General features: G+C 72.6%; 55 protein-coding genes (2 of these 55 only partly in view). 21 read left to right on the forward strand and 34 right to left on the reverse strand.

Annotated features, from left to right (window positions below; genetic code table 11):
- The 3 genes from VLK66_RS07140 to VLK66_RS07150 form a co-directional block, all read right to left on the reverse strand.
- Positions 1-705 carry the 5' portion of a hypothetical protein gene (locus tag VLK66_RS07140; RefSeq protein ID WP_325308694.1) on the reverse strand. The gene continues 285 nt to the left of window position 1, outside the view, so only the first 705 of its 990 coding nucleotides appear in the window; it begins with the start codon at positions 703-705; its stop codon lies off the left edge, out of view.
- A 281-nt stretch (positions 706-986) separates the two neighbouring features.
- Positions 987-1,592, reverse strand: coding sequence for a pyridoxamine 5'-phosphate oxidase (pdxH, locus tag VLK66_RS07145; protein ID WP_325308695.1), 606 nt, complete (start codon positions 1,590-1,592; stop codon positions 987-989).
- Positions 1,589-2,182, reverse strand: coding sequence for a DUF2911 domain-containing protein (locus VLK66_RS07150; protein ID WP_325308696.1), 594 nt, complete (start codon positions 2,180-2,182; stop codon positions 1,589-1,591). The genes pdxH and VLK66_RS07150 overlap by 4 nt, the downstream gene beginning before the upstream one ends.
- 157 nt (positions 2,183-2,339) lie before the next feature.
- Between VLK66_RS07150 and VLK66_RS07155 the strand changes: the two genes are divergently transcribed.
- Together VLK66_RS07155 and VLK66_RS07160 are read left to right on the forward strand one after the other, a co-directional pair.
- Positions 2,340-3,170 carry a hypothetical protein gene (locus VLK66_RS07155; protein WP_325308697.1) on the forward strand — a complete coding sequence of 277 codons (831 nt, stop codon included), beginning with the start codon at positions 2,340-2,342 and terminating at the stop codon, positions 3,168-3,170.
- Positions 3,171-3,210: 40 nt separating this feature from the next.
- Positions 3,211-3,687 (forward strand): hypothetical protein, encoded by a 477-nt coding sequence (locus VLK66_RS07160; RefSeq protein ID WP_325308698.1) that lies wholly within the window; start codon positions 3,211-3,213, stop codon positions 3,685-3,687.
- A gap of 472 nt (positions 3,688-4,159) precedes the next feature.
- Here VLK66_RS07160 and VLK66_RS07165 read toward each other — a convergent pair whose 3' ends face one another.
- From VLK66_RS07165 to VLK66_RS07210, 10 genes are all read right to left on the reverse strand, one after another.
- Positions 4,160-4,681: a hypothetical protein gene (locus VLK66_RS07165; protein WP_325308699.1), complete on the reverse strand. Its 522-nt coding sequence runs from the start codon at positions 4,679-4,681 to the stop codon at positions 4,160-4,162.
- Between the two features lie 113 nt (positions 4,682-4,794).
- Entirely contained in the window at positions 4,795-5,781 is a 987-nt protein-coding gene (locus VLK66_RS07170) for a threo-3-hydroxy-L-aspartate ammonia-lyase (protein ID WP_325308700.1), read from the reverse strand.
- Entirely contained in the window at positions 5,768-8,230 is a 2,463-nt protein-coding gene (locus tag VLK66_RS07175) for a cation:proton antiporter (RefSeq protein ID WP_325308701.1), read from the reverse strand. Before VLK66_RS07175 ends, VLK66_RS07170 begins: the two co-directional genes overlap by 14 nt.
- 97 nt (positions 8,231-8,327) lie before the next feature.
- On the reverse strand, positions 8,328-8,573 hold the full coding sequence (locus tag VLK66_RS07180) for a hypothetical protein (RefSeq protein ID WP_325308702.1): 246 nt from the start codon (positions 8,571-8,573) through the stop codon (positions 8,328-8,330).
- A gap of 168 nt (positions 8,574-8,741) precedes the next feature.
- Positions 8,742-9,146: a hypothetical protein gene (locus VLK66_RS07185; protein ID WP_325308703.1), complete on the reverse strand. Its 405-nt coding sequence runs from the start codon at positions 9,144-9,146 to the stop codon at positions 8,742-8,744.
- The gene (locus VLK66_RS07190; RefSeq protein ID WP_325308704.1) at positions 9,143-9,559 is read right to left on the reverse strand and encodes a hypothetical protein; all 417 of its coding nucleotides are present in this window, start codon (positions 9,557-9,559) and stop codon (positions 9,143-9,145) included. The genes VLK66_RS07185 and VLK66_RS07190 overlap by 4 nt, the downstream gene beginning before the upstream one ends.
- A 16-nt stretch (positions 9,560-9,575) precedes the next feature.
- Positions 9,576-9,992 (reverse strand): hypothetical protein, encoded by a 417-nt coding sequence (locus VLK66_RS07195; RefSeq protein WP_325308705.1) that lies wholly within the window; start codon positions 9,990-9,992, stop codon positions 9,576-9,578.
- 7 nt (positions 9,993-9,999) lie between these two features.
- Entirely contained in the window at positions 10,000-10,398 is a 399-nt protein-coding gene (locus tag VLK66_RS07200; RefSeq protein ID WP_325308706.1) for a hypothetical protein, read from the reverse strand.
- 31 nt (positions 10,399-10,429) lie between these two features.
- Complete coding sequence (locus tag VLK66_RS07205) at positions 10,430-10,762, reverse strand: rhodanese-like domain-containing protein (RefSeq protein ID WP_325308707.1); 333 nt, start codon at positions 10,760-10,762, stop codon at positions 10,430-10,432.
- A 149-nt stretch (positions 10,763-10,911) separates the two neighbouring features.
- Positions 10,912-11,730, reverse strand: coding sequence for a class I SAM-dependent methyltransferase (locus VLK66_RS07210; RefSeq protein ID WP_325308708.1), 819 nt, complete (start codon positions 11,728-11,730; stop codon positions 10,912-10,914).
- A 370-nt stretch (positions 11,731-12,100) separates the two neighbouring features.
- Between VLK66_RS07210 and VLK66_RS07215 the strand changes: the two genes are divergently transcribed.
- The 3 genes from VLK66_RS07215 to VLK66_RS07225 all read left to right on the forward strand — a co-directional run bounded on the left by VLK66_RS07215 (position 12,101) and on the right by VLK66_RS07225 (position 14,975).
- On the forward strand, positions 12,101-12,739 hold the full coding sequence (locus tag VLK66_RS07215) for a DedA family protein (protein ID WP_325308709.1): 639 nt from the start codon (positions 12,101-12,103) through the stop codon (positions 12,737-12,739).
- Between the two features lie 5 nt (positions 12,740-12,744).
- A complete protein-coding gene (locus tag VLK66_RS07220) occupies positions 12,745-13,833 on the forward strand; it encodes a LysM peptidoglycan-binding domain-containing protein (protein WP_325308710.1) in 1,089 nt (362 codons plus the stop codon).
- A 122-nt stretch (positions 13,834-13,955) separates the two neighbouring features.
- Positions 13,956-14,975, forward strand: coding sequence for a PRC-barrel domain-containing protein (locus VLK66_RS07225; RefSeq protein WP_325308711.1), 1,020 nt, complete (start codon positions 13,956-13,958; stop codon positions 14,973-14,975).
- Positions 14,976-15,797: 822 nt separating this feature from the next.
- Here the strand turns inward: VLK66_RS07225 and VLK66_RS07230 are convergent.
- The 7 genes from VLK66_RS07230 to VLK66_RS07260 form a co-directional block, all read right to left on the reverse strand.
- Positions 15,798-16,565: an SDR family oxidoreductase gene (locus VLK66_RS07230; RefSeq protein ID WP_325308712.1), complete on the reverse strand. Its 768-nt coding sequence runs from the start codon at positions 16,563-16,565 to the stop codon at positions 15,798-15,800.
- A gap of 101 nt (positions 16,566-16,666) precedes the next feature.
- Entirely contained in the window at positions 16,667-17,554 is an 888-nt protein-coding gene (locus VLK66_RS07235; RefSeq protein ID WP_325308713.1) for a zinc ribbon domain-containing protein, read from the reverse strand.
- Complete coding sequence (locus tag VLK66_RS07240; protein WP_325308714.1) at positions 17,551-18,969, reverse strand: nucleotidyl transferase AbiEii/AbiGii toxin family protein; 1,419 nt, start codon at positions 18,967-18,969, stop codon at positions 17,551-17,553. Before VLK66_RS07240 ends, VLK66_RS07235 begins: the two co-directional genes overlap by 4 nt.
- A gap of 3 nt (positions 18,970-18,972) precedes the next feature.
- Positions 18,973-19,527 carry a type IV toxin-antitoxin system AbiEi family antitoxin domain-containing protein gene (locus tag VLK66_RS07245; RefSeq protein WP_325308715.1) on the reverse strand — a complete coding sequence of 185 codons (555 nt, stop codon included), beginning with the start codon at positions 19,525-19,527 and terminating at the stop codon, positions 18,973-18,975.
- A gap of 79 nt (positions 19,528-19,606) precedes the next feature.
- Complete coding sequence (locus VLK66_RS07250) at positions 19,607-19,897, reverse strand: response regulator transcription factor (RefSeq protein WP_325308716.1); 291 nt, start codon at positions 19,895-19,897, stop codon at positions 19,607-19,609.
- A complete protein-coding gene (locus tag VLK66_RS07255) occupies positions 19,898-20,275 on the reverse strand; it encodes a response regulator transcription factor (RefSeq protein WP_325308717.1) in 378 nt (125 codons plus the stop codon).
- The gene (locus VLK66_RS07260; RefSeq protein WP_325308718.1) at positions 20,272-20,979 is read right to left on the reverse strand and encodes a sensor histidine kinase; all 708 of its coding nucleotides are present in this window, start codon (positions 20,977-20,979) and stop codon (positions 20,272-20,274) included. The genes VLK66_RS07255 and VLK66_RS07260 overlap by 4 nt, the downstream gene beginning before the upstream one ends.
- Positions 20,980-21,247: 268 nt before the next feature.
- On the opposite strand from VLK66_RS07260, the gene VLK66_RS07265 reads away from it, so the two are divergent.
- Positions 21,248-21,892, forward strand: coding sequence for a GntR family transcriptional regulator (locus VLK66_RS07265; protein WP_325308719.1), 645 nt, complete (start codon positions 21,248-21,250; stop codon positions 21,890-21,892).
- Positions 21,893-22,333: 441 nt separating this feature from the next.
- Here the strand turns inward: VLK66_RS07265 and VLK66_RS07270 are convergent, their stop codons facing one another.
- Positions 22,334-22,867, reverse strand: a complete 534-nt coding sequence (locus VLK66_RS07270; RefSeq protein ID WP_325308720.1) for a GAF domain-containing protein — start codon at positions 22,865-22,867, stop codon at positions 22,334-22,336.
- Positions 22,864-23,103: a hypothetical protein gene (locus VLK66_RS07275; RefSeq protein WP_325308721.1), complete on the reverse strand. Its 240-nt coding sequence runs from the start codon at positions 23,101-23,103 to the stop codon at positions 22,864-22,866. The genes VLK66_RS07270 and VLK66_RS07275 overlap by 4 nt, the downstream gene beginning before the upstream one ends.
- A gap of 220 nt (positions 23,104-23,323) precedes the next feature.
- On the opposite strand from VLK66_RS07275, the gene VLK66_RS07280 reads away from it, so the two are divergent.
- The 11 genes from VLK66_RS07280 (at position 23,324) to VLK66_RS07330 (ending at position 34,548) form a co-directional block, all read left to right on the forward strand.
- Entirely contained in the window at positions 23,324-24,727 is a 1,404-nt protein-coding gene (locus VLK66_RS07280; protein ID WP_414676458.1) for an NAD(P)/FAD-dependent oxidoreductase, read from the forward strand.
- Positions 24,727-25,617, forward strand: coding sequence for an alpha/beta fold hydrolase (locus VLK66_RS07285; protein ID WP_325308723.1), 891 nt, complete (start codon positions 24,727-24,729; stop codon positions 25,615-25,617). Before VLK66_RS07280 ends, VLK66_RS07285 begins: the two co-directional genes overlap by 1 nt.
- Positions 25,618-26,078: 461 nt before the next feature.
- The gene (locus VLK66_RS07290; RefSeq protein ID WP_325308724.1) at positions 26,079-27,101 is read left to right on the forward strand and encodes an amidohydrolase family protein; all 1,023 of its coding nucleotides are present in this window, start codon (positions 26,079-26,081) and stop codon (positions 27,099-27,101) included.
- Positions 27,102-27,222: 121 nt separating this feature from the next.
- Complete coding sequence (locus VLK66_RS07295; protein ID WP_325308725.1) at positions 27,223-28,050, forward strand: hypothetical protein; 828 nt, start codon at positions 27,223-27,225, stop codon at positions 28,048-28,050.
- A 408-nt stretch (positions 28,051-28,458) separates the two neighbouring features.
- A complete protein-coding gene (locus tag VLK66_RS07300; protein ID WP_325308726.1) occupies positions 28,459-29,076 on the forward strand; it encodes a hypothetical protein in 618 nt (205 codons plus the stop codon).
- Between the two features lie 37 nt (positions 29,077-29,113).
- The gene (locus tag VLK66_RS07305) at positions 29,114-29,431 is read left to right on the forward strand and encodes a transcriptional regulator (protein WP_349260493.1); all 318 of its coding nucleotides are present in this window, start codon (positions 29,114-29,116) and stop codon (positions 29,429-29,431) included.
- Positions 29,432-29,470: 39 nt separating this feature from the next.
- The gene (locus VLK66_RS07310; protein ID WP_325308728.1) at positions 29,471-30,193 is read left to right on the forward strand and encodes a di-trans,poly-cis-decaprenylcistransferase; all 723 of its coding nucleotides are present in this window, start codon (positions 29,471-29,473) and stop codon (positions 30,191-30,193) included.
- A gap of 245 nt (positions 30,194-30,438) precedes the next feature.
- Positions 30,439-31,155, forward strand: a complete 717-nt coding sequence (locus VLK66_RS07315) for a hypothetical protein (RefSeq protein ID WP_325308729.1) — start codon at positions 30,439-30,441, stop codon at positions 31,153-31,155.
- Positions 31,152-32,339 carry an NAD(P)/FAD-dependent oxidoreductase gene (locus tag VLK66_RS07320; RefSeq protein WP_325308730.1) on the forward strand — a complete coding sequence of 396 codons (1,188 nt, stop codon included), beginning with the start codon at positions 31,152-31,154 and terminating at the stop codon, positions 32,337-32,339. Before VLK66_RS07315 ends, VLK66_RS07320 begins: the two co-directional genes overlap by 4 nt.
- A complete protein-coding gene (locus VLK66_RS07325) occupies positions 32,336-33,874 on the forward strand; it encodes a DUF4173 domain-containing protein (protein WP_325308731.1) in 1,539 nt (512 codons plus the stop codon). Before VLK66_RS07320 ends, VLK66_RS07325 begins: the two co-directional genes overlap by 4 nt.
- Entirely contained in the window at positions 33,871-34,548 is a 678-nt protein-coding gene (locus tag VLK66_RS07330; protein WP_325308732.1) for a hypothetical protein, read from the forward strand. The genes VLK66_RS07325 and VLK66_RS07330 overlap by 4 nt, the downstream gene beginning before the upstream one ends.
- 383 nt (positions 34,549-34,931) lie before the next feature.
- On the opposite strand, the gene VLK66_RS07335 is transcribed toward VLK66_RS07330, so the two are convergent.
- On the reverse strand, positions 34,932-36,476 hold the full coding sequence (locus tag VLK66_RS07335) for an aminoacyl--tRNA ligase-related protein (RefSeq protein ID WP_325308733.1): 1,545 nt from the start codon (positions 36,474-36,476) through the stop codon (positions 34,932-34,934).
- Between the two features lie 314 nt (positions 36,477-36,790).
- Here VLK66_RS07335 and VLK66_RS07340 point away from each other — a divergent pair, with 314 nt between their 5' ends.
- Together VLK66_RS07340 and VLK66_RS07345 are read left to right on the forward strand one after the other, a co-directional pair.
- Positions 36,791-38,584, forward strand: a complete 1,794-nt coding sequence (locus VLK66_RS07340) for a PDZ domain-containing protein (RefSeq protein WP_325308734.1) — start codon at positions 36,791-36,793, stop codon at positions 38,582-38,584.
- A 22-nt stretch (positions 38,585-38,606) separates the two neighbouring features.
- Positions 38,607-39,101 (forward strand): hypothetical protein, encoded by a 495-nt coding sequence (locus VLK66_RS07345; protein WP_325308735.1) that lies wholly within the window; start codon positions 38,607-38,609, stop codon positions 39,099-39,101.
- 81 nt (positions 39,102-39,182) lie between these two features.
- Here the strand turns inward: VLK66_RS07345 and VLK66_RS07350 are convergent, their stop codons facing one another.
- Positions 39,183-40,079 carry a diacylglycerol kinase family protein gene (locus tag VLK66_RS07350; RefSeq protein WP_325308736.1) on the reverse strand — a complete coding sequence of 299 codons (897 nt, stop codon included), beginning with the start codon at positions 40,077-40,079 and terminating at the stop codon, positions 39,183-39,185.
- A gap of 745 nt (positions 40,080-40,824) precedes the next feature.
- Here VLK66_RS07350 and VLK66_RS07355 point away from each other — a divergent pair.
- Positions 40,825-41,220: a hypothetical protein gene (locus VLK66_RS07355; RefSeq protein WP_325308737.1), complete on the forward strand. Its 396-nt coding sequence runs from the start codon at positions 40,825-40,827 to the stop codon at positions 41,218-41,220.
- 116 nt (positions 41,221-41,336) lie between these two features.
- Here VLK66_RS07355 and pdeM read toward each other — a convergent pair whose 3' ends face one another.
- From pdeM to VLK66_RS07395, 8 genes are all read right to left on the reverse strand, one after another.
- Complete coding sequence (gene pdeM, locus VLK66_RS07360) at positions 41,337-41,993, reverse strand: ligase-associated DNA damage response endonuclease PdeM (protein ID WP_325308738.1); 657 nt, start codon at positions 41,991-41,993, stop codon at positions 41,337-41,339.
- 11 nt (positions 41,994-42,004) lie between these two features.
- Complete coding sequence (locus VLK66_RS07365; RefSeq protein ID WP_325308739.1) at positions 42,005-43,996, reverse strand: hypothetical protein; 1,992 nt, start codon at positions 43,994-43,996, stop codon at positions 42,005-42,007.
- On the reverse strand, positions 43,993-45,885 hold the full coding sequence (locus VLK66_RS07370) for an energy transducer TonB (protein WP_325308740.1): 1,893 nt from the start codon (positions 45,883-45,885) through the stop codon (positions 43,993-43,995). The genes VLK66_RS07365 and VLK66_RS07370 overlap by 4 nt, the downstream gene beginning before the upstream one ends.
- Positions 45,878-46,651: a PP2C family serine/threonine-protein phosphatase gene (locus VLK66_RS07375; protein ID WP_325308741.1), complete on the reverse strand. Its 774-nt coding sequence runs from the start codon at positions 46,649-46,651 to the stop codon at positions 45,878-45,880. Before VLK66_RS07375 ends, VLK66_RS07370 begins: the two co-directional genes overlap by 8 nt.
- Positions 46,648-47,322, reverse strand: coding sequence for a vWA domain-containing protein (locus VLK66_RS07380; RefSeq protein ID WP_325308742.1), 675 nt, complete (start codon positions 47,320-47,322; stop codon positions 46,648-46,650). The genes VLK66_RS07375 and VLK66_RS07380 overlap by 4 nt, the downstream gene beginning before the upstream one ends.
- 581 nt (positions 47,323-47,903) lie before the next feature.
- Entirely contained in the window at positions 47,904-50,510 is a 2,607-nt protein-coding gene (locus tag VLK66_RS07385; protein ID WP_325308743.1) for a ligase-associated DNA damage response DEXH box helicase, read from the reverse strand.
- Between the two features lie 583 nt (positions 50,511-51,093).
- A complete protein-coding gene (locus VLK66_RS07390) occupies positions 51,094-51,843 on the reverse strand; it encodes a PP2C family serine/threonine-protein phosphatase (RefSeq protein ID WP_325308744.1) in 750 nt (249 codons plus the stop codon).
- On the reverse strand, positions 51,840-52,394 hold the full coding sequence (locus tag VLK66_RS07395) for an FHA domain-containing protein (protein WP_325308745.1): 555 nt from the start codon (positions 52,392-52,394) through the stop codon (positions 51,840-51,842). The genes VLK66_RS07390 and VLK66_RS07395 overlap by 4 nt, the downstream gene beginning before the upstream one ends.
- Positions 52,395-53,047: 653 nt before the next feature.
- On the opposite strand from VLK66_RS07395, the gene VLK66_RS07400 reads away from it, so the two are divergent.
- Positions 53,048-54,757: a diguanylate cyclase gene (locus tag VLK66_RS07400; protein ID WP_325308746.1), complete on the forward strand. Its 1,710-nt coding sequence runs from the start codon at positions 53,048-53,050 to the stop codon at positions 54,755-54,757.
- A gap of 79 nt (positions 54,758-54,836) precedes the next feature.
- Here VLK66_RS07400 and VLK66_RS07405 read toward each other — a convergent pair whose 3' ends face one another.
- Both VLK66_RS07405 and VLK66_RS07410 read right to left on the reverse strand, forming a co-directional pair.
- Complete coding sequence (locus VLK66_RS07405) at positions 54,837-55,049, reverse strand: hypothetical protein (RefSeq protein ID WP_325308747.1); 213 nt, start codon at positions 55,047-55,049, stop codon at positions 54,837-54,839.
- On the reverse strand, positions 55,050-55,339 hold the 3' portion of the coding sequence (locus tag VLK66_RS07410) for a type II toxin-antitoxin system PemK/MazF family toxin (RefSeq protein WP_325308748.1). The gene runs 46 nt beyond the window's last position; only the last 290 of its 336 coding nucleotides appear in the window; its start codon lies beyond the right edge, outside the window — the gene reads right to left on this strand; its stop codon occupies positions 55,050-55,052.

The raw sequence follows: 55,339 nt of genomic DNA on the forward strand, positions 1-55,339 counted from the left end.
CTTCGCCATGGCGATCACCCCATGCACGACCACGCCGGCGAGCACCGCCATCCACCCGATCTCCAGGTCCGCCAGCGGGCGCGCATCGAGCGGGGGAAGCTGCTGCAGCCCCCACACGACCGCCACGCCCAGGGCGATCATGCCGAGGACGTACACCAGAGAAAAGCCCTGCCGCAGGCCGCTCTTCCGGCTGTCGTAGCGGTAGACCAGCCCGCTGACGGGGTCCACGATCCCGCCCGCCGCCTTCAGGAACGACGGGCTCCAGGCCAGCTGGTCCAGGATCTTCTGCCGGTCGTCGGCGTCGGGGACCTCGTCCTCGAACACCGCGTGGAAGGGGATCGCGTACCCCGGCTCGCTGAGCTCCAGCCAGTCCTTCAGCCGCTCGGGCACGGTCCGCAGGCCCGTCCAGTAGACGATCTGCCGGCACTGCGCGTCCAGCAGCCCCAGCAGCTGCAGCTGCTCCTGCGCGTCGTACTCGGCGTGCGGGTCGCGCAGCAGGCGGTTGGCCTGCATCTGCTCCCACGTGTTCTGGATGTGCCGGATCGCGTCGTCGCCCACCAGCGGCGCGATCAGGTCCTCCATCTGCCCGCGCGTGCGGTCGATGTAGTCGGCGTAGGCGGACATGGGCGCGTCGCCGGACCGGATGGCCCGGAGCACCGAGCGCAGGTCGCACGCCTCCGCGCTCACCAGGCGCAGGTGGTCCACCTCGCCGGGCGTCCCGGGCGGGGTGGGCGCCGCGCGCCTGGGCGCGGGAGTCCGGGGCGGCGCGTTCCAAGTCACACGCGGCGATGGTTCCGGATCGGGTGTGGCCAGGAATGCTTCGACCCTGGGGGGAGGTGCGGCCATTCCGTGGAATCGGGGATGGGGGAGGAGGGGCGGCGGACGGGGATGCCGCCTGCACGCTAGGGCCGCTCCGCGGGATCAGCAAGGTGATCGTTCGCGGGCGGCCGCGGCGGTTCGTTCGGGAGATGCGGAGCGCGGACGGGCTAAGGGTACAGCAGCTCTTTCGTCCATCCCCCGTCGCGCAGCGTGTACAGCTCGCGCTCGTGGAGGCGGCTGGGGCGGCCGAACCAGAACTCGATGCGGTCGGGGACCACGCGGAAGCCGGACCAGAAGGGCGGGCGGGGGATCTCGCGCCCCTCGTACCGGGCCTCGGCCTCCTTCACCCGCTCCACCAGCGTGTCGTACGAGTCCAGCCGCGTGCTCTGGCGCGACGCCCACGCGCCGATGCGCGAGCCGCGCGCACGGCTGGCGTAGTACGCGTCCGCCTCCTCCGGCGTGACGGGCTCCACGCGGCCCTCGATGCGCACCTGCACCTCCATGGGCTGCCAGTGGAAGCAGAGCGCGGCGAACGGGTTGGCCGCCATCTCGCCCGCCTTGCGGCTCCCCAGGTTGGTGTAGAACACGAACCCGGCCTCGTCGAAGTCCTTCAGCAGCACCATCCGCACGGAGGGCCGCCCGTCGGCGTCGGCGGTGGCCAGCGCCATGGCGGTGGGCTCGTGCAGATCCGTCTGCCGCGCGCGCTCGAACAGCTCGCCGAAGCGGCGGAAGGGCTCGCCGAACTCCGCCGCCGTGACGCCCGCTTCCGTCACTGCCGCCCTCCGGTGCGCGCGGCCGGCGCCACCGTGCGGAAGGGCACCGTCGCCCGCGTGCGCTCCCACTGCAGCGCCAAGGTGTGGGCGCCGCCCCGCCCGCGCTCCAGCGCGATGGTGAACTGCTCCACCGGCTCGCGCAGCGTGGTGACCTGCATGGGGATGCGGACCAGGTCGCGCGCCGGCTCGTACTGCGTGCCCCACTGCCCGGTCTGGCGGTTGACGATCAGCGTCCACCCGCCGGGCGAGGGGATGGTGTACAGCGTGTACGTCCCCCGCGGCACGGTGGCGTTGCCGATGCGCAGGTCCACGTCGGTGACCAGCGTGGTGGCGGCGTTGGCCCCGGTGCGCCAGACGCGGCCGAACGGCACCAGCCCGCCCATGATGCGGCGGCCGCGGGCCGACGGGCGGCCGTAGTCCACGTACACGCGCTGGTTGGGCGCCAGCTCGAAGCGCGCGGTGTCGCGCGGGCTCAGGATGCGGCCGGGCTGCGCGGGCGCGTCGTGGCGCACCTGCGCGGCGGCGGGGGCGGCGGCCGCGAGCGCGGCGGCCAGCGGCAGGGCAAAGCGGATGGAGATGGAAAGTCGCACGAGAAGTCTCCCTGGGTGGTTCGGGTTCAGCCCGGATGTTACCGGAGATGCGGAATCGGGGCAACCGCCGGGCGCGCCGCTTGCCGGATCGGCGGATGGATCGCTTCTTGGAGGAGATCTCTTCATCCCGTGACCGGAATCCCCATTCCTCCGAACGATGCGCGTCCGCACGCTTCCGATCCTCATCCCCACCCTCGCCGTTCTGGCGGTCCGGCCGGCCTCCGCCGCGGCGCAGGAGGACAGCGCCTTCTCCGGGTCGCGGCCGGGGTGGAGCCTGGAGCGGACGATGCGCGAGTTCGCGCGCGCGCTGGGCGGTGATGCGCCGGGATTCTTTCCCGCGCGCGGCGACTGGACGTGGGTCGTCACGCGGCGGTATCCGGAGGGGCGCGACCGCCCCACCGTCTGGCGCTTTCCCGCCGCGCAGACGGACTCGGCCATGGCGCCCGGCGGCCCCGTCTGCGACTCGTTCCACTCCGGCGACAGCGTGATGCTGGGGACGCTCGCCGACGCCGGCGACGGTCCGTGGCGGCGGGTGCGCGGAACGCGGTTCGTGGCGCCGGGCCGGGCGGCGGGCTCGCCCGTGTGGGTGGAGTGGCGGCGCGAGGACGGCCGCTGGGTCGTCTCCGCATACGGCGAGGAGGCCGGCTTCGTTCCGCGCCTGCCGGGGCGCGACGCGGCCGAGGTGGCGTCCACGCGTGGCGACGCGCCGCTGCGGCTGCCGCTCCCCGCGGACGCCCCGGTCGCGGCGGGCGCCGCGTGGTACGAGAGCAACGCGCCGATCCGGGTGGCGGGGCAGCGGATGACGCGGTGGGGGCTCCCGCGGCCGCTGCGGGACGGCGAGGTAGTACGCTACTCGAAGTACGAGGGCGTCGCGCTGTACGTGGAGCCGGAGGTGCGGGGGATTCCGCGGACGGTCTGGGTCCCGGTCGATCGCGCGGGGATCTTCCAGCAGTACGTGAACCAGATCGGCAACGGCTGCGAGACCTGAGGTCCCGCCCGTCTTCATCATCTTCCGAAACTCGTCTTCCATGCGCCTCTCCACCGCTTCCGCCGCGATCCTCGCCTGCCTGCTCGCGCTCGCCGCGCCGTCGGCCGCGCAGACCGCCCGGCCCGCCGGCGCGGAGGGCGAGCACCTGCTGCGGTACGACGGGGTGTACCAGAGCGGGCATTCCGAGCCGCGGGTGCCGGGGACGGAGTTCGGTCCCTGGAGCTACCTGCGCTTCTATCCCAACGGCACGGTGGTGACCGTGGCCACGAGCGGGCGTCCGGAGGACCTCGGCTGGCTCAAGATCACCGACGAATCGTACTTCAGCGGCAGGTGGGCGCTGCAGGGGAACGTGCTGTCGTTCTCCGTCCGCGGGGGGAACGATCCCGCCATCGACTACGTCGGAACCGTCGTGGGGGACCGGCTCTACCTCCACGTCCGCTCCCACATCAACGGGTACCAGGGCGACGAGGTATACCTCTTCTTTCCCACCGCCTGGGCCGCACCCGCGCCGGAGTGACGCCGGATCGGAGCCGGCCGGATCCGGCAGGCCGCTTACGCGGAGTGAAAAGGTCCTGGCGCAGCCCGAGCACCGGCGACTGAAGTCGCAGCAACAACTACGGGAAGCCTCGCAAACTGCGCGAGGCTGATCCGCTCACTCCGCGGCATCGGCGCTCACCGACATATCGCAAACTGCGTCATCGGAAGATGGTGGGGCGCGGACGGGCGCTGGCGTCCGCCCGCCGATTTCTCGTCGCGGCGGCGTGGTGGACCCTCTCATTTGGCCCCGTCGATATGTCGGAGATTTCCGACATATCGATCTGGCGCGAGATGGAGGCCCGTCTCTCCGCGATCTGATCAGCGGCTTCGAATCAGGCGCGGGTACGTGCTGGCGGCTCGTCGTTCACCAGATCCACCCGATGACGCAGTTGAGAGCGTGTCCGCGTGCGCTGGAGTCGCGGGGATGCACGTGACGGTTTCGACCGTCGAGCTCAGGGGTACCTGGATTTCCGGAAGAGGTAGAGGTAAAGCAGCCATGGGCACAGCGAGAACCCCATCACCGCCAGCAGGAAGGCCCCGACGCCGGGGCGCAGTCCCTCTCCCGCGTGGCGCGCCAGCAGGTCCTGCCGGATCACCAGGAAGAGGATGACGAGCAGCGGGATCGTGATCCAGCAGGCGGCGCGGGCGATGCGGTTTCCCCAGCGGTGCCCGCCCAGGCTCATGAGCGCGCCGATCATCAGCAGCACGTAGCCGAACGAATAGACGGCGTTCGACATCTGCCGCGTGTCCTCGTTCGCCGGGTTTTCCGCGTGCCCGTGCGCCCAGACGAGCGTCAGCACGCCCAGCACGCACGCGATCACGATCCCCGCGATCGGCTTCGGCTGCGCGGCCGGGCCGACCGGCGCGGATGGCGGCGTTGCGGTGAGCGCGTGGATGGGGCGGCCGCAGTGCGGGCAGGCCGGCGCGGCGCTAGACACCTCGCGGCCGCAGTCGGGGCAGGCGATCAGGGGCATCTCGGTAGGGAAAAAGGATTCGGGAAGAGCGGAAGAGCTTGCGAGCAAACGACATACGGAGACGCGGAGGCGTTTGTTTCCACGCCTCCGCGTCTCCGTGTGAGCTCAGGGGATCACGCGCCGCGCGCGAAGAGCTCGCAGGCGCTGGCCAGGTCCACGTTGCCGCCGCTGATGACGATGCCCACGCGCTTCCCGGCGAACGCGCCGGGGTCCGCCAGCAGCGCGGCCACGGGAACGGCGCCGGACGGCTCCACCACCAGCTTCATCCGCGTCCACAGAAAGCGCATCGCCTCGACGATGTCGGACTCGGAGACGGTGCGCATCTCGTCCACGTTCTGCATCACCAGCGGCAGGGTGTAGCGGCCGAGCGACGGCGTGCGCAGCCCGTCGGAGATGGTGGGGGGATTGTGGACGGTGTGCAGCTCGCCGGTGCGGAAGGAGCGCGTGGCGTCGTCCGCCCACTCCGGCTCCACGCCGACAACGCGGCATCCCGGCGCGGCGGACTTCACGGCCAGCGCGGTGCCGCTCAGCAGCCCGCCGCCGCCGCAGGGCGTCATCACCACGTCCAGCGCGCCGGTTTCGGCGATCATCTCCAGCGCCGCCGTCCCCTGCCCGGCGATCACGTCGGGGTGGTCGTACGGGGGGATGAGCGTCATTCCGCGCTCGCGCTGCAGCTCCGCCGCGATCTCCTCCCGCGATCGTCCCGCGCGGTCGTACAGCACCACCTCGGCGCCGTAGCCGCGGGTGCCCTCGATCTTGGGCCCCGGCGCGTCCTCCGGCATCACCACCACCGTCTTCACGCCGAGCAGCCGCCCGGTGAGCGCGACCGCCTGCGCGTGGTTGCCCGACGAGTAGGTGAGCACGCCGCGCGCGCGCTCCTCGTCCGACAACCTGGAGACGGCGTTGAAGGCGCCGCGGAACTTGAAGGCGCCGCCGCGCTGGAAGTTCTCGCACTTCAGGTAGACGCGCGCGCCGACGCGCTCGTCCAGCGTGCGGCTGTGCATCACCGGCGTGGCGTTCGCGTTCCCGCGCAGGCGCCCGGCGGCCGCGCGCACGTCCGCGGCGGTGGGGAGGATCAGGTTCGTTTCAGTCGTCGACATGCAGCCAGTCCAGCTCGGTTCCGGGGGCGAAACGGTCGATCATCTCCCGCACCCGCTCGGGAGCGCTCAGCAGGCGGGCCACCTCGGCCAGCATCTGCAGGTGCTCGTCGGCGCGCTCGGCGGGGCTCACCAGCAGGAAGATGAGGCGGGCGGGGTGCCGGGCGCGAGGGAACTCGACCCCCTCGCGGCTCACGCCCAGCAGCAGCACCGGCCGGGCCAGCCCCTTCAGCCGCACGTGCGGCAGCACCACGCCCGGCACCAGCTCCGACGAGAACTGCTGCTCGTTGCGCACCACCACGTTGGCCACCTCGCGGGCCACGTCGCCATCGAACACCCCCTCCAGCAGCCGCCCCACCGCCGCGACGAACGACATCGCCCCCAGGCGCACCACGCGCTCCGGCGCCACGGTGTCGGAGATCCGCGCCGCGCCGTCGGCCGCCAGCTCGGGCTCGGCGGGGTAGAGCAGGAGGAGCGAGCCGGGGACCAGCGCCGCCAGCTGCTCGGGAAGCCGCACCAGCCGCGGGTGCCACGCCAGCGTCCCGCGCCGCGCGCTGGCCAGAACGACCAGGTCGCTGGGCCGCACCATCGCCCCCACCCGCTCCAGCAGCTCGCCCCACCCCTCCACCCGCTCCCACGCGGCGGGGAGCGCGGGCTTCACCGGCGCGTGCAGCGCCTTCAGCCGCTCCGGCTCGCCGCCGATGGTGACCGCGGCGAGCTGGGCACCGGCGCCGGTGGCCAGCAGGTTCACCGTCCGCAGCGCCTCGCCGAAGCCGGGGTGGCGCTCGATGGCCGGGGGGAGGACCAGGACGACGCGCCCCGCCGTGTTCACCGGGCGCGTCAGCCGCGCCGCGGCCACCGCCTGCCGGGTGCGCTGGAGAAGCTGGTCCAGCACGCCGCCGAACAGCGCCTGCCCCGGCCCACGCCGCGCGTTCCAGCCGAGCACGACCAGGCTCCCGCGCGTCTCCGCCACGCCGCGCGCGATTCCCGCGGCCACGTTGGGGTCCACGCGGGTGAGCGGCACCACCGGCACCTCCGCCGCCGCGGCGTGCACCACCGCGTGCGCCAGCACCTTCTCCGCCTCGGCCACTTCCGCCTCGGCCTCGGCGTCGCTCCCCTCGCCGCGCACCACCATCAGCGGGTGCACCGGCTCGTCGGTCCCCGCGCCGCGCAGGATGAACGCCAGGTCCATCAGCGTGTCGGCCGTCTCCGGCTTGGAGAGCGAGACCACGATGCGGCGCGGCGCGGCCCGCGGATCGTACGGGCGCTGCTCCTCGCGCAGCGCCACCCGTCTCCCATAGCGCTCCACCGCCCACGGCCCGGCCAGGCAGGTCACCAGGATCATCAATACCACGCCGTTCACCTCGGCCTGGTCCAGCAGCCCGGCGTCGAAGCCGACGAGCACGATCGCCAGCGTCCCCGCCGCGTGCGGGACGGTGAGGCCGAAGACGGTCCAGCCCTCGTCCGCCGTCCACCCGAACACCTTCTCGGCCGCGAACGACGCCAGCCACTTGCTCGCGACCACGCCGGCGGTCAGCGCCGCGGCGATCCCCACGGCGCGCCCCTGCAGCGCCCGCGCGTCCACCAGCATTCCCACCGACAGCAGGAAGAAGGGGATGAAGATGGCGTTGCCGGCGAAGTGGATGCGGCTCATCAGCGCGCCCTGCGCGGGGATCAGCCGGTTCAGCGCCAGCCCCGCCAGCAGCGCGCCGATGATGGGCTCCACCCCGCCGAAGTGCGCCGTGTACGAGGCCACGAAGAGGGCGGCGAGCACGAAGATGAACTCCGTGGTCCCGTCGGCGTCCACGGTGCGGAAGAACCACCGCCCCAGCCGCGGCAGCCCCAGCATCACCGCGGCCACGTAGACGGCGAACGGGATCGCCAGCCCCAGCCAGAACGCCGCGTCCAGCGCCCCGCCGCGCGACTTCACCACGATGGCCAGGACGAGCAGCGCCAGCACCTCGGTGAGGATCGTTCCCCCCAGCGCCGCGGTGACCGCCGCGTTGCGCACGATCCCCAGCCGGCTGGCGATGGGGTACGCCAGCAGGGTGTGCGACGAGAAGACCGAGCCGATGAGGAGCGCGGAGGGAAGCGCGTAGCCCAGCGCCATCGCCATCCCCATCCCCGCCATCCCGGGGAGGAGGAAGCTGAGCGTGCCGAAGCCGAGCGAGCGGGCGCGGTAGCGGGCGAACTGGTGGAGGTCCAGCTCCAGGCCGACCAGCAGCATCAGGTACAGCAGCCCCACGGTGCCCAGCAGGACGATGGTGTTGCTGCGCGCCAGCAGCCCGGCGCCGTGCGGCCCGATGGCCGCGCCCGCCACGATCAGCCCGATGATGCCGGGGATGCGGAAGCGCTCGAAGAGGAGCGGGACGACCAGGAAGACCAGCGTCGCGGTGGCGACGACCAGCACCGGGTCGGTGAAGGGGAGCGTGAGCGGGGCGGCGAGCAGCATCGGGGCGACCTTTCCTGGGCCGGGGTGGACCGCTTCCCGGTTCAGGGAGCAGGGACCGACGCCCCTCTCCGAACCAAACCTCTCGAACGAAAACCGGCTACGGACGGCGCCAGGGAACCGGGCGCCGGACCTTCACCGCCACCGTGGACCCGTGCGCCGCCCGCACGCGCGAGTCCACGTAGCGCACGATCATGATCAGGATCACCGCGGAGAAGATGGATCCCAGCACCCCGTTGTGCTCCGCGATGTCCGACGCCAGGGACGCCACGACCGCCACGACGGCGAGCGCCGCCACCACGCGCGTGGCCCAGGGGCGAACGCGCCACAGCGCCTCGATGGCCACCGCCGACGCGCCATCCCCAGGATCGTCAGCACGGCGCCGACCGGGTCGTTCCGCAGGCCCGGCTGCCTGTTCGCGAGCTCGACCACCCCGCCGACCAGGCCGAGAGCCAGGATCACGGCCAGGATGGTGAACCCGCGGGGCCGCTTCACATCGCCCTCCGCGCGCCGGTCACGGCTGGGGACGCGGCACGCGCATCCCCGCCGGCGGCCCGAACCGCTCCTGGATGCGCTGGTGCACGTAGAAGGTGCACATCGCCAGGAACCCCGCCAGGAACAGCATCCCCAGCACCGGCACCACCTCCAGCGGCACCCGCCAGCGGACCACGAGCAAGGCGACCACGGCGGCCGAAAGGAGGCCGGACGCGCGCGTGGCCCACGGCCGCACCCGCCACAGCGCCTCGACGGTCACCGCCTTCAGCGCGGCCACGAGCAGGGCCAGCATCCCCTCCAGCGGCGTCTGCATCCCCGACGCGGGCCCGGCCGCCACCAGCGCCACCAGGTTGCCGCAGAGCTGCATGGCCAGGAACACGGCGAAGATGGAGAAGCCGAGCGGGCGCTTCGTCGCGGCGCTCACGGGCTGCGGCCGGGAAGCGGGCGGCGCCGCGGCGTGGGGCGCGCGGGGAGCATGCCCTGCGACCGCGCCTCGTCGTGCACGTAGTACAGGATGGGGATGCAGAATGCCAGCATCACCCCCATCAGCGTGACCGCGATCAGCAGCCCCGAGCCTCTTCCCAGCGCCGTGCCGACGAGCAGGATGACGCCGCAGAGCCCGGCCACCAGCGCGAGCGACGCGCGGTAGAACCACGGCCGCAGCCAGATCAGCGCCTCGGATGCCACGAACGCCAGCACCGCGATGGCCGCCACCGCCGCGCGCGCCGCCACGGTCTCCGGGGTGCCGGCGGTGAGCGCGAACAGCACCACGAGAAGCACCGCCCCCAGCAGGCCGGAGAGCAGCCCCAGCAGCACCAGCCCGAGCGGCGTCCGCATCACGGCACCTCGCCGCTCACGGCTGCGGCCGCTGCCGGGGACGCGGGCGCAGCCGCGGCTGCCCGGCGGCCGAGGTGCGCGCGTCGTCGATCACCGCCAGCCCCGTCACCCCCACGAACGCGGCGCCCGCGATCTCCAGCAGCGCCTTCTCGAGCTCGCCCCGCGCCAGCAGCGCGCCGGTGGGGATCAGGATGCCCATCGCGGTGCAGAGGGTGAGCGCCTGCGCCGCGCGGAACGCCCACGGGCGGCCGTGCAGCATGGCCTCGGCAGCGATCCACGCCAGCGCGCAGGCGCAGGCCACCGCGCCGCGGAAGGCCACCTCGCCGGGGCGCAGGTCCGCCGCGTTCATGGCGTACACCAGCCACGCCAGCAGGGCGCCGTACACGCCCAGGCAGAGCGCGGGAACGGGGCGGCTGGCGGAAGGGTGGGCCATCGGCGCCTCAGGGCTGCGGGCGGGGATGGAGCTGCGGATGCATCCGCCGCAGGTAGCCCACCATCGGCAGCACCGGGAAGGCGATGAAGCCGGCCGCCAGCAGCATCCCGAACGCGCCCAGCAGCTCGCCCATCAGCAACCCGGCCAGCGCGGGAACGACGAAGCAGCCGATGGTGGACCACGCCAGCGCGGCGCCGGCGCGGTACGCCCACGGCCGCACCCGCCAGATGGCCTCCGCGGTGACGAGCGCCAGCGCGCTCAGCAGCACGCCGGCCCCGCGGAACACCACGCCCCACGCGTTCCACGCGCCGGGCGCCGCGGGATACACCGCGAGCGCCGCCAGCACCACGCCGATCACGGCGGCGCAGAACGCCAGCCCTGCGTATTCGTTCGGCCTTTGCCGCATCGCTCCACCTCCGCGCCGGGCGGAAACGGGTTCAGTACTTGGGGATGGACGGGTCCACCTGGTCGCTCCAGCCCAGGATCCCCCCCTTCAGGTTCAGCAGCCGGTCGTGCCCGTGCCCGCGCAGGAGCTCCAGCGCGCGGCCGCTGCGCGAGCCGGAGCGGCACATCAGCACCACCTCCTCGTCCGCGGGGATCTCGTCCACGCGGGTGGGAAGCTCGCCTAGGGGGATGAGGCGCGCCCCGTACGGCTCCAGGTTGCCGTTGTCCCACTCGTGCGGCTCGCGCACGTCGATGATGGTCAGCTTCTCGCCGTTGTCGAGCCGTTCCTTCAGCTCGGTCGGGGTGATTTCGGGGATGTCGGGCATGGTGATGGTTCGTGGTTGAGTGCTGAGTCCTGAGTCCTGAGTCCTGAGTGCTGAGTGGACGGCGGCGACCGGGTCCGGTGCCGCGCTCGCGCTCTTCGCAACCTCATTCCGCCGGCGCGGAAAATCAACCCGTGCGGCGCGGACGGGAGTCACGGCGCGGGTTTGCGGACCACGAAGTGGAGATGGTCGGCCGCGTCGCGGTACTGCGGCATCTCGCTGGTCTCGGCCGCGAAGGCGAGCACGTTCGCGTACGCCTCCGCATCGTCCGCGGCCAGCGCGGCGAGCTGCGGCGCCATGCCGCCGCAGAAGCCCTCGGCGCCGGCGTAGGTGGCCACCTCGAAGCCGGCGGCGCGGAGCTCGCCGGCCGCGGCGGGCGGGGTGCTCCAGTGCGTGGCGGTGAAGGCGCGCAGCTCCCGGGCGGTGTACGAGCGCGGCTCCATCAGCGCGCGCGGGAAGGCGGCGTCGCGGTACCAGCGCGGGAAGTCGTTGAGCCCGGTGCGCAGCAGCCCCCACGAGTTCAGGTACGCGGCGATGGCCACGCCGCCCGGCCGCAGCACGCGCCGCAGCTCGGCCAGGGCCTCCATCCGCGCGTCTCCGTCGGCAAGATGGTACATCGGCCCCAGGAAGAGCGCCGCGTCGCACGACGCGGCGGCGAAGGTGCCGAGGTCGCACGCGTCGGCGGCGTGGAAGCCCTCCGCGCGCAGGCCCGCGTCGTCGAAGGCGCGGCGGGCGCGCTCCAGCAGGGCGGGGGAGAGGTCGGCCAGCGTCACGCGGAAGCCGCGGCGCGCCAGCTCCAGCGCGTACCGCCCCGGCCCCGAGCCGATGTCCAGCACCTCGCCGCGCGGCGGGAACCACCGGTCCACCAGCCGCAGCGTGCTGGCCATCTCCACGCGGCAGAGCGGAAGGTCCAGCCGCTCCCACTCGCTCTCCACGTTCCGCTCGTAGAACTCCCGCACCTCCGAGCTCATCGTCCCCTCCGGTCACTGTCGTCCGATCCCGGCCCGCATTCAGGATAACGATCGTGCGCTCCGGCGACAGCCGTGCGGCCGGGATCCTCCGTTCCCTCCGGTCCCTCCGTGTGATCCCTCCAGCTTCGCTGATCTCACGCGGAGACGCGGAGTCGCGGAGAACTCATCTTCATCCCCTCCCTTTATCTCCCGGGCACTCAGCACTCCGCACTCGGCACTTCCCTTCCATCCCCGCAAACCCATGCCGTGCCCTTGTATACGGCCGCCGCAAGGGCTAGAGTTTCCGCGTCGGTACATGCGGTGGAAGCCTTTCGCTTCCGCCGACCGCTGAACCACGCGACGGCCCGGCGGCCGGGGAAGACGGCAGGCAGTGCAGACCCTCATCGATTTCGTTCTCCACCTCGACAAGCATCTTGCCGAGCTGACCCGCACGTATGGCGGGTGGGCGTACGGCATCCTCTCGCTGATCCTGTTCTGCGAGACCGGGCTGGTGGTCACCCCTTTCCTTCCCGGCGACTCGCTCCTCTTCGCGGCGGGCGCGCTGGCGGCGGCCGGCGGCGGGCTGAACGTCTTCTACCTCTGGCCCTGCCTGCTGGTCGCCGTGTTCCTGGGCGACAACGTGAACTACTGGGTGGGGTTCCGCCTGGGACGCCGCGTATTCCGCCCGGACGCGCGGGTGCTGAAGACGAAGTACCTGGAGCGCACGGAAGCGTTCTACGCGAAGTACGGCGGCCGCGCGGTGGTTCTCGCGCGCTTCGTGCCCATCGTGCGCACCTACGCGCCGTTCGTGGCCGGCGCGTCGCGGATGCCGTACGGACGCTTCCTGGGGTTCAGCCTGGCCGGATCGTTCGTGTGGATCACCCTTTTCCTCTTCGTCGGGTACTTCTTCGGGAACATCCCGGCGGTGAAGGAGAACTTCATGGTGGTGATCCTGGCCATCATCCTGATCTCCGTCATCCCCGCGGTCGTGGAGATCGTCCGCGCCCGCCGTGCCGAGCGCCCCGCCTGATGCCGATGCCGATCCGCGCACGCCTGCTCGTCCTTCTCGCCGCCGCGGCGCTGCTGGCGCCCGCCGCCGCGCGCGCGCAGGACCCGGCGCCGCGCGACACCATCCACCTGGGCGCGGCGCCGGGGGATACGGCCGAGCTGCCGGCCGACAGCGCGGCGCGCCCGGGCCGCAACCCGCGCTGGGCGCAGCCGTTCGCGGTGGAGACGAGCGGGCAGGTGGCCGCCCGCCCGCCCGCCCGCGACGTGGTGTGGCTGAACGCCGACAGCGTTCGCGCGCGCCGCCTGGCCGCCGCCGCCGCGCGCGACAGCGCCGAGCAGGACGAGGCCGACAGCGCCGCCGCCGAAGCGGACTCCGCCGACGCTGCATCCGACTCCGCCGAGGCCCCGCCGCCGCCGCGCACCCGCCGCGCCGCCGCGGACACCACCGCATCCGGCCGCCGCACCGGCACCCGCACCGCCTCCCGCGACACCGCCGCCACCGGCCGCCGCACCACGGGCAGCCGTACCGCGCGGGCCGACTCGGCAACGACGACGCGACGGACAACGTCGCGCGACACGGCGACGACTCGCCGCTCCACATCGCGGGATACGGCGGCGACGCGCAGATCCGCATCGCGCGACACGGCGTCGCGGGCGCGGGGGGCGACGAATCGCCCGCGGACGCACACGGTGGCGTCGGGGGAGACGCTGTACGGGATCGCGCGGAGATACGGCGTGACCTCGGCGCAGATCCGCGCGCTGAACCCGGACCTCGACGAGACGCTGGACGTCGGCACCGTGCTGCGCCTGCCCGCCGGCGCGCGCGCACCGGCGCAGTCTTCCGTGCGACCCGGTTCGCCGGACGATGAGGATCGGCCGGCCACGGCGCGGCGTCCCTCGCCTTCGCGCGCGGACACGGCGTCGCGGCGCACGGCCACGCCCGCGCGGACGCCGGGGCGGCGCACGCACACGGTGGCCGCGCACGAGACGCTGTTCGGCATCGCGCGGAAGTACGGCGTGTCGGTGGATGCCATCCGCCGCGCCAACCGGCTGGAGGGCGACGCGCTGCGCCCCGGCCAGACGCTGGTGATCCCCGCGCCGGTGCCCAAGCCGTAGCCAAACGCGCGGCGTGGCGCGATTCCTCCGTGGGGTGATGGGCAACGAGCCGCCGGGGCGATCCATCACCCTCGGCGGCCGGAGTGGTGCGGTCAGGCGGAACACGTGAACGGGGGTGGACGATGGCCAATGCGAACGGGCCGCGCGCGGAGATCCTTCGCTCGCGCGACTTCATCGGCTGGGCGGTGACGGCGGCGAACGGCGCCAACGTGGGCACCGTGAGCGACATCCTGATCGACCGGCGCGGGCAGGTGCGCTACCTGGCGGTCGATCCCGGCTTCTTCAAGAAGTCCTACCTTCTCCCCGTCGAGGCGCTGGAGTGGGGCGAGGGCTCGCTGCAGACCTCGTGGACCGACGCGCAGGTGAAGCACCTGCCGCCGTACGACGCCTCCGTGCCGCTGACCGCCGAGGTGCTGGGGGAGATGAACCACGCCTTCCCGCGCTTCTACGGCGAGCACGCGGGCACCGCCTACGAGCCGGGCGAGGGCCCCAGCGTGGTGCCGCTGAAGGACGCGCGCGACTTCCGGCTGGCCAGGGGCGCGCCGAACCTGAAGGGGTGGGCGGTCTACGGCGGCGACAACGAGAAGGTGGGCACGGTCACGCAGATGCTGGTGGACCCGGTGGCGATGAAGGTGCGCTACCTGGACGTGGACCTGGCCGACGACCTGTTCGGCCTGGTGGACGACCGCCACGTGCTGGTGCCGCTGGAGGCGGTGGAGCTGCGCGACCGCAGCCAGGACGTGTGGGTGCAGGGGCTGTCCGGGCGCGACATCGCCCGCCTGCCCGCGTACCTGGGCGGCCCGGTGGACCCGCTGCTGGAGCAGGCCTCCGAGCGCGCCTTCCGCCTTTCCGAGCAGCGTCCGCCCGTGCTGGTGCAGGCGGATGAGGATGCTGCCGCCGAGCTTCCGCCCCCGTCGCGGGAGATGGACATGGTCCCGCGCGACGCCGAGTTCGCCGCCCCGCCCCCGCCCGCCGACGCGCCGCCCTCGCTCACCGGCGACCTGACGCCGCACGAGCGCCCGCCCATCGTGGTAGACGAGGGTCCCGGCGCGGCCGGCATGCCCCCTCCGCTCCCCGACGAGCACGGCGAGCCGCCCCTGGTCCCGTACGACCCGCCGCCGGACGAGCGCGACCGGTCATAGGATATCGGAAGGGCCGCGGAGGAATTTCCCCGCGGCCCTTTGCATGGGTGGCTCCCCGCTACCCGGAATGGAATTCCGGGGCAACAAAAGCACAAAGTCCCTCCGGGACTGCAGCCTTCCCATCTCCGCGCGGGGAGGCCCGGGCGCAGCCGCTGGTGGTGTCGGCCGCGCCGAGCGTGGCTCGCCGCCCCGATCCTTGGAAGCAATCCCGCAGGGACTTGGTGCTGTTGTTGCCCGCCAATTCATTGGCGGTCGGCGCAGAAGAGCCGCGGAGGGAATTTCCCCGCGGCCCTTTGCATTGATGGCTCCCCGCTACCCGGAATGGAATTCCGGGGCAACAAAAGCACAAAGTCCCTCCGGGACTGCAGCCTTCCCATCTCCGCGCGGGAGAGGCCCGGGCGCAGCCGCTGGTGGTGTCGGCTGCGCCGAGGGTGGCTCGCCGCCCCGATCCTTGGAAGCAGTCCCGCAGGGACTTGGTGCTGTTGTTGCCCGCCAATTCATTGGCGGTCAGCGCAGAAGAGCCGCGGAGGGAATTTCCCCGCGGCCCTTTGCATGGATGGCTCCCCGCTACCCGGAATGGAATTCCGGGGCAACAAAAGCACAAAGTCCCTCCGGGACTGCAGCCTCCGCATCTCCGCGCGGGAGAGGTTCGGGAGCGGCCGCTGATGGCGGCGGCCGCGCCGGGGTTGGCTTGGCGCTCCAATGGCGGGCAGCAGTCCCGCAGGGACTTGGTGCTGTTGTTGCCCGCCAATTCATTGGCGGTCGGCGCAGGAATAGCCTGCGGAGGAATCTCCCCCGCGGAACTTTTGATGGTGCAGCGCCTCAGGTGGTCCGGTGCACCAGCGTCGCGCTCGCCTGGTCGGTGGGCTTGATGATGACCTCGTCGATGCAGACGTGCGGCGGGCGCGTGGCCACCCACACGATCGTCTCGGCGATGTCGTCCGCGGTGAGCGCCGTCATCCCGCGGTAGACGTTCTTCGCGCGCGCCTCGTCGCCGTGGAAGCGGACCACGCTGAACTCCGTCTCCACCATCCCCGGGTCCACCGTGCTGACGCGGATGCCGGTGCCGAGGACGTCCATCCGCAACCCCCTCGTGATCGCCCCCACCGCGTGCTTGGTGGCGCAGTACACGGCGCCACCGGGGTACACCTCGTGCCCCGCGACGGAGCCCAGGTTGATCACGTGCCCGCGCTTCCGCTCGGCCATCCCCGGCACCACCGCGCGGGTGACGTAGAGCAGCCCCTTCACGTTGGTGTCCACCATCTCGTCCCAGTCGGCCGGGCTCCCCTCCCAGAGCTTGTCCATTCCGCGTCCCAGGCCGGCGTTGTTCACCAGCACGTCGATCTCCCGCCACTCCGCCGGCAGCCCGGCGATGCGTTCCATCACCGCGGCCTGGTCGCGAACGTCCAGCTCCAGCAGCAGCACGTCGGTTCCCGCGCCGCGCAGCTTCTCCGCGGCCTCCTCCAGGCGGCCGGCGCGGCGCGCGCACAGGATCAGCCGCGCCCCCTCCTCCGCGAACGCGCGCGCGCACGCCGCGCCGATCCCCGCGCTGGCGCCGGTGATCAGGACGGTTCTTCCGGACAGCTTCATCTCGATCCCCCAATCCCTTTGAAAGTCAGAGAGGGGTGATTCTACCGCGGCCGCCGTGCGCGAGCCAGCCGTCGCGAGTCCAACGATGCAGGGAGACGCGGTCAGACGGGGAGCGCGCAGCGGGGGCAGGCGGTGGCGCCGGGCGGGAGGGTTTCGCCACAGCGGGGGCATGCGGAAAGCTCGGCGGGCGCGGGCGGCGGCTCCGGCGCGTCGTCGGCGAGCTCGATGGCCTGCGTTTCCGCGCGGATCAGCCCCGTCAGCACGGCGGCGATCGCCTCCAGCTGCGGCGTGACCAGGTTCGCGGGGACGGCGGGGAGGGTGGCGAGGACCAGGTCGCGCGTGCCCTCCGCGCCGGGCGGGCTCCAGTTGACGCGCAGCGTGGGCGGGCCCTCGATCTCCGGCCACACGTCCACCCGCAGCACGTCGCGCACGGGGAGGGGAACCGGCGGGGGCGGCTCGGCGGTGAGCGGCGCCACCCACACCCGCCCGCCGCCCACGAACAGGTCCACCGGCCGCGGCGACAGATCTCCCAGCCCGGAGACGTAGCGCAGCCGCGCGATGAAGGCGGCGTTGCGCGGCATCCCCGCCTGGTAGCGCGCGACCATCACCTTGCTGCGCTGCACGGCGCGGGCGCTCGGCTGCCCCTCCATCACCCCCGGCGGGAGCTGGCGGAACGCCGGGCCGGGAAAGCGCGGCCCCACCCCCGCCGCGCGCGACGCGGCGCGGCGGCCCAGCAGCGTCCACGCGCACACCAGCGGCGGGATGAACGGCAGCACCACGATCAAGCCCCACCCGTCGGCCGGGATGGTGAGCGCCGCGATGGCCACGAGCACGAACCATCCCACGGCGGCCCCCAGGCACCCCGCCCACCAGCGGGACTTCGCCAGGCGCCAGGTGCCCCACGCGAGCGCCACGATCGCCACGTACAGCACCCACCACGGCAGCGTCGGCGCGGTCTGGGCCTGGAGGAACACGGCTGCCACCATCATTCCCCCACTCCCGTTCTCTGGGTTTCTATCGCGGCCGTCACTCCCTGGACCACCTCACCGCGGGCGAGGTCCCAGAGCATGGTGATGCCGTTGTCCCTTCCCGGCGAGCGCGTTTGAAGAGCATGTGCACGCCGGGAAGAGACGCCAAGCCTCTGGCCCACCAGAAACTGAAGCCGGTCATGCTGGCTGGAGAGAAATCTTGCGAGAGACTCACGTGCCGCGGCCTTGCCTTTCGCCCGACGCTCGATATCCGCCGCCAGCGGGCGCCAGACCTCGGCCCCCAGCTCCACGCCGTCTCCGGGGATCTTCTCCAGGGCGATGGGGAAGACGGCGACCCGCTCTACGTACGACGGTACATGGTCGCGGAGGATGACCACGACGCCGAGAAGCACGATTCCGCCGTCGTCCCGCTGCGCCGGACCCGGGAACTCCGCGGCTGCGGGCTCGTCGCCGCGGAGCAGGGCATCGGCCTTCGAAGGCGGGAGGCGAACGAGCTGGCCATTCGCGGCGGCGAGATAGTACCAGGTTGTGGATGAGATCCCCGATGGCATCCGGATCTTGCGGAAAAGCTCCGCACGTGGATCGATCATGCCGAGGAACATCCGGATCCTGTGCACGGCGGCGTTCAGGTCGCGCACGGGTAAATCCATCTCCGCCGCCATGCGCGCGAACGGAGCGATCCAGTGCTCGTGCGCCTCGACGAACGGCGGCCACGCGTGAGCGCCGCGGAGGGTGAACACCCGCTCGCAGGTCTCGCGGAACGCGGGAAAGTGAGTGATCAGCTCCGTGAGCAGGAGGAGGTCGACCAAGTCCCTGAAGCGGTCGTTCTGCCGTCCTTCGGCAGCCGGCAGGGTCATGGCGTGGATCTTCTGCGCGGCCTGCACATACAGGGACAGGCATGGCAGCCGCTCCGGGAAGCCGAAGCAGAGCTCGCGAAGGTCGATCGCCTCCACCATCTCGAACTCGGCCGAATCTCCCTCGCGCCGGCTCAGGTCGATCTGGATCCGCGACCATCCTCGCCGCGCGTATTCCACCGAGACCTCCACGCGCGCGCCTCCGCGGGGGAGCGGGCGCGGGTCGCCGTGCCTGCGGAACGAAAAGCCTTCGAACGGCACCGCCAGAGCGGTCTCCAGCTCGGCGATGGGGTCCGCGGTGGGGTCGTTCAGGACCAGGTCGAGGTCCCGCGTAGCCCGCGCTCTCGACCGAAGCCGCAGTTCCAGCGCAACGCCGCCCTTGATGGTGAACCGGGGGCCATCAGCGGCGAACCCGGCGCGCTCCAGCGCGCCGCCGAGTGCCATGTACGCCACCCAGCGGCGCACCCGCACCGTGTCCTGCCCGATCTTCCGCGCGTAGGCGTCCACCCAGCGCGAGAGCATCTGGTTCGTCTTCGGCGGCGTTCGGGTGCGAGCCGGCATCTCTCACTCCGCGAGGAGTTCGGCGCTCAGGCGCCCGGCGGCGGGCTCCGCCAGCAGACCTTTGCGCCGGGCTTCATCGATCGCCTGGCGGACGAGCTCGGGCCCGAGGTGCGCCGCGGAACAGTCACGGATGGCGCGCTCGAGCGTGGTGACGGGAATCCCTTCGAACGTGTCGAGGTCCGCGGCGTCCAGGTCGGTCCGGTGCAGCACCAGCCGGCCCGGTACGCGGCGATGCGTCCTGAAGCGGCGCGGTACCGTGATGTGCACGGCGGCCGGGCTCACGTCCGACACCTCGTGCAGCGCGAGAACGGATTCGTGCGAGACCACTCCGCGCACCCTCCCCGGCCACAGCGCCGCTTCCATGTACGACCCGAGCGGAGACGATGGATAGTGGACGAGCCGGTAGACGCCGTGGCTCACGCGCTCCGCGCTGTTCCGTCTGGCCATCATTACCAACGCCATGGTGCTCACGCCCCAATCCCGGGCCTGCGCCGTCGTGAAGTAGCCGTGCTGGTCGGCGGCGAGATCCTGAAGCGAGCGGTACGACGAGCCGGGCATAGATCCAGAGGGTTTGCGTACGGAACCTAACATAACGTTAGATATCGTACGCGCAACTCTCCCGTGAGCGGGGGCACGATCACCGCCGGGGGCGGCCGGCGCCGCTGCCGGCGCGGTGGCGCAGGAAGTAGGCGGCCGCCTCGGTGCGGTTGCGCACGCCCAGCTTCAGGTAGACGTTCTGCAGGTGGAACTTCACGGTGTTGTCGCTCACCCGCAGCCGCGCCGCGATCTGCGCGTTGGTCAGCCCCTCGGAGACGAGCGCCAGGATCTCCATCTCCCGGTCGGTGGGCTGGCTGGGCTCCGACGGGCGGGGCGTGCCCAGCAGCCACCGCCGCGCCGCCGCGGGAAAGACGAGCTGGCCGCGGTACACCTACCGGATGGACGCCACCGTCTGCTGCGGCGGCTCGGTCTTCAGCGCGAACCCGCTGGCGCCGCCCTCCAGCGCCGCCCGCATCGACTCGCCGTCGCTGTACGCGGTGAGGACCAGGACGCGCACCCCGGGGTGCGCGGTGCGCAGCGACTCCAGGCACTGCAGCCCGCCCATCGGCCCCATCTCCAGGTCCAGCACCACCACGTCGGGGCGATGGCGATGCACCGCGTCCAGGCACACCCCGCCGTCCTTCACCGCCGCCAGCACCTCCATGTCCGGCTCCGCCTCGATCAGCGAGCGCAGTCCTTCGAGGACGAGCTGGTGGTCGTCCGCCAGGATGATGCGGATCTTCTCCCCGCCCCCGTTCCCCGCCGTCACCGCTCCTCCCCGGGCACGATGGGAACCTCCACGGCGATCATCGCCCCGCGGCCGGGCTGGCTGCGGAGGCGGAAGCGCCCGCCGATCATCTCCACCCGGTCGCGCATCCCCTGCAGCCCGTAGTGCTTCTCCACGGGGACGGTGCGCGCGTCGAAGCCGTGGCCGTTGTCGCTCACGCTCATCCGCAGCCGCCGCTCGCCGCGGCGGACCACGGGGCGCAGGCGGACGACGACGCGGTTGGCGCCGCCGTGGCGGTAGGCGTTGGAGAGCCCTTCCTGCAGGACGCGGTAGAGGCCGATCTTCACCGGCAGCGGCACGTCCGGCAGCGGGGTGCGCACGTCCAGCTCCAGTTCGGTGTCGGTCATCGCCTCGTGCTGGAGCGCGAGCCCTTCGAGCAGGGTGACCAGGCCGCGCGCCTCGAACTCGGGCGGGCGGAAGGCGCCGATGAAGGAGCGCACCTCGTTCAGTCCCCCTTCCAGCAGCAGGCGGATGCGCTCGGTGCGCTCGGCCACCTGCGGATCGCGCACGCCGGCGGCGTCGAGCGCGCGGCCCAGCAGGTCCAGCTGGCTGAGCGCGGCGTACATGTGCTGCACCGGCCCGTCGTGGATGTCGAGCAGGATGCGCTGCAGCTCGCGCTCGGTGACCTGCATCATGCGGTGCGACGCGCTGATCTCGCGCCGCTCGGCGACCGGGGACCGCGGCATCGGGGGGATGGAGGCGGTGGGGGCGTGGGCCGGGACGGTTGCAGGGGAATCTACCGCGCGGGCGGTTCTCCGTCACGGAGTGCGGAAGTGCGGAAGTGCGTGAGTGCGTGGGGTCGCGGGGATCCAACGCACTCCCGCACTTCCGCGCTCACGCACTTTCTTGTAATCGGTTGCAAACGGATGGAGCGCGGCCGATGTTGTCCCCGAACGGCCGCGGCCCCGCCGATCCCCCGGCGGCCGCGCACCCCGATCCCGGCGAGAGTTGCGAATGACCATCACCCGCGTACCCCTTCGCGAGCAGGTGCACCGCGCGGTGGTGGGCCGCATCCTCCGCGAGGAGCTGGCGCCCGGCTCGCGCATCAGCGACTCGGTGATGGCGGCGGAGCTGGGCGTCAGCCGCACGCCGGTGCGCGAGGCGCTGCTGCGGCTGGAGCGCGAGGGGTTCCTGGAGGTGGACATGGGGCGCGGCTTCTTCGTGAAGCCGCTGTCGGCCACGGAGATGCGCGAGGTCTACCCCATCCTGTGGACGCTGGAGGTGCTGGCGCTGCGCTCCCTGCCGCCCGTTCCCGCACCGGTCGTCGCCGAGCTGGACCGCATCAACGCGGAGATGGCGGAGGTGGGCGACGACCCCGAGCGCCGCATCGACCTGGACACGGCGTGGCACCGCACGCTGCTGGAAGGGTGCGGCAACCAGCGGCTGGTGGAGATGATCGCCAGCGTGAAGGCCGTGGTGCGGCGCTACGAGTACGCGTACATGCAGAATTCCGGCTTCATCCCCGTCTCCACCCGCACCCACGACGACATCGCCCGCGCCGTGGAGCGCGGCGACCTCGAATCCGCGGCGCCGCTGCTGGAAAGCAACTGGCGTTTCGGGATGGAGGAGATGCTGGAGTGGCTGGAATCCGGGCGGTAAGGAAGGTGTGCGCTGACCCGGAATGAAATTCCGGGGCAACAACAGCACAAAGTCCCTCCGGGACTGCAGCCAGGCTATTCCTTCGCCAGAGACCCCTCACCGCGGTCCGCCGCGATCTTTGGCCCGCGATGAAGGTGCCCGGCGCGGTGATGCCGAGGCTGCAGCGCCTCCCCGGAATGAATTCCGGGGCTACGACAGCACAAAGTCCCTCCGGGACTGCTGCCAGGCTATCCCTTCGCCAGAGACCCCTCACCGCGGCCCGCTGCGATCATTGGCCGCAATGAAGGTGCCCGGCGCAGTGATGCCGAGGCTGCAGTCCCGAAGGGACTTTGTGCTTTTGTTGCCCGCCAATTCATTGGCGGGTGGCGGCACCGGTGAACAGCAGTTGCCTGCTCAAAGCCGAAGTGCGCTGGGCCGCCAGAGCTCAGCGCACTTCCGCACTCACGCACTTTCCGTCGTCCGCCGCGCCTCGATGCGGTCCACCGCGCGGTGGGCCAGTCCGCGGAGGACGTCGAGGTCGGCGTCGCTGAAGGTGCGCGCCTCGGTGCCGATCACGCACAGCGTTCCCAATGCGTGGCCGCGCGTGGAGACCAGCGGGATCCCCGCGTAGCAGCGGATGCCGTCGTTCGCGACGAGCGGGTTGTCGCGGACGGTGGGGTGCGTGGTCGCGTCTTCCACCACGAACGGCTCGCGGCTGGCGACCGCGTTCGCGCAGAAGCTCCACTCCACCGGCGTCCCGCGCGACTCGGCCATCCACCCCGTCAGCCCGTGGTGCGCCGCGAAGAACTGCGCCTCGTCCAGCACCACCGTCACCATCGACATCGGCAGGCCGAGCCGCGCGGCCGCCTCTTCCGCAGTCTGCTGCAGGATGGCGTCGACCTCGGGCGTCAGCAGGTCGAGATCGACGATCTCCTGCAGGCGCCCGGCCTCGGCCAGCGCGGCGTCGCCCGCGGCCACCTGCGTGCGCCCGGTCATCGCCCGCCTCCCGCGTGCTCGCGGTTCAGCAGCAGCCAGGTGCGCGAGCGCACGGCAAGCGAGGTGCCGATCGCCCGCTCCGGGCCGCTGCCGGTGAGCAGCTTCTCCGCGATTCGCAGCAGTTCCTCGGGGGTCAGGCGGTGCACCTTCTGGCGGTCCACCCCGGCCTCGCGGCAGGCCCGCAGCCACGCCTTCGTGGCGCCGTCCACCCCCAGCACCCGCGCAAGCATCGTCACCGCATCGTCTTCGTTGGGGGGCGCAAGCCCGTATCGCTGGATCGTCCCGTCCATTCCGTGTCCCCTGATGTACGGTCGGCTGAATTGAGGATCACGAACCTGCCAGCGCGCGCGCGGCGCGTCAACCGGCGGTTCCGTGCCGGGCGCGCGTCTGGTATCTTCGGCGGGGGATTGGAAGCGTTCTACGCGGACGGAGGAGGGCGGGGTGGCCACACGCACGATGACGGTTCCCAACGTGGTGGTGGTGGGCGGCGGCTTCGGCGGGCTGTGGGCGGCGCGCGCGCTGCGCCGGGCGCCGGTGGTCGTCACCCTCGTCGACCGCCGCAACCACCACCTCTTCCAGCCGCTGCTGTACCAGGTGGCCACCGCCGCGCTCTCTCCCGCCGACATCGCCGCGCCCATCCGCAGCGTGCTGCGCCGGCAGAAGAACGTGGAGGTGTTCATGGGCGAGGTGGTGGACGTGGACCGTGCCGCCCGCCAGCTCCTCCTGGCCGACGGCCAGCGCATCGCCTACGACTACCTGATCGTGGCCACCGGCGCCACGCACGCCTACTTCGGCCATCCCGAGTGGGAGCCCATCGCCCCCGGCCTGAAGACGGTGGAGGACGCGACGGAGATCCGGCGCCGCTTCCTGCTGGCCTTCGAGGCCGCCGAGCAGGAGCGCGACGAGGTGGCGCGCCGCGCGCTCCTCACCTTCGTGGTGGTCGGCGCCGGGCCCACGGGGGTGGAGATGTCGGGGGCGATGACGGAGATCGCCCGCAAGTCGCTCACGCGCGACTTCCGCCACATCGACCCTTCCAGCGCGCGCATCATCCTCATCGAGGGCGGCCCGCGCGTCCTGGCGGCCTACGACGAGAAGCTCTCCGCATACGCGCAGCGTGCGCTGGAGCGCATCGGCGTGCAGGTGCGGCTGAACTCCATCGTCACCAAGGTGGAGGAGGGGGGCGTGTGGGTGGGCGACGAGTTCATCGCCGCCCGCAACGTGGTCTGGGCCGCGGGGGTCACGGCCAGCCCGCTGGGGAAGCGGATGGACGCGGAGACGGACCGCGTCGGCCGCGTGAAGGTCCAGCCCGACCTCTCCATCCCCGGCGACCCGCGGGTGTTCGTGATCGGCGACCTGGCGTGGCTGAACGGGGATGACGGGAAGCCGCTTCCCGGCGTGGCCCAGGTGGCGATGCAGCAGGGGCGCCAGGCGGCGAAGAACATCGCCCGCGACCTGCGCGGCGAGCCGCGGCTTCCCTTCCACTACCGCGACAAGGGGAGCATGGCGACGATCGGCCGGCGCGCGGCGGTGCTGCAGATGCCCAGGCCGCACGTGCTGGCGAAGGGGTGGTTCGCGTGGATGGCGTGGCTGTTCATCCACGTGATGTCGCTGATCGGCTTCCGCAACCGCATCTCCGTCTTCATCGAGTGGGCGTGGAACTACCTCACCTGGCAGCGCGGCGCGCGGCTGATCACCGGCGAGGTGTCGCCCGACCTGAAGCCCGAGGGCTACCACGCGCACGAGCTGAGCCCCTCGCCCGACACGCAGGCCGCGCACGACGCCGGCAACCGCGCGGCCGAGGACGAGCGCGGGTGGATGGGCGGCGACGTGCACCAGGCCGCTCCCGCGCCGAAGGGTTGATGCCGCCGCGCGGGTGCGTGCGCCGGCTGGAGCGCTGGCTGGCGGCCGAGGGCGCGCGCCTGGAGCGCGTCCGCTACGCCCGCCCCGAGGCGCGCGGCGAGGTCGACGCGTGGCGCGTCACGCCCGCGGAGCCGCGGGCGCGCGTGGTGGCCGCGCACGGGGCGGGGAACGACGCGCTGTATCCCCAGATCGCCCTCTTCAAAGCGCTCGTCCGCCGCGGCGTGGAGGTCTTCTCCTTCGACGCCGACGGCCACGGCGCGGCGAGCACGACCGTCTTCTCCCCCGAAGTCGTCCCTTCCGCCATTGCCGCGGCGGTGGAGGAGGCGGAGCGGGGGCGGGACGATCTTCCGCTCCACCTGCTCGGCCACTCGTTCGGCGGCTCGCTCGTGCTGCACGCGCTGGCGGCGGGCTCGGTGCCGCACGCGCAGTCGGGGATCGCCATCTCCGCGCCGGTCGGCGTCGCGCTGAATCTGCGCGTGGCGCTGGGCGAGCTGGGCGGCTTCCTGCGCGCGGCCACGCTGGGGCAGCGCGAGCACTACGGCGTGTGGGGCACCGTCCCCGCCGTCGGCCCGCTGAAGCGCCGCGCGTATCCCATCCGCGGCGCACAGGATGCGGGCGCGCCGTTCGCCTACGTCGCCGCGATCCGGCAGCTCCTCGCGCGCCTCGATCTGCCGCGGACGGCGGGGGATGTGGCCGCGCCCGTGCTCCTCGTCTACGGCACCGCGGACCGCCTCGTCCCGCCGGAGCAGGGGCGGATGCTCGCGGATCTCATCCCCAATTCCGATCTCCTCGAAGTCCCCGGCGCCACGCACTGGAGCACCGCGTTCGCGGAAGATGCCCTCGCCCGCGCGGCGGCGTGGATCGGCGCGCACCCGGCGGTGCACGCGTGAGGCTGGAGCAGGCAATCACCCGCTCCCCTGTCCGCTCCCCGGAATGGAATTCCGGGGCAACAAAAGCACAAAGTCCCTCCGGGACTGCGGCCTCCGCATCCCCGCGCGGGAGAGGCCCGGGCGCAGCCGCATTCACAAAACGCAGAGAGAGACGTCATCCTGAGGCCGCCCACACCGTGGATGCCGCCACACGAGCGGTTGCAGGCCAAAGGATCGATCCATGGCCGGGGCCGCACGTGCGTTGGCAATGCGCGACCGATCTCCCGAATCCACGTACGAGGGGTGGGAAGATTGGAAGATGAGGAGATGCGAAAGATTCCAAGGATGCGAGTGATCCCGGTATCGGAAGCACCAGAGCCGGTCATCCAAAGGGATGGCGAGGCGCGAGTCCGCGAAGGCGGACTTCGGGCCGTTGTTGCCGCGAATTCATTCGCCCTTCCCGGGCCCGCGGGAGCGCCCGCGTGACGGATCATCTCCCGCTCCACCCCCCGCGCCGGATCGACGTCCACACGCACCTGACCGGCGTGGGGACGGAGGATTCCGGCTGCTGGAGCGCGCCCAGGCTGCGCAGGCGCTTCGCGATGCGCGTGCTGCGCTGGATGCACGGCGTCACAGAGGAGCACCTGCGCACGAGCTTCGACGCCGACTGGGCGGAGCGGCTGGCGGATCGGGTGCGCGCCAGCGAGATCCACCACGCGGTGGCGCTCGGCTTCGACGGGGTGTACGACGCGCATGGGCGGTTCGACGAGGCGCTGTCGCAGATGATCGTGCCGCCCGCGTGGGTGTTCGAGGTGTGCCGCCGCCACCCGGAGCTGCTCCCCGGCCCGTCGGTGAACCCGCATCGCGCGGATGCGCTGGAGCGGCTGGAGGAGTGCGTCGAGGGCGGCGCCGTGCTCATCAAGTGGCTCCCCGCGACGCAGCGCATCGACCCCGCGGACCCCGCGATCGATCCGTTCTACGCGCGGCTGGCGGAGACCGGCATCCCCCTGCTCGTGCACAGCGGCGGGAGCGAGAACACCTTCGCGCAGGTGGACGCGCCGCTGAAGGACCTGCGCCTGCTGGAGCGCCCGCTGCGCGCGGGGGTGACGGTGATCGTGGCGCACACCGCGGCGCCGGTGCTGTACGCGCGCGACGAGGACCAGGTGCCGCTGCTGAAGGCGTGGCTGCGCGAGTTCCCGCGCCTGTGGGTGGACAACTCGGGGATCAGCAACCTGTCGCGCTTCCCGCACCTTCCGCGGTTCGCCAACGACCCGGAGCTGGTGCCGCGCACCCTCCACGGCAGCGACTGGCCGGTGCCGACGAACGCGTTCTACTACGTGCAGCAGCTCGGCCGCCGCCGCATGCTGTCGCTGGAGCGCGAGAAGAACCCCATCCAGCGCGACGTAGCCATCAAGCGCGCCCTCGGCTACCCCGACGAGGTGCTGACGCGGGCGAGCGAGGTGCTGCCGAACCTGAGGCGGTGGGTCGGATCGACGAAAGGGTGATGGGAGATGGAGATGGTTCGGTGCGAAAATGCGACTGAAGTTGCGGCTACAACGGCACACAGTCCGCCTTCGCGCCGCCTTCGCGGACTTCAACTGCGAAAAAATCTCAATCGTTGGGCAGATGAACATCATTAGAAGGGCCGCGCTGCTGGCGGCCGTTTTCGTTTCGATCGGGTGGATCCCGGCCCGCGCCCAGCTCCGGCCGCTCGACGCCTTCGACTGGCGGCTGTTCGACGGCGATGGTGTGGTGATGGGCGAGGTCGGCGGCGGGTGGATGCGCGACCAGCGGGCGTCCCTGGCGGGGACGGAGGGGACGCTGGTGGAGGCGGGCAGCTTCCGCGCATTCTGGCGCACCGGCCGCGTGGTGATCGAGGCGGGCGGCACGGTGCAGCGCTTCTTCCGCGAGGACGGCCGATTCGCGCCCGCCGACCCGGAGGTCACGCCGGACGCGGACGGGCGGCGCCACGACGCGGGCGACTACCGCATCGCCACGGCGGTGCGGCTGACGGGGGAGGGTGCGCCGGTGGTCGCCGTCCTCCGCTTCGGCACGCGCCTGCCGACCACGGACAACCGCGTGGGCCTGGACCGCGACGCCACCGACTTCTTCGCCACGCTCGGCGGCCGGGCGAGGCGCGGGCGTGTGGCGGTGCAGGCCGAGGCGGGTGTCGGCATCTTCGGCACGCGCGACCCGGACTTCGAGCAGGACGACCTGCTCGTGTACGCGCTGAAGGCGGAATACGACGGCGGCCTCGTCGCCCCCGCCGTGACGGTGCTGGGCCAGCAGGTCGGCGCCGGGCACCACGAGATCCGCGGCAACGAATCGCTCGGCGAGGTCCGCGCCGGCCTCCGCATCGGCCGCCGCGAATACCTCCGCGCCGAGATCGTGCACGGCTACACCGGCTTCTCCCCCAGCTGGGGCGTTCTCGTGAGCGCCGGTGTCGTGCGGTAGACGGCGCATCGGACGAGGATGCCATCGGGTCGCGCCGCCGTCCGATCTGCACCGATCTGATGTCCGCGAAGGCGGACTGCGTGCCGTTGTAGCCGCGAGTTCACTCGCATTTTCGCGATCTCCATCTCCGCTATTCCGCCGTTCGGCATCCAGAATGCTCGCATCTACCGAATCCGGCGGCGGGAGTTCGGTGCGATGCGGCGGCTCACGTGCGGTACCGGCTATAGATCCTTCGGCCTGCCGTCTCAGGTGTGACCGCAGGTTGTCGTGGCCGGCCTCAGGATGACGTCTTTGTGCGGTTCTGTGAGTTGATGATGATTGCCTGATCGGACCGTCGCCGGCACGAAATCTGCTTTACATCGCAAAGCACTTGACAGGCGCCGGAAACCGTCGCATCATCCGGGTACCATGGCGAAGAACATCCCGTTCCGCAGACCCCCGGAGGAGCCGCCGCTCGAGCTGCACGAGCGCGCGATGGACAACCTCCGCTTCATCCGCCAGACGATGGAGCGCGCGGGGAGCTTCACCGCCGTCTCCGGCTGGGGGCAGGTGGTGATCGGCGTCACCGGCGCGCTGGCGGCGTGGCTGGCGTCGCGCCAGAGCAGCCCCGAGAACTGGCTGGCCACGTGGGTCGTGGCCGCCGTCGTGGCCATGGGCATCGGCGTGGTCACCACCGCCATGAAGGCGCGGGCGATGGGCGAGCCGATCCGCTCCGGCCCGGGGCGCAAGTTCATCCTCTCGCTGGCCCCGCCGCTGATCGCGGGCGCCATCCTCACCCTGGTGCTGTTCCGCGCGGGGATGACCGGGGTGCTGCCGGGGATGTGGCTGCTGCTGTACGGCGCGGGGATCATCACCGCGGGCACCAACTCGGTCCGCGTGGTGCCGGTGATGGGTGGGTGCCTGATGCTGGTGGGGATCGCGGCGGTGCTGGCGCCCGCGGGGTGGGGCGACGCGTTCATGGCCGTGGGGTTCGGCGGGCTGCACGCGGTGTTCGGAACCCTGATCGCGAGGAGGTACGGTGGCTGACGCGGCACGCAGGGCGGCGGCCGACCCGTTGCGCAGCGTGGCCGGCGGCGCCGAGGCGGGCGCGCCGGAGCTGGACCGGCTCATCCACGAGCGGGTGCGGCTGGGGATCGTGAGCGCGCTGGCGGTGAACGACTCGCTGGCGTTCAACGAGCTGAAGGACATGCTGGCGCTGACCGACGGCAACCTGAGCGTGCACGCGCGCAAGCTCGAGGAGGCCGGTTACGTGGAGTGCACCAAGAAGTTCGAGGGGCGCGTCCCCCGCACCGAGTTCCGGCTGACCGATTCCGGCCGCGGCGCGCTGGAGGCGTACCTGAACCACATGGAGGCGATCATCCAGGCCGTCCGCGACCGCTGACGGGTGGGATCGCCATTTTTTTTGACCAGACACTTTACGATGCAGAGCACTTTAGGCGCGGGAAGAGGCGGGCTGCACGCAGCCGTGATCATGGACGGCAACGGGCGATGGGCCACCGCGCGCGGGCTGCCGCGGGTGGCGGGCCACCGCGCCGGCGCACGGGCGGTGCGGCGGGTTGTCGAGGCCGCGCCGGGGCTGGGGATCGCCACGCTGACGCTGTACGCGTTCAGCTCCGACAACTGGCAGCGCCCGCCGCGCGAGGTGGGCGCGCTGATGCGGCTCTTCCGCTCGTACCTGGCCAGCGAGACGGCGAAGCTGATCGAGAACGGCGTGCGCCTGACGGTCATCGGCCGCCGCGACCGCCTTCCCGACGTCCTCGCGCGCGCCATCGCCGGCGCGGAGGAGGCCACGGCGGGCGGCCACCGCCTCCATCTGCGCCTGGCCATCGACTACTCCGCGCGCGACGCCCTTGTCCGCGCCGCCGCCCTGGCCGCCGGTCGCGAGGTGGAGCGCGGCGAGTTCGCCGCGCTCCTGGGCACCGCCGCCGGCGCCGCCGAGCCCGCGCCCGACGTGGACCTGCTGATCCGCAGCGGCGGCGAGCAGCGCCTGAGCGACTTCCTGCTCTGGGAGTGCGCCTACGCCGAGTTGTACTTCACCCCGCGCCAGTGGCCGGACTTCGACGCCGCCGCGCTCGCCGAGGCCGTCGCCGAGTTCCACCACCGCGAACGGCGGTTCGGGCGGGTAATGGAGAAAAGTGCGTGAGTGCGGAAGTGCGGAAGTGCGTGAGGCGCGCACCGCCGCCGGCCCGCAGAGATGTGAAGTCCGCGAAGGCGGGCTGCGTGCGGTTTTAGAACGCGACTTCAGTCGCATTTTCGCACGCCAGAACTCAGCACTCAGCACTCAGCACTCAGCACTCAGCACTCAGCACTCAGCACTCAGCACTCAGCACTCAGCACTCAACACTCAGCACTTAGGACTTCAGTTCACCTTCACCGACAGCCGGTCCAATGCAACCGCTCTTCAACTTCGTCGGCAGCAGCGCGCCGCTCTCGGTGCTCGCGTTCCTGGGGACCGCGGCGGCGCTGGCGGCGCTGGCGGTCGCGGCTGTGATCCTGCTGGCGCGGCGCAACCGGTTCGCGGCCGGGCGGGTGGCGATGGCGGGCGGCGGGATCGCGGCGGCGTACGTCGCGGCGCTGGCGGCCTTCTCGCTCGCCAGCGGCGCGCGCCAGGTGGAGCCGGGGAACGCGAAGTACTTCTGCGAGCTCGATTGCCATCTCGCCTACGCCGTCGTCGGCTCGCGGCGCGTCGGCTCGCTCGGCGGCACGCCGGCGGACGGCGCGTTCGAGGTGGTCACGCTGAAGGTGTGGTTCGACCCGGGCACCACCTCTCCCCGCCGCGGGGACGCGCCGCTCACGCCCAATCCCCGCGCCGCGCGGCTGGTGGACGCGGCCGGCCGCTCCTACGCGCCCTCCGCCGAAGGGCTGCGGGCGCTGGAGACGGAATGGGGCGCGCAGGCGCCGCTCTCCCGCGCGCTGCGGCCCGGGGAGTCGTACACCACCTCGCTGGTCTTCGAGGTGCCGGCCGCCATGCGAGCGCCCGAGCTTCTCCTCACCGAGGCCGATCCCGTCACCCGGCTGCTGATCGGCCACGAGAACAGCTTCCTGCATCGCCCCGTCCCCTTCCGCCTGGCCGATTCGTCGCCCAGCCCGGCGGTGCGCGGATGAGCACGTACGACGTCGTCGTGATCGGCGCCGGGCTGGCGGGGCTGGAGACGGCCCGCCGACTGGCCGGGCGCGGGCAGCGCGTCCTCCTGGTCGACCAGAAGACCGCGCTGGACCGGTCCGTTCACACCACCGGGATCTTCGTCCGGCGCACGCTGGAGGACTTCGACCTCCCCGAGGACTGCCTGGGGCCGCCCGTGCGCCACGTCGTCCTCTACTCCCCCCGCGGCCGCGCGCTGCCGCTGGAGAGCGCGCGCACCGAGTACCGCGTGGGCCGCATGGGCGCGCTGTACGGGCGGATGCTGGACTCCTGCGTCGCCGCGGGCGTCGAGTGGGCGCCCGGGACGCGCTTCGCCGGGCTGCTGGACGACGGGACGCACTCGGTGGTGGTGCTGGAGACCGGCGGGCGGGGATGGAGCGCCCGCGCGCGCCTGGTCGTCGGTGCGGACGGCGCGGCGTCGCGCGTGGCCCCGGCGCTGGGTCTGAGCGTGAACCGCGAGTGGATCGTGGGCGTCGAGGAAGTCTTCCGCGTCTCCACCGATGGCCCGCCGTGCTTCCACTGCTGGCTGGATCCCGAGCTGGCGCCCGGCTACCTGGCCTGGGTGGTGGCCGACGGAGAGGAGGTACACCTGGGCGTGGGCGGCTACGCGGCGCGCTTCCAGCCCGCGGACGCGCTGCGCCGGTTCCGCGAGCGCGTGGAGGACCGCTTCGGGCTGCGCGGGAAGATGGCGGACGAGCGGCGCGGCGGGCGCATCCCCGTGGGCGGCGTGCTCCCGCGCATCGCGTCGCCGCGCGGGCTGCTGGTGGGCGACGCGGCCGGCGCGGTATCCCCCCTCACCGCCGGGGGACTGGACCCCTGCATCCGCCTCTCCGCCCTGGCCGCGCGCGTCGCCGCGGACTTCATCGCGACGGGGGACGAGGCGTCGCTCACCGCTTACTCCGGCGGCGCGTTCCGGCGGCGCTTCCGCTCGCGGCTGCTGCTGCGGCGCGCGCTCGCGGCCGTCCGCTCCCCGCTCGCGGCAGAGATCGCCATCGCGGCGCTGCGGTCGCCGCTGCTGCGTCCCCTCGCATCGCACGTCTTCTTCGGCCGCGGCTCGTTCCCGGACACGGGCGAAGAGCGCGGCATCACCCCCATCACCCCGCGTTCCGTGAAGACGGGGCGCGCGCAGGAGGCTTCCGTCGCATGAGCGAATCCGTCCTTCCCGCCGCCGCGGCCATCGCCCAGCCGCCGGTGAGCACGCGCACCCGCCACGGCCTGGGCGTCGCGGCCGCCGCCCTGGCCCTGGGCGCGCTGGGCGACGGGCTGCTGCGGCCCGTGCCGTGGGGGCTGAACATCGCGCTGTGGACCGCCGCGCTCGTGGTGGCCGCCGCGTCGCTGCAGCGCTGGGCGGAGACGGAAGATGCGGTGACGGAGTGGATTCCCGTCGCGCTCTCCGTCTCCGCGCTGATGGCGTGGCGAGACTCGCCCACGCTGAAGATGCTGGACCTCACCGCGCTGTTCGTGGTCCTGGGGCTGGCCGTGTATCGCTCGAGCGGCGGGAGCGTGCGGGTGGCCGGGCTGGCGCGCTACTGCGCCGGGCTGGCGGATTCGCTGTTCCAGGCCACGTTCGGCGCGGCGCCGCTCCTCTTCCGCGACGTGAAGTGGGGCGAGCTGCCGCGCGAGGGGTGGACGCGCCACGCGCTGTCGGCCGCGCGCGGGGTCGCCATCGCCCTGCCGCTGCTGCTGCTGTTCGGGTCGCTGCTGATGGCGGCCGACGCGGCGTTCGACTCGCTCGTCTCCGCCACCTTCAACCTCGACGTCCCGCTCGCCACCTCGCACATCGTGCTGGCGCTGGTGTTCGCGTGGGTGGCCGCGGGGGTGCTGCGCGGGCTGGTGCTGCGCCCGCAGCCGAAGGAGATCGCCGCCCCGGCGCCCTCCGATCCACCGTCGCTGGGGATCGTGGAGGTCGCCACGGTGCTGGGGCTGCTGGACCTGCTCTTCCTGGCCTTCGTGGTGCTCCAGCTCCCGCACTTCTTCGGCAGCTACCAGAACCTGCTGGCGCCGGGGACGGGCACCTTCAGCGAGTACGCGCGGCGCGGCTTCTTCGAGCTGTGCGCCGTGGCCACGCTGGTGCTGCCGCTGCTGATCGGGATGCACTGGGTGCTGCGCAGGGCCGAGCCGCGCGCCGAGCGGGTGTTCCGCATCGTGGCGGGGGTGATGGTGGGGCTGGTGTTCGTGATCATCGCCTCGGGGCTGCACCGGATGGGGCTGTACCTATCCGCGTACGGGCTGACCGAGCTGCGCGTGTACACCACCGCGTTCATGCTCTGGCTGGCGGCGGTGCTGGGGTGGTTCGCGTGGACGGTGCTGCGCGGCCGTCGCGAGCGCTTCGCCTTCGGCGCGCTGACGGCGGGGGTGGAGATGATCGTGCTGCTGCACGTGGCCAGCCCCGACGCGCTGATCGTGCGCGTGAACGCCTCGCGCCACGAGTCGCCGGTGCGCTTCGACGCGCTGTACGCCGCCTCGCTGAGCGGCGACGCCGTTCCCGGGCTGCTGGCGCGGCTGGACGCCGTTCCCGCGGACGGGCGCTGCGCCGTGGCCGGCCGGCTGCTGCGCGACTGGAGCGGCGCGGACGAGGACTGGCGCGCGTGGAGCCTGGGCCGCGCGCGCGCCGTGCAAGCCGTGCACGCCCGCGCCGCCGCACTGCGCGCGATGTGCCCGGCGCGGGTGGCCGCCCGATGAGCGCCGCCTCCGCGCCCGTGCTGGCGCTGCTCCCGCCCGGTCCCGCGCCTTCCCCGGTCTCCGCGAGCCTCGCGGACCGCGCGCGCGTCGTCCGCCGCACGCGCGCCGGCGCCACGGCGGTGTGCGTCACCGGCGCGCTGCTGCCGCTGCCGTTCGTGCTGATGGAGCGCTGGATCGGGGAGGGGCAGTACCTGGGGATAGTGGGCTCGTGGCTGTTCCTGTTCGGCATCGGCGGCCTGGTCCTCTTCATCGTCGCCGTGAGCCAGCGCACCCGCGACGACCTGCGCGCGATGCTGGTCGCCATCGCCACCTTCGTTGCCGCCGTCGCGCTGCTGCCTGCCGCCGGGCGGGTGGGAACGGAGGCGTACGTCTCCACCCACGCCGTGGAGCTGGACGCGCTCGCCGCCCGCGTCCGCGCGGAGTGGCGCCCCGCGCCGCCCGACGGCCGGCTCGACGAAGCGCAGCTGGCCCTCCGCGCGGAGGCGCGGAGGCGGAATCTCGGCAGGCCCCGGGTGGTGGACGGCGGCATCGTCTTCCAGAGCGGCGAGCTCTTCGGCTCCGACCTCTTCTACTCCGACGGGGTGAAGAACGACGCGGCGTTCCAGTGCCGCGACCTGCGCTCGATCGGCGGGCGATGGTACACGGCCAGCTGTTCGGGGCCGGGGAGCGAGTGAGGCGAAAGAGGGTTGCGGCGTGGCCGGCTGAATAGAAGCGCGCGATCTGGCTTCCTCACCGGCGGCTGAAGCCGCAGCAACAACTACGGGAAGCCTCGCAAACTGCGCGAGGCTGTTCGGCTCGGACGCTGGTTCCGCCCGCTGGGGACGCCTATCAGGATGACTTCTTCGGGGGATGGTGTGGGGACGGGGATGATGCGGATTCGCGCTCATGCCGGACCCGCGCGGATGTGATGTCCGCGAAGGCGGACTGCGTGCCGTTGTAGCCGCGACTTTAGTCGCATTTTTCGCCTCCCCCGCTAGGAAACCTCCATCTCCTAAAACAAAGACGCCGGCAGCGCAATCCGCTGCCGGCGTCTCTGCATCTCCATCTCCCAGCGCCGTCAGTACGCCCGGGCGAACACCGCGTCGGTGGTGGCGGGGCGGCCGTCGATGACGCAGGCGCTCTCGGTGCCGCTCTGCTCGAACGGCAGGCAGCGGATGGTGACGCCCAGGTCGCGCGCCTTCTCCTCGCACGCCGCGTCGCCGCACCACTTGGCCACCACGAAGCCGGGCTGCTCCGACGCCGCCGCTTCGTTGCCGGCCTCGGCGAAGAAGGCCTGGAACGCCTCGAAGGTGGTGATGTCGCGCCGGGTGCGGGCCCGCTGGAAGGCGCGCGCCTGCTCCAGATATCCGGTCTGGATCTCGTCCAGCAGCGCGCCGACGCCGGCCACGAACTCCCCGCGCCCGCCGCGCACGTACTCGGTGGGCCCGCGGTCGCGGCGCAGGTAGCTCACGCCGTCGTTCGCCATGTCCTTGGGGCCCAGCTCCAGCAGCACGGGCACGCCGCGCTTCACCCACTTCCACTTCTTGTCGCGCGCCTCGTACAGCGTGTCGTCCACCAGCACCTCGACCGGCCGGCCGCCCGCGAACGATTGCGCGCGCACCTCGTCGGCCACTCGGCGGGCGTAGGCCAGCACCTCTTCCCCGCCGTCCTTGCGCAGCATGGGGACGATGACCACCTGGTGCGGGGCCACGCGCGGCGGCACGCGCAGGCCGTTGTCGTCGGCGTGCGTCATCACCAGCGCGCCGATCAGGCGGGTGGAGACGCCCCACGAGGTGGTGAAGGCGTGCTCGGTGCCGCCCTCGGCGCTCTGGAAGGAGATGCCGAACGCCTTCGCGAAGTTCTGCCCCAGGTAGTGGCTGGTGCCGGCCTGCAGCGCGCGCCCGTCCTGCATCATCGCCTCGATGCAGTACGTGTTCTCCGCCCCGGGGAAGCGCTCGCCCGGCGTCTTCTCGCCGGGGATGACGGCCACGGCGAGGTCCTCTTCCACCACCTTGGTGTACACCTCGTGCAGGATGCGGAGCGTGTACTCCATGGCGTCGTCGTGCGTGGCGTGCGCGGTGTGCCCCTCCTGCCACAGGAACTCCGTCGTCCGCAGCAGCACGCGCGGGCGCAGCTCCCAGCGCACCACGTTGGCCCACTGGTTCAGCAGCAGCGGCAGGTCGCGGTAGCTCTGCACCCAGTCCGCCATGCTCTCGCCGATGATCGTCTCCGACGTCGGGCGCACGATCAGCGGCTCGGCCAGCTCGCCGGTGGGCACCAGCTTGCCGTCGCGCGCCTCCAGGCGGTGGTGCGTGACCACCGCCATCTCCTTGGCGAAGCCTTCCACGTGCGCGGCCTCGCGCTCCAGGTAGCTGAGCGGGATGAAGAGCGGGAAGTACGCGTTCACGGCGCCGGCCTTCTTGATCTCGCGGTCCAGCGTGCGCTGCAGCTGCTCCCAGATGCCGTAGCCCCACGGCTTGATGACCATGCACCCGCGCACGTGGCTCATCTCGGCCACGTCCGCGTCGCGGACCACGGCCTGGTACCACTGCGCGTAGTCCTCGTCGCGCGTGGGGGTGATGGCGGTGCGCTGCGCGGTGCCGCCCTTCGTCTGCTCTGCCACGGTGCCCTGCCGTCGGAAATCGGGATGAATGCCGGAGACACAAAACGTCCTCCGCGTCGGGGCGGAAGGACGAGTATCGGCAAGCATACCATCGCGGCGCGGTTCGCCGCAAGTAAAGCTGGGGATGATTCCCGTCGGACCGGACCGCGGAATCGAATCCCCAACGAAGGGCATCACGCGGAGGGAACGGAGGAAACGGAGAGCCGCCGTCGTTCCTCGATGATGGTTGCCTTCGGCGCGGCAGGCGGCGTACCGTTGTCCATCCCCCGTCGACCGTCCTCTCTCTCCCCGCCCTCCATCTTCCCATTCTGCCGATGAAGCTCGCCTGCGCCTTCCTGATCGCGATCCTCCCGGCGTCCGCCGCGGCGCAGCGGGTAACGGTGGATTACGCGCTGGCGGTGGATTCCGCCGACCTCTCCGGGTACGCGGTGGAGATGCGCATCCACCACGCCCCCGACACGCTGCGCCTGGCGATGGCGGCGCACCCCGAGTACGACGAGCGCTTCCGGCGCCAGGTGCGCGACCTCCGCGCCGAGGGCCGCTCCGGCGCCGCCGCGGTCGTGCGCGAGGACAGCGCGGTGTGGCGCATCGTCGCCCCCGGCGGCGAGGTGACGGTGCGCTACCGCATCGAGCTTCCCCCGCCCGCCGACGGCGCGCGGCCCTCCTGGGTCCCGTTCCTGGCGCCGACCGGCGGCCTCGTGGGCGGGCCGCACAGCTTCATGTACCTGCTGGGGGATGAAGATGCGGCGTCGACCGTCGCGCTGCGCCTTCCCGCCGGCTGGGACGCGGCGACGGGGATGGAGCCGGCCGCGGCCGCGAACGCGTGGCGCGCCACGAAGTTCGCGGAGGTGATGGACGGCCCCATCCTCGTCGGCCGCCTGCGGCGCTGGCGGTTCGCGGTGGACGGCGTGCCGCACGACGTGGTGTACTGGCCCCTCCCCGGCGCCGCCCCCTTCGACACCACGGCGCTGGTGGACGCGCTGCGGAAGATCGTGGAGCAGTCGCGCTCCGTCTTCGGCGCGCTGCCGTATCGCCGCTTCGCGTTCCTGCTGCGGGACGGCGCGTACGGCGGGCTGGAGCACGCCACCTCGACCACGCTCGGCGCGCCCAGCGCCGAGCTGGCCGGCGACCGCTCGGACTTCCTCCTCTCCGCGGCGCACGAATACTTCCATACGTGGAACCTGGTGCGGCTGCGCCCGGCCGGATGGGGCGGGCTGAGCCACCGCCCGCCGGCGCGGACGCGCGAGCTGTGGTGGAGCGAGGGGGTGACGATGTACTTCGCGGACCTGGTCCTGCGCCGCGCCGGTCTGCTGCCGGACGCGCCCTCGCGGCTGGAGGCGCTCCGCGAGCAGCTGTCGCGCTACCTGGACGATCCCGGCTTCGCGCGCATCTCGCCGGAGCGCGCGAGCTGGACGGCCGACGATCCGCCCGGCGCCGACGGCGACTACCGCGGCGACCACTACCTGCAGGGCCAGCTCCTCGCCGCCGCGCTGGAGCTGGTGGTCCGCGACTCCACCGGCGGCCGCCGCGGGATGGACGACGTGATGCGGACGATGTACGCGCGCCACGCCGGACCCGCGGGCTTCGCCGGCGCCGACGTGGAGCGCACGGCCTCGTCGGTCTGCGGATGCAGCCTCCATCGCTTCTTCGGCCGGCACGTGCGCGCCGCGGAGCTGCTGGATTTCGACGCCTACCTGCGCCCGCTGGGGCTGCGCGCGCGGATGGCGCTGGAGCCGGTGCGCGGCCCCGCGGGCGAGCCGCTCCCGGACCTGCGCGTCTGGTCGTATCTCCCGCCCGGCGAGCCGCATCTCGCGCTGATCATCACCGACGCGCGCGGAACGTGGGCGCGCGCGGGCCTGCACACGGGCGACCGCGTGGTCGCGCTCGACGGCGTGCCGATCGGCGACACGCGCGCGTTCCGAACCACGGTGCGCGCCCTCCGCGTCGGCAGCCGCGTCCGCGTCGACGTCCTCCGCGCCGGCCACCCGGTCCGGGCGGACGTGGAGATCGGGAGCTACTCGCGCCGCGCCGTCACCCTGACCGACCTGCCGGCAGTCTCGCCGCGCCAGCGCCAGATGCGCCAGCGCTGGCTGGATGCGACGCCGTGACCGCCAAGAGGAGGGATTCGCAATGAAGCGGACGCTCGCCATCTCCATCGCCGCCGTTGCGCTGCTCGCCGTCGCGAGCGGGGCGGATGCGCAGCGCGCGGGGCAGGTGTGCGCGGACCCGGCGCGTCCGTGCGCGCGGGGATTCAGGCCGAACGAGCTGCCGTTCGTGCTTCCGCGCGACAGCGTGGCGCGCGCCGAGTTCCGCTCGGAGCCGTTCTACGCGGTGATCCTGCGGAGCGGGCCGCGCTGCTCCATCGCCGAGCGCGAGCGAGTGGCGGCGCAGGCGCTGTTCCCGGGGCGCAAGGTGTTCTCGCAGCGCTTCGAGTGCGACGTCGACCAGAGCGCGGACGACGAGGAGAGCGGGATCACCTACACCAGCGTGGCGGAGCGGACGGCGTTCCTGGCCGTCTACGCCGGCGCCACCCGCGAGCAGGCGCTGCGCGTCCTCGCCTCCGCGCGCGGCCGCTTCCCCGGTGCGAACCTGCGGCGCATGCAGGCCGTTCTCGTCTATCCCTGACATCGCTGGATCTCACGCGGAGACGCGGAGGCGCGGAGGTGCTCGCCCATGCACCTCCGCGTCTCCGCGTGAGCCATCGTTTCATCCCCCGAGGAGCCGAAGGATTCCGGGAACGATCTCGATCTCCATCTCGCGCGCGTCCTCGTACAGGATCTCGCCGTCGGCGTGCACGGGGAGCGGGGTGTCGCTGGTGATGCGGACGCGGCGGGCCAGGCGCATGTGCACGCAGCTGGCGCCCACGTGCGTGCCGCGCAGCGTGCGCGGGAGGAAGCCGAGGATGCGCATCCGCGACAGCCCGTCGCAGACGCAGACGTCCAGCGCGCCGTCGTCGATGCGCGCATCGGGGCAGATCCAGAACCCGCCGCCGTGCCGCCCGCCGTTGCCGACGGTGACCAGCGTCAGCGGCCGCTCGATGACCTCGCCGTCGATCTCCACGCGCATCACCGGCGGGCGGAAGGAGCGCAGCACCCGCGCGAGCGCCCACAGGTAGATGCCGATGCCGCGGCCGCGACGGCCGCGGTTGGCCTCGACCGCCACGCGCGCATCGAGGCCGACGCCCACCCCGTTGGTGAACCACGTCCCGTCCACGCGCCCCACGTCCACCCGCCGCTCGCCGCGCGAGGTGATCCGTCGCGCCGCCTCGGCGGGGTCGCGCGCGAGCCCCGCCAGCAGCGCGAAGTCGTTCCCGCTTCCCACCGGCACGATCCCCATCGCCGCCGCCGGCGCGCCGCCATCGGAGGCGCGGAGGATGCCGTTCGCCACCTCGTGCACCGTCCCGTCGCCGCCGAGCGCGAGGATGGCGGGCCACCCCGCGCGCGCCGCCGCCTCCGCGAGCGCGATGGCGTCGCCATGCCCGCGCGTCTGCACCATCTCCACCTCCGCGCCCGCCTGCGCCAGCACCCCGCGCACGACCTCCCACGCCCGCACGGCCGCCCCACGCCCCGCCACGGGGTTCACGATCGCGTAAAAGCGCTGCATGAGGAGAATGAGATTCGGGAGATGTAAAGAGAGGCAGTTTCGACGGATAGATAAGCTGCGCCGCCACATCCGCCGACGCGAGCCCTCTTCAGGCTTCTGCGTGACGCGAGGCCCACGGAAGCATCCGCGCGCGCTCTGAAGTTAGCCGGGCGGGCACGATGGCGGCGCCCAGCGCAGATCCCATCCAGCTACCTCTCCCGGTACGGGAGAGGTGGACGGCCTAAGCCGGCCGGAGAGGGCGCGAGGGCCGGAGTCCGCGCGCAACCGCCAATCCAACGCTGAGTTCTCCCCTTCCTTCGCAGCGAGGAAGAGGCCGGGGAGAGACCCAGCCGGGGAGCGGACGATTTCTTCCGCCCACCGAATCCCGTCCACACCGATCTCTCCCCGCCCTCTTCGCGCCGCACGGGGGCACCTTCGCCTCCGCTTCGATCCCCGGCGGCCGTCCACGGTTTGAACGTTCGCCCGAGATCCGGATCCGGAAACGCGGATGTTTGGGCGTGCGCCCTTCTCCCGCCACCGCGCAAACATCGCCGCCGCATACAGTTGGGAGACGGGCCCGCCGCACAGGCTTGTGGAAAAGCTTCTAAGTGCACGCCGAGCACACGTTTACAGCCGGAGCAGAGACTTGATTCGGGTAATCTTCGGGATTATCTTTACCGAAGATACACCGAAGTAGCTCCGAAGGACCCAGGCCCCGCTCCAGCACCGATGGGAGGACCGAACGATGGATGAGACGACGAGCCCCGTGCCCCACTCCAGAGAGGCCACCGTGCAGCACCTGCGCGAGATGGCCGCCGCGCGCGTGGACAACACCTCGCTGCGCGGCGTGGCGCGGGAGATCGGGATGAGCCCCACGGGACTGAAGAAGTTCCTGATGGGCACCGCTCCCTACTCGCCCACGCTGCGCCGCCTGCGCAAGTGGTACCTGCAGTACGCCGCCCTGCCCTCGGCGGAGGTGACGTACCAGGACGCGTCGGCCGCGCTGGTGGTGATCACGCACGACCTGTCGCCGGACCCGCGCCGCGAGGTCAGCGACTGCGTGCTCGACTGCCTGGCGCGCGGCTACGACGCCACCGGCCGCTCGCGCCCGCGCTGGGTGGCCGAGCTCCGCGCCGAGTACGGCACGCGCAGGGCGAGCTGACCGGCTGAGAATCGCCGGCAGGACGGCCGGACGGCAGGACAATCATACAGCGGGGCCGCGCGAAGGCGCGGGGGACACCACGTCCTCCGCGCCTTCGTGTCCCCCGCGAGGACGCATCAGCCGCCCACGCGCAGCACCTGGTCGCCTGCGACCACGAACACCCGGTCCCCCGGCTCGACGGCCACGTCCGCCGTGCCCGTGAACGCGCCGAACGCGGGAAGGACGCCCACGCGCGCGCCGAAGTGGAAGCACGGCAGGCGCTCGCGCTGGCGTCCCGCCCCCCGCAGCGTCACCGACGGGTGCACGTGCCCGGCGAGGACGTACCCCGCCTCCGCCTCGAAGGGATGGTGGGCGAGGAGGAAGGGCAGCGCCGCGCAGGGCGCCTCGCAGCAGTCGATGCCCAGCTCGCCGGGCGGGTCGCCGGCGTGGCGGTCGTGGTTGCCGCGGATCAGCGTCACCGGCAGCGCTGCGTGGCGGTCGCGCCACGCGCGGACGGTGTCGAGGGTCGCCGGCTGCTTCGACGAGCGTGCGTGGAAGAGGTCGCCCAGGATCACCAGCTTCGCGGCGCCGGTGCGCTCCAGCGCCCGCGTCAGCCGCTCCAGCCCCTCCGCGGTGGTGCCACCGGGAACGGGGACGCCTGCCGCGCGGAACGCCGCCGCCTTCCCCCAGTGCGGGTCCGCCACCAGCAGCTCCCCCGTCAACGGACGAAAGAGCGCGCGCTCCGCCAGCAGGAGCACGCGCTCGCCCGCCACCGTGGTTTCCAGGTCTCCCACCGCCGCCGTCCTCAGGGTTCGATCACCATCCGCTGCGCCGCCCACACGCTCACCTTCCCCGTTTCGTCTTCCGCGGGAAGGTAGCGCAGGTAGGGCACGGTGGCCGCCGCCGCGTCCATCGCCGCGTGGCTGGTGGACGAGATCACCTGCCATCCCCCCTCCGGAACGCGGCCGTTCTCCCCGATCCGCACCCACAGCACCACGGTGTCGGCCGCGGATGACACGGGCGGCGGCGTGGCGCTCCCGGCCCGGACGAAGGCGGCCAGCGCCTGCGCCACCGTGGCGTCGTCGCTCAGCTGCGGCGGCCGCGGCACGTCGGCCATCTCGCGCAGGCGCGTCCCGCCGTCGTCCGCGGGCATGGGCGCGTCCCCGTCGTCGGGAAGCGGGGGGATGGCGCCGTAGCGCGCCTGCGCGACGGATTCCGAGCGCACGTCGGGAAGGAGGTACGCCTCCCAGCTCCGTCCCATCGGCGGGCCCTGGAGCTCGGCCTCGGTGGCGGCGTCGGGTGACGGCTCGCCCGCCGCGGGCTCGTCCGCCGGCACCACCACCTGCGTGTAGTCGGGCGAGGCCGGCTTTGCCCGCGAGCCGCCGTGCGGGAGCGAGAGGATCGTGGCCGCCAGGATCGCCATCATCAGCCCCGTCAACGCCGTGGGCCACTGGAACTGGCGGAAGCGCGCGTCGGTGAGCGCGTAGGCCGACCACAGCAGCCCCAGGAGCCCCAGTACCGTCACCGTCCCGCCGAACAGCAGCATGACCAGCGCGGTGGGAATGATGACGGCCGGGTTCAGCAGCCCGCGCGGCCCGAACACGGCCGGGAGCGGCGCGGCGGGCGGAACGAACGGCGCCGGCGCCTGGCGCACGCCGAACGGCGAAACGACCGGGGCGGAGGGAGATGGCGATGCCGCGCGCGCCGCCGCCGCCGGGCGCGGAAGCCGCCGCGCGCGCACCGGCGGCGCCGCGGGGATGCCGATGGGGAAGGGGTCGCGCCCGCCCAGCAGCCGCGCGCGCTCGCACCACGGGCACCCCTCCGGCCCCGCGGCATGGCGGTGCAGCGGGTTCGCCGCGCACTGCGCCAGCCGCGCCTCGGCCGCCTCGAGCGCGTCGCGCCACTCCGCGGCGGACGGGCGCGCCGCCGGGTCCGCGTGCCCGTCCACGAACGCGCGCAGGAACAGCCCGCGAATCTCCGCGTCCAGCGTCTCGAAGCGCGGGGAAAGGCGCGGGGGATGGCAGTCGTCGTCGTCCCGCGCGTGCGGGAAGCGCCCGTCGCGGATGCGGTCCTCCACCGGCGCCGCGTCGGCCCCCGGCTCCATCCGCGCGGCGAAGGGGTGCGTCCCCTCCATCAGCAGGAGGAAGAGGACGACGGCCAGCCCGAAGCGGTCGTGCTCCGGCGCGCGGTCCACCTCGCCGAAGCTCACTCCCTGCAGCTCGGGCGGGGTGAACTCCGGCTTCCCCACGCGCGAGCGGAAGACGGCGCCGTCCGGATCGCGCACCTGGAACGAGTCCGCGTCCACCAGCGTGACCGCCGCGTCGTACGGGGCCACCAGGATGTTCGACTCGTTCACGTCGCCGACCACGTACCCGGCGGCGTGCAGCGCGTCGAACGCCGCGGCCAGGTTGCGCCCGGCGCGGACCAGCAGGCCGAAGTGGAAACCGGGCGCCTGGGCGCGGCGGGTGACCGGGTTGTAGAACTCGAAGACGCGCGGCCCCTCGGCGAACGGCATCACGAAGCCGGCGAAGGCGCGGCCGCCCAGCAGCAGGTCCGCCGGCCAGGCGATCGCCGTCCCCCGCGGCATGGCGGGCGGATTGGCCAGCATCAGCCCCAGCTTGCGCGCGCGCTCGATGGCCGGGTCGTGGTAGACCTTGGCCACCAGCGAGCGGTCGTGCGGAAGATGGTAGACGACCGCCTCGCCCCCGGCGCCGATCTCCAGCGCGGGGTCCAGCACCAGCTGCTCCAGCGTGGAGCGGCGGCGGAAGAGGAGGAGCGGCGGGGCCACGTCGGTCATGGGGCGAAGCGGATGGTGGTTTCCACCCACGCCGCGATCGTCCGCCCGCCCGACACGGCGGGGTCGAACCGCATCTCCGCCACCACGTCGCCCGCGGGGCCGGCGAGCTCGGAAGCGCCCGCATCGATGATGCTGAGGGTGCCCACGTCGGGCGACCCGTCGTCGCGCACCAGGAAGCGCACCCGCACGTCGGCCGCGATCCCCGCGTCGCGCAGCACGGCGGGGTAGCGGCGGGCGACCATGGCCGAGACCGCGTCGCGGTTCAGCAGGCGGGGCGCTTCCGTCGTGACGGCGTCCAGGTCCGGCACCGTTACCGCGCCCACGCCGCTCCCGTCCTGCATCGCCGGGTAGTCGATGGGGGTGACGGGGACGTCCAGGTCGTCGCGGGCGAAGGCGCCGGAGAGCGCGCCGCCGCCCACCACCGCCCAGGCGATCATGAGGATGACGGCCCAGACGACCGTGGCCCCGCGCAGCCGCACGCCGCCGCTGAACACGCGGCGGAGCGCCAGGAAGAAGATCATCAGCCCCGCCATGCGCACGCCGCCGGTGGCGCCGAACAGGCAGGTGAGCGCGGCGGGCGCCATCCACACCAGCGGGTTGCCCATCGCCGCGGGCCCGAACGCCGGCTGCGCCCACGCGGGAAGCGTGGCGTACGCGCGCTGCATTCCCATGCGCGCGGCGCGCACCACCAGCGGCGGCTGCGCGGGAACGGCGGGCGCGGCGGGCGCGAACGGCGCCGCGGGCGGGTGGGGCGCGTACGGCTGCGCGTGCGCAAGCTGCGCGGGGCGCGGGCGCGGCGCCGGCCGCGGCGTGTCGTGCGCGCGGGCCAGGTCGACCGTGGCGGGGAAGGGGTCGCGCCCCTGCAGCAGCCGCGCGCGGTGGCACCAGGGGCAGAAGTCGATGTGCGGCCCGAAGCGGTGGCGCGGGTTGGCCCGGCAGGTCACCAGCCGCGCCTCGGCCGTCTCCAGCGCGGCCAGCCACTCCGCCGGGGACGGGCGCTGCCCCGCGTCGGCGTGCGCGGCCACGAAGCAGCGCATGAACAGCACGCGGACGGCGGGGTCCAGCGACCAGAACGGCGGCGCCAGCCGCGGCGGGCGGCACTCGTCGTCGGGCCGCGCGTGGGGGAACAGCCCGCGCGAGATGCGCTCCTCCACCGGCGGGATCTCGCCCCCGTCGCCCAGGCGGCTGGCGTACGGGTGCGTTCCCTCCATCAGCAGGAGGAAGAGGAGGACGGACAGTCCGAAGCGGTCGTGCTCGGGCGTGCGGTCCACGTCGGCGAAGCGCGCGCCCTGCAGCTCCGGCGGGGTGAACTCCGCCTTCCCCACGCCCGAGCGGTGCACGATGCGGCCGAGCGGGTCGCGCACCTGGAACGAGTCGGCGTCCACCAGCGTGACCGCCGCGTCGCGCGGCGAGACCAGGATGTTGCTCTCGTTCACGTCGCCGACCACGTAGCCGGCGGCGTGCAGCGCGTCGAACGCCGCCGCGAGATTTCGTCCGGCGCGGTGCAGCCAGGCGTAGTCGAAGAGCGGCGCGGTGCGGCGGCGCGAGATGGGGTTGTAGAACTCGAAGATGCGCGGCCCCTCGGCGCGCGGCATCAGGAAGCCGGCGAAGCGGCCGCCGTTCAGGTCGGTCAGCAGGTCCGTGGGCCAGGCGATCGACACGCCGGGCGGCAGCGCGGGCGGCACGTCGATCATCCGCGCCACCTTGCGGGCGCGCGCCAGGGTGGGGTCGTGGTACAGCTTGGCCACGAGGGACGCGTCGCCCGGCAGGCCCAGCACGCGCGCCTCGCCCCCCACGCCGATCTCCAGCGCGGGGTCCAGCGCCAGCGGCGCGCCGTCGGAGCGGCGGCGCAGCATCAGCGCGTGCGGGGCGAGGGCCAGGTCAGCCATGGTCGCGCGTCACCAGGACCAGGGTCAGGTCGTCGTCCGAGCGCGCGGCCACCCGCGGCCCGGCCAGGAACTCCGCCAACTGCTCCTCGCCCGTGCGCGCGTCGTGCTGCCCGGCCGCGAAGGCGAAGAGCGGGGCGAAGAAGGGCTCGTGCGGCGTGCGCGCGGGGTGCTTCAGCGCCAGCCCCTGCAGGCCGTCGGTGAAGATGGCCAGGTGGAGGGCGCTGCCCCGCCACGTGGCCCGCTGCGCCGCGTCCACCGCGCCGGCGGAGGTCAGGAAGACGGTCTCGTTGGCGAACTCGCCGCTGGTGGGCGCGGTCAGCGCGCGCATTCCCTCGCCGTCGGCGGCGATCACCGCGCCGTCGCCCACCTGCGCCACCGCGACCGCATCCCCCGTCACCACGCAGGCGATGAGGGTGGTGGAGAGCTCGCGGATCTCCACCCCGCGCGCCCTAGCCTCGGCCTCGACCGCGACGAGGGCGGCGCCCATCGCGTGGTCCAGCGCGGTGGTCCAGTCCCCCTCCGCAACGGCCGGGGAAGAGGAGACGAGCGAGTCGACCGCCGCCCGCGCCGCCGCCCGCGCCCCCGCCTCGGCGTGCGCCGCCGACCCCGCGCCGTCGGCCACGGCGATGGCCACCGCGCCGCCGGGAAGGCGGCGCCAGGCGTGCGCGTCCTGGCAGGGAAGGTCGGTGCGCGCGTGGCTGGTGCCCCGCACCGAGGCGCCCAGCACGCGCCACGCGGCCGCCGGCGCGGCGACGGACGGGCTCACAGCTCGGCCCACCCGGTGGGCGCCAGCTTGATGGTCTCGTCGGGCCGCGAGTGCGCCACCGACTGCATGCTGCGCGACAGCCACACGAACATCTCGCGGAAGTCCAGCCCCTTCAGCCGCAGCGGCTGGCGCACGGCGATCCTGGCCAGCGCCTCCATGTTGGCGTTCTCGACTCCCACGGCGAAGAAGGCCACCTGCTTCTTCGTTTCGGCCTCGCGCAGGCGCTGCGTGGCGCGCTCCACGGCCTCGGGGGGCTCGCCCTGCGGCTCGCCGTCGGTCACCAGGAAGATCCAGGGGCGGTAGTAGGCCACGTCGTAGGCGCGGTAGCGCTGCTTGCGCTCTTCCACCATCTCCAGCGCCTTCTCGATGGCCGCGCCGATGTGCGTCATCCCCTCGGCGTTCAGGAAGGGGATGTCGAAGCGGTCGGGGCTCACGAAGTCCTGCACCACGCGGATGCGGTTGTCGAACGCGACCACGGCCACCTCCACCCGGCGCGCGGCCAGCGGGTCCACGGCCAGGTCGAAGCGGAAGGCCTCGAGGCCGGCGAGCATGGCGTCCAGCGGGGCGCCCTGCATGGAGCCGGACGTATCGAGCAGGAGCACGCACGGGCAGCGCGGCTCGGGGTTCTCGGCGAACTCGACGGCGTCTTCCAGCTTCGCGAGCAGCGACATAGGAAAGGGACCTCCATGTCCCGGTGGTGGGGCGCGGCGGACCCGGCGGGGCGGCGCGCGCCGGGCCGTCGAATTTCGCCCGAATCCGTTGAAAACACAAGCGTTTCCGCGAGGCGGCCGCCAGCCTCGCATCGCCATCTCCCGACGGCGCGGCGGCCGGATGTTCGGGCCGATGCCGCCAATCGTGCAAAACCCTCACCGCACCCGGCGCGGACACATCACCGCGACTTTAGGATGCATCCTGCCCGCCTGGCTGGCCCCGTCCCCCGGCCCCTCCGCCCGCTCCGCGGGGGAGGGAGAGCTCATCGCGGAAGAGGCTTTGGCTCGTCGCCCGGATACGTGGCGGCAGTCCCGCAGGGACTTCGTGCCGTTGTTGCTGGCGAATTCCATTCGCCTGACCGGGCCGGCGCGGGTCTACGGCTCTGCAATACGAGCCGAGCCGGTTCCGGGTTGCGAGCTGCTCCTCGATCGTCCTCGGTGAGTTCCCGGAGGATACCTTGGCCGGGAGATGAACGTTCGGAGGGGCGACATTCTGAACGTTCGAACGGCGATGTGAACGCGGATGCGGGAGATGGGGCGATCTACTTCTTCTTCGGCCGCTTCGTCGTCGTCGGCCCGCTGCCGCCCGGGCGCACGCGCTGCGCGGGCGGCTTCTTCCTGATGTCGCCGCGGCCGCCGGTGTCGCCCTCGTCGGCGTAGCGCTCCAGGGCCACCTGCATGCGCCGCACGCGGTCGGCGATGGACTCGCTGGTAACGGCCTCGCGGGTGCGGTCCACCAGCAGCGGAAAGGCGAGCGGCGGCGTGCGCGCGGGGTCGGTGATCACCACGCGGCTCTCGGCCAGGCGCTCCAGCGTGCGCCCCAGCCGGCTGCTTTCCAGCTGCCGCTCCAGCACCTCGCGGTGGGCCTGGCTCACGAGCAGGTTGCCGGGGTCGTAGCGGGTGAACACGTCGAAGAACAGCCCGCTGCTGGCCTGGATCTGCCGCGTGCTCTTGTTGGCGCCGGGGAAGCCCTGGAACACCAGCCCGGCCACGCGCGCGATCTCGCGGAACTGCCGCCGCGCCATCTCCGTCGCATTGAGCGACGCGGGCACGTCGTCGAACAGGTTCTCGGGGCGCAGCAGCCCGGCGGCCAGCGCGTCTTCCAGCGGCGCGGGGTCGGGCGACAGCAGCTCGATCCCGTAGTCGTTGGCCGCCATGGTAAAGGAGATGGGCTTCAGGCGCGAGATGCGGTACGCCAGCAGTGCCGCCAGTCCTTCGTGGACAAGACGGCCCTCGAAGGGGAAGAAGAAGAGGTGGTGCCCCTCGCGCGTCTTCACCCGCTCGATCAGCAGCTCGTCGGCGTCGGGGATGTGCGACCAGCGCGCCTGCACGTCCAGGATCGCGCGCACCGCCTCCATCTCCGGCCCGCGGAAGCGTCCGTGCGCCGCCTCTTCCAGCCGCCGCCGCAGCGCCGCCGCCAGCTCCGTCGACAGCGGCATCCGGCTCCCCATCCAGCGCGGGATGTAGGCGCCCTTCGCGGGGGCGCGGCGCACCCACGCCTTCATGTCGCGCACGCGCACGAACTCCAGCGGCTTCCCCGAGAAGACGAAGCGGTCCCCGGGCTTCAGCCGCGCGATGAAGCTCTCCTCCACCGTCCCCAGCCGCGCGCCGCGCAGATACTGCACGGTGATGGCGGCGTCGCTCACGATGGTCCCGATCGCCATCCGGTGGCGCTTGGCGACCTGCCGGTTCTCGACCGTGTAGAGGCCTTCGCGCTCGACCACCCGCTGGAACTCGGGATACGCCTGCAGCGCGTCGCCGCCGCGGGTCACGAAGTCCATCACCCAGTCCCACTCGTCGTCCAGCAGCCCGGCGTAGGCGCGGGTGGTGCGCACCTCGGCCAGCAGCTCGTCGCGCCGGAAGCCGCCGCCGATGGCGATGGTCACCACGTGCTGCGCGAGCAGGTCGAGCGGCCGCTCGACCGGGAGACGGCTCTCCACCGCCGCCGCCTCCACCCCGTCGCGCGCGGCGGCCACCTCGATCAGCTCCAGCGAGTGCGTGGGGACGCAGGTGACGCGGCTCTCCACCCCGGGCCGGTGGCCGCTGCGCCCCGCGCGCTGCAGCAGCCGCGCGACGCCCTTGGGGCTCCCCACCTGCAGCACGCGGTCGACGGGGGAGAAGTCGACGCCCAGGTCCAGCGACGACGTGGCGACGACGCAGCGGAGGCGGCCGGAGCGCAGGCCGGCCTCCACGAAGTCGCGCGTCTTCCGGTCCAGCGAGCCGTGGTGGAGGGCGATCTCGCCGGCCCATTCGGGGCGGGCGGCGAGGATCGCCTGGAACCAGATCTCCGTCTGCGAGCGGGTGTTGGTGAAGACGATGGCGCTCTGCGCGGCGTCGAGGACGTCGAGCAGCTGCGGGAGCATCTGCGTCCCCAGATGGCCGGCCCAGGGGAAGCGCTCGATCTCCGGCGGGATGAGGGAATCGACGACCACCGTCTTGGGGACGAAGCCGCGGACGATGCGCGACGCGCCCGTGCGCGGTCCCGCGCCGAGCAGCGTCTCCAGCGCCTCGGGGAGGTTGCCGATGGTGGCCGACAATCCCCACGTGCGCAGATCCGGGCGCCAGTGGCGGAGGCGCGCCAGGTCCAGCTCCGTCTGCACGCCGCGCTTGGTGCCCATCAGCTCGTGCCACTCGTCCACGATCACCGCGCGCAGGTCGGCGAACAGCGATTGGGCATCGGGCTGGGAGAGGAGGAGCGACAGGCTCTCCGGCGTGGTGATGAGCGCGGTGGGCAGGCGCGTGCGCTGGCGCGCGCGGACCCTGGCGGGGGTGTCGCCGGTGCGCGGCTCCAGCGTCCAGGGGATGCGCAGCTCGCGCAGGGGGAGACGGAGCGCCTCTTCGGTGTCGGCGGCGAGCGCGCGGAGCGGGGTGATCCACAGCACGCGCAGCGGCGGCGCGGGGCGGATGTCGGGCCCGCCGGCGCTCTCGCGGACCCACTCCAGCAGCGGCCCCATCCACGCGGCGTACGTCTTCCCCGTGCCCGTGGCGGCGTGGATCAGCCCGCTTTCGCCGGCCAGGTACGCCTCCCACACCTCGCGCTGGAACGCGAACGGCTCCCACCCGCGCCCCGCGAACCACTCCGCCGCCGGCGCGAGCGGATCGGCCGGCGGAGGTGCGGTGCGGCGGGCGGCGGCGGCGGAGCGGGGCACGGGCTGCGTTCCTCGCGGGAGATGATGAGCTTCAGCGCCCGATCCGAATCCACGGTGATCAGGGGGGATGGATGGCGCGTCCACTCTGTCGCGGAGGCAACGATTGGGCCGTTGTCGTCGATCGCGAGAACTGATCAGGAGATTGGGATGATGGTGTGCGTCCAGGCGACGGCGGGGGCGCTGCGCGCCGGGAGCCCTCATCCCCCCGGCCCCCTTCTCCCGACAGCAGGAGAACGGGGAGACCTGACCGAGAGGAGAAGCTTTCGGCGCACTCTGGATGCATCCTGCTCGCTGGGCTGGCCCCCACCCCCGGCCCCACCGCCCGCTCCGCGGGGGAGGGGAGAACTCAGCGCGGGGAAAGCTGCGGAGCGCGCCGCGATACCGGTGTGGGCCACGCATCACAGAGAAAGAGAAGCGTGCGGAAGATTCCGCGCGCCCCGAACGAAGTTACCCCCGCCCGTTATCGGGAGGGGGTACGCGGCCCCAGTCGCAGGGGGAGGGCTCCGCGGGCGCCGCCGAAGCGCGCAGGAGGAAGGAAATCGCTGGAGTTTCCTGAATCCCCCCGCTGTTGTTAGGGAGACGATCAGTCCACGTCGAGGATGCGGACCAGCACGGCGGTGATGTTGTCGCGGCCGCCGCGCTCGTTGGCGCCCACGATGAGCGCCGCGACCATGTCGGCCAGCTCGCCGGGGCGGTCCAGGACGCGGCGGATCATGCGGTCGGTGAGCATCCCCGTGAGGCCGTCGCTGGCCAGCAGCACGATGTCGCCGGGGAGGAGCGTGCCGGCGTAGACGTCCGGCTGGTCCAGCGAGTCCGCGCCCAGCGCGCGGGTCAGCACGTGCGACAGGTGGTGGCGCCGCGCCCCGCGCTCGGTGATGCGGCCGGCCTCGACCTCGCGCTGCACCCAGGTGTGGTCGCGGGTGACCTGCTCCAGCTCGCCGTGGCGCAGCACGTAGCCCCGGCTGTCGCCGATGTGGCCCAGCCGGAAGGTGCCGTCGTCGCACAGCACCAGCGCGGTCATGGTGGTGCCCATCCCCCTGGTCTCGGGCTTGATGGCCGAGTAGTTGACGATGGACATGTGCGCGTTGTGGAAGCTCTGGCGCATGGCCTCTTCCAGCACGTCGGTGCGCAGCCCGCCGTCCACCCCCTGCCGGAGCGCCGACCCCACCGACTCGGTGGCGATGGCGCTGGCGATCTCGCCCGCGGCATGGCCGCCCATCCCGTCGGCCACCAGGAACACCCCGCGCGGCGCGTCGATCAGGAACGAGTCCTCGTTGTGCGGCCGCACGCGCCCCACGTCGGTGGCGCCGGCCGCCTCCCAGCTCACCCTCACGGCCGGCCGGCCCGCGCGGCGGGCACGTCGGTGGGGGCGGGAAGCTGGCGGGGCACCGGCGCCGGCTGGTTCATCTGCACGATGGCGTACGCCAGCAGCGCCAGCAGGATCACGACGAGCAGCGCCAGCCAGAGCGGGAAGCGGAAGCCGCGCCGCTCCTCCTTCAGCGTGACCTCCTTCGCGGGCGGCACGTACGCCGCGCGCGCCGCCGCCAGGTCCGCCGACTCGACCTCGCGGAACTGCAGCTTCACCCCGCCGAAGCGCACGGCCGCGCCGTACGGCAGCGGCGTGGGCACGTTGGGGGCGAGCTTCACCCCCTCGATGGCGGTGCCGTTGGTGGAGTCCAGGTCGGTGATGCGCCACGCGCCCAGGTCGAACTCCAGCCGGGCGTGCTGCACGCTCACCGAGTCGTCGTCGATCACCACGTCGGCGCCGGCGCCGCGGCCCACGGTCACAACGGGCGCGGGCACGGGGATCTGCTCGCCGTAGCGCGGCCCCGCGGCAACGCCGAAGGTGGCGAGCGGGCCGGCCTGCGGGAGGTTGGTGGCCATGGTCGTGCGTGGCTCCTGGCGGTGGAAACGGTCTTTCGCTGCAACGCTTTGCGGGGAGGCCGGAACGTATCGCGGGGGCGGCGGGAGGGCAAGAACTGAAGTGCGGAAGTGCGGAAGTGCGGAGGTGCGGAGAAATCGTGAGCCGCGCCGCATCGGTGCGGAGACGAGTGTGGTGCGCGCCGCGGAGCCCTCCCCCCGCGGCTGGGGCCGCGTACCCCCTCCCGATAACGGGAGGGGGTAGCTTCGATGGCGGCGCTCGGACGGTTGCGCATTCGTCGGATGAGTGCGTGAGGCGAGTCCCGGACCTGGCATCGCGGCGGCGCTCAGAGGGTGGGCGTGGAGGTCGCCGCGCGGGCAGGATGACGTGGTTCGGCGCGGATGCGGCCCAGCTAATGGACGGCCTCGGCCGGCCGGAGAGGGCGCGTGGGCGCGGGCGCGCTCCGAAAGCCGCCCCGCGATGAGTTCTCCCGAGGACGTACCAAGCCAACGCACTTCCGCACTTCCGCACTTCCGCACTCACGCACTCACGCACTCATGCACTCATGCACTCATGCACTCACGCCTCGTCCCAATTACTTGACGCTCCCCACCCGCCTGGGTATCCTTCGGCGCCCATTCATCCCGCCTCCTTTCCTCATGCGCGGCCACACCCCGTGATCCGGCGCCTCTTCCTTATTCTCGTCCCGCTCGCGCTGCTCGGGCTTCCGGCACCGGCCCCCGCACAGGGGCGCGGCAAGCCGATCGTGCTGAGCACCGGGTGGAAGGTGTCCCGCGGCGACCAGCCGCAGTGGGCCCGCCCCGGCTTCGACGACCGCGCCTGGACGACGGCCGCCGTGCCCGGCGAGTGGGAGAACGTCTTCCCCGGCTACGACGGCTTCGGCTGGTACCGGCGGCAGGTGACGCTCCCCGCCGACCTGCACGGCGAGCCCGTGGGCGTGCTCTTCGCCACCGTGGGCGACGCGTTCGAGGTGTACTGGGACGGCGTGAAGATCGGCGCGCGCGGGGAGTTTCCCCCGCACTTCACCGAGTCGGTGAACCCGTCGCTCTTCCTGGTGCCCGACAGCCTGCTGCGCACCTCGGGCTCGCGGCACCTGCTGGCCGTGCGCATCTACAACGACTACGCGTACGGCGGGCTGATGGGCTCGGTGCGCATGGGCCGCTTCGACGTGCTGGCCGACAAGCGCTCGCCGCGCGACATGGTCATCGGCACGCTGGTGGCCTTCTTCCTGGCCATCGGCATCTACCACCTGGCCTTCTGGGTGCGCCGCCGCGCCGCCCGCGAGAACCTGTGGTTCGCCACCGTCTCGCTCGCCATCTCCATCTACGGTGCCACCTTCAGCGGCACCATCAGCGAGATGGTGCTCCCCTTCACCAACCCGTATCGGCTCGGGCTGGTGGCGCTGCTGGCGGGCGGGCCCTTCTTCGTGGCCCTGGTCTACTCGCTCTTCGACCTGCGCGTGCGGCGCCGCGAGCAGCTGGTGTGTGCCGCGTTCGTGGCGCTCGCCGCGGTGTCGGCGGTGATGCCGCTGGGGCCGCTGGCGCAGCTGAACCGCTGGATCGACGTGGCCCTGGCGGTGGGGATGCTGGCCATCGTGCTGCGCGCCTTCCGCGCGGCCTCGCGCCACCGGCCGCACGCGCGGCTGCTGGTGTTCGGCACCGCCGCCTTCGCCGCGACGTTCGTGTACGACCTGGCCAGCGAGTACGACTTCGTCCCGGTGGCGCACGTGCTGCCGAGCGTGCCGTCGCTCTTCTGGATCGGCTTCCTGGTGTTCGTGATGGCGGTGGGGATCGCCACGGCGGGGAAGTGGGCGCTCACCGAGGTCACCGCGCTGGTGGACCCGCTCACCGAGCTGGCGCGCCGCCACGTGCTGGAGGATGCGATGCGCCGCGAGACGGAGCGCATCCGCCGGTCGGGGGGGACGATGGCGCTGGTGCTGATCGATCTGGACTTCTTCAAGCAGGTGAACGACGCCTACGGCCACCGCACGGGGGACGACGTGCTGGCGCGCGTGGGCCGGCTGCTGCGCTCCACGGCGCGCAACATCGACCTTCCCGCGCGCTTCGGCGGCGAGGAGTTCGCGGTGCTGCTGTACGACAGCGACTTCGACGGCGCGCTGGCGTTCGCGGAGCGCTTCCGGGCCAACCTGCGGGAGATGAGCGTTGCCGCGAGCGGCGGGCGCACGGTGCGGGTGACGGCCAGTCTGGGCGTGGCCGTCGGCAGCGAGCTGGTGGACCCCGCCGCGCTGGTCGAGGCCGCCGACCAGGCCCTCTACCGCGCCAAGAACCAGGGCCGCGACCGCCTCATCGGCATCCAGCTCCAGGCCGGCACCATCCCCGAGCCCGCGCGCAGCGGCGAGGGGTAAGGGTCGGCTTGAGAGAAACTTGAAGCCCCGCGCGCGGATGCGTGCGGGGCTTCGGCGTTCCAGAACATCGATCGAAAGGTCAGCGCTTTCCCGGAAAATCTCGGGGATGCTCAGCCGCGTGCTCGCGCGCCCAGCGCTCCAGCTTCTCGATCTGGCTCTGGGACAGCCGGGGCGGAGGCGGCGTCTCCGGCCGCCGCGGGCCGACCAGCGACGGATGTAAGGCATTCAGGTTCGCCATCTCGTTCCTCGTCATTTCGGAGTAACGGGTGAATACCCGGTTGAGCAAGCTCACCTACCCGTTCCTGATTACCTCGATCACGCGTTCCACCACCCGGCTGCGCGCTTCCGCGCGAAGGACGCCTGCGGTTTTCACCACGAGCGAATCGTGCGCGGTAAAGAGCTTGCCCGGTCGAGCGTAACTGGTTCTCTGCAGCGATCCAGACTCGAAATCACCCTGTGCCAGCTCGATAGCGGAATTATCCGCATAGGCGTTGCTTGTGACCTGACACAGGATGAAGTCGTTCCGGCCGGCGCTGGCAAGGACGACTGCGGGGCGAAGTTTCGACTGGCTGAGATCTGAAA

This window comes from Longimicrobium sp., from assembly GCF_035474595.1.
Lineage (GTDB): Bacteria > Gemmatimonadota > Gemmatimonadetes > Longimicrobiales > Longimicrobiaceae > Longimicrobium.

Excerpts from the sequence above, each read along its gene's own strand:
- VLK66_RS07155 (WP_325308697.1), top strand. The coding sequence starts at position 2,340 with ATGCGCGTCCGCACGCTTCCGATCCTCATCCCCACCCTCGCCGTTCTG.
- VLK66_RS07160 (WP_325308698.1), top strand. The coding sequence starts at position 3,211 with ATGCGCCTCTCCACCGCTTCCGCCGCGATCCTCGCCTGCCTGCTCGCG.
- VLK66_RS07165 (WP_325308699.1), bottom strand. The coding sequence starts at position 4,681 with ATGCCCCTGATCGCCTGCCCCGACTGCGGCCGCGAGGTGTCTAGCGCC.
- VLK66_RS07170 (WP_325308700.1), bottom strand. The coding sequence starts at position 5,781 with ATGTCGACGACTGAAACGAACCTGATCCTCCCCACCGCCGCGGACGTG.
- VLK66_RS07175 (WP_325308701.1), bottom strand. The coding sequence starts at position 8,230 with ATGCTGCTCGCCGCCCCGCTCACGCTCCCCTTCACCGACCCGGTGCTG.
- VLK66_RS07190 (WP_325308704.1), bottom strand. The coding sequence starts at position 9,559 with ATGCGGACGCCGCTCGGGCTGGTGCTGCTGGGGCTGCTCTCCGGCCTG.
- VLK66_RS07195 (WP_325308705.1), bottom strand. The coding sequence starts at position 9,992 with ATGGCCCACCCTTCCGCCAGCCGCCCCGTTCCCGCGCTCTGCCTGGGC.
- VLK66_RS07200 (WP_325308706.1), bottom strand. The coding sequence starts at position 10,398 with ATGCGGCAAAGGCCGAACGAATACGCAGGGCTGGCGTTCTGCGCCGCC.
- VLK66_RS07205 (WP_325308707.1), bottom strand. The coding sequence starts at position 10,762 with ATGCCCGACATCCCCGAAATCACCCCGACCGAGCTGAAGGAACGGCTC.
- VLK66_RS07210 (WP_325308708.1), bottom strand. The coding sequence starts at position 11,730 with ATGAGCTCGGAGGTGCGGGAGTTCTACGAGCGGAACGTGGAGAGCGAG.
- VLK66_RS07220 (WP_325308710.1), top strand. The coding sequence starts at position 12,745 with ATGCCGATCCGCGCACGCCTGCTCGTCCTTCTCGCCGCCGCGGCGCTG.
- VLK66_RS07225 (WP_325308711.1), top strand. The coding sequence starts at position 13,956 with ATGGCCAATGCGAACGGGCCGCGCGCGGAGATCCTTCGCTCGCGCGAC.
- VLK66_RS07230 (WP_325308712.1), bottom strand. The coding sequence starts at position 16,565 with ATGAAGCTGTCCGGAAGAACCGTCCTGATCACCGGCGCCAGCGCGGGG.
- VLK66_RS07235 (WP_325308713.1), bottom strand. The coding sequence starts at position 17,554 with ATGATGGTGGCAGCCGTGTTCCTCCAGGCCCAGACCGCGCCGACGCTG.
- VLK66_RS07240 (WP_325308714.1), bottom strand. The coding sequence starts at position 18,969 with ATGCCGGCTCGCACCCGAACGCCGCCGAAGACGAACCAGATGCTCTCG.
- VLK66_RS07245 (WP_325308715.1), bottom strand. The coding sequence starts at position 19,527 with ATGCCCGGCTCGTCGTACCGCTCGCTTCAGGATCTCGCCGCCGACCAG.
- VLK66_RS07260 (WP_325308718.1), bottom strand. The coding sequence starts at position 20,979 with ATGCCGCGGTCCCCGGTCGCCGAGCGGCGCGAGATCAGCGCGTCGCAC.
- VLK66_RS07265 (WP_325308719.1), top strand. The coding sequence starts at position 21,248 with ATGACCATCACCCGCGTACCCCTTCGCGAGCAGGTGCACCGCGCGGTG.
- VLK66_RS07270 (WP_325308720.1), bottom strand. The coding sequence starts at position 22,867 with ATGACCGGGCGCACGCAGGTGGCCGCGGGCGACGCCGCGCTGGCCGAG.
- VLK66_RS07280 (WP_414676458.1), top strand. The coding sequence starts at position 23,324 with ATGACGGTTCCCAACGTGGTGGTGGTGGGCGGCGGCTTCGGCGGGCTG.
- VLK66_RS07285 (WP_325308723.1), top strand. The coding sequence starts at position 24,727 with ATGCCGCCGCGCGGGTGCGTGCGCCGGCTGGAGCGCTGGCTGGCGGCC.
- VLK66_RS07295 (WP_325308725.1), top strand. The coding sequence starts at position 27,223 with ATGAACATCATTAGAAGGGCCGCGCTGCTGGCGGCCGTTTTCGTTTCG.
- VLK66_RS07300 (WP_325308726.1), top strand. The coding sequence starts at position 28,459 with ATGGCGAAGAACATCCCGTTCCGCAGACCCCCGGAGGAGCCGCCGCTC.
- VLK66_RS07310 (WP_325308728.1), top strand. The coding sequence starts at position 29,471 with ATGCAGAGCACTTTAGGCGCGGGAAGAGGCGGGCTGCACGCAGCCGTG.
- VLK66_RS07315 (WP_325308729.1), top strand. The coding sequence starts at position 30,439 with ATGCAACCGCTCTTCAACTTCGTCGGCAGCAGCGCGCCGCTCTCGGTG.
- VLK66_RS07320 (WP_325308730.1), top strand. The coding sequence starts at position 31,152 with ATGAGCACGTACGACGTCGTCGTGATCGGCGCCGGGCTGGCGGGGCTG.
- VLK66_RS07325 (WP_325308731.1), top strand. The coding sequence starts at position 32,336 with ATGAGCGAATCCGTCCTTCCCGCCGCCGCGGCCATCGCCCAGCCGCCG.
- VLK66_RS07330 (WP_325308732.1), top strand. The coding sequence starts at position 33,871 with ATGAGCGCCGCCTCCGCGCCCGTGCTGGCGCTGCTCCCGCCCGGTCCC.
- VLK66_RS07340 (WP_325308734.1), top strand. The coding sequence starts at position 36,791 with ATGAAGCTCGCCTGCGCCTTCCTGATCGCGATCCTCCCGGCGTCCGCC.
- VLK66_RS07345 (WP_325308735.1), top strand. The coding sequence starts at position 38,607 with ATGAAGCGGACGCTCGCCATCTCCATCGCCGCCGTTGCGCTGCTCGCC.
- VLK66_RS07350 (WP_325308736.1), bottom strand. The coding sequence starts at position 40,079 with ATGCAGCGCTTTTACGCGATCGTGAACCCCGTGGCGGGGCGTGGGGCG.
- VLK66_RS07365 (WP_325308739.1), bottom strand. The coding sequence starts at position 43,996 with ATGACCGACGTGGCCCCGCCGCTCCTCCTCTTCCGCCGCCGCTCCACG.
- VLK66_RS07370 (WP_325308740.1), bottom strand. The coding sequence starts at position 45,885 with ATGGCTGACCTGGCCCTCGCCCCGCACGCGCTGATGCTGCGCCGCCGC.
- VLK66_RS07380 (WP_325308742.1), bottom strand. The coding sequence starts at position 47,322 with ATGTCGCTGCTCGCGAAGCTGGAAGACGCCGTCGAGTTCGCCGAGAAC.
- VLK66_RS07395 (WP_325308745.1), bottom strand. The coding sequence starts at position 52,394 with ATGGCCACCAACCTCCCGCAGGCCGGCCCGCTCGCCACCTTCGGCGTT.